We start from the raw sequence: 57,671 nt of genomic DNA, 5'->3' as shown, positions 1-57,671 counted from the left end.
AATAATACAGCTGCAAGAGATGCTATATAGGTAAAATACTTAATCATTGCTCCAATAACTCACGTGACCCCTCAAAAACCATTTTGAATGTAACACGTATAGAGCTCACTATCATCTGCTCCTCATTTTACACATCAAGCTCCAGGAATTGGCTCCGTTACTTCGATTGAAATAGCTTGAGCTAAATCAGTCATAAAAAAGAGACTTATGAATATTCAGATGATGCAAAGTAATTTTTTCATAATATTTTTTAAAGAGTAGCGAGATCAATGAGGAATGTATAGGCTGCTAATAGTATCAGAGTAGCAAGTACTGTATTTACAATTATACTTTTCGCTTTTTTCGTTCTTTCTTCGTCCCCATTAGAAGTAATATAGTAATATCCAGCAAGTGTCAAGAAAAATATAGCTACTGGAGCTGCAAAGAAGAGAGCAAGATTTGCGAGTGAAGCAAAGAGATTAACTCAGTCTTCTATGACTCAACCAAAAGCAAGTCGTTTCCAAGCCTCTATTATACTGACAAAAATGAGAGCTAAGATAATGTAGAGTATCCTATTCTTTGCTTCGGTAAGTCGCTCTTCCTTTCCTCTGGAAGTCATAAGTTGTATACCTGCAAGGACGATCATAAAGATAGCTCAAAGGAAAATCATAACTTCCAGAAACAATACTATCTGATTATTCAATGTATAACTAAACACAAAGAAATCAAAGAAGAGGTTTCAAGAGCTTTCGCTACTTGCATTCCCAAAAGTATCTGTATTAATACTATCTCCAACAGTAGTTCCATCATCTTTGTAAAACGCTTCATAAATAGTTCCTGGAATATTTATGAATACTAATGCTACGAGCATATACCATATTTGTCTTTTAGCTGCTGAAAGTCTTTCTTCGTCTGTACCAAGTGATATCATCATCATTATCCCAATATAGACAGAAAATATAACAAGTAATCACATTATAAATCTTTTGATAATTGTGAGGATTCGAAATCCAATCTCTCAAATATCTCGTACTATATTTCCACTTGAACCTACATTTAAAGAGACATCTTGTATTTTTGATGTTCCAGGAATTTCAACAGCTTGTGCGAAATTGAGGTCAAATCAAAAGATAAGGAGTGCAAAGATTCAAATGAGTATAAATATTTTTTTATTCATAATTTTTTACTATTAAATAGTTCCTTGTGGGACAAGAAAGAAAGTAAGAACTAGGTAATTTACAATCAATATGGCAATCCCGATAGCGATATAGATGATGGATTGTTTTCATTTTTTTATTTTTTCTTCATCTCAACCAGAGAGCATAATCTGTAATCCTGCATATATAATCATAATGAGTACAACGATTGCAACAAAACCGTTGAGCCAATTGAGTATATTTGTGATTATGTAAATTCACTCAGATATATCACTTCTGTTTATACAATTATTTGCTTGTGTATTTATGAATCAACCAGATGTATTGTTGCAGTCAATTCTCCCATAAAACGCTTGAACAATCTCATCTGCTAGTTTCACGATAATGAATCAAAATATAGCATATACTATAGTCATTTTTCCGGATTTTATAGCTTCTTCATTTCCATTGGCTGTGACGAGTCTAAAAAAAGCAAAGATTGCCATCGCTATAAAAAATACAGAAGCAAGTGTTTTGATGAGATTAATTAATGGATAGGCTATGTTTTGTATAATACTTACTCAGAGACTTGCAGATACTCATTGATCAAAGGTTACGATTGCAAATGAGTAGGCTATTTGCATAACGATGAGTCAAATGGTAATCCAAATAATTCATTTTTTGAAATTTCCTATTTCCTCTTCTGTATTACTGGAAAAAATAAGCCTCAGACTTATAATAAGAAAAAGCACCGTAGCAATTGCATAAAATAAATTTTTGATATCTCTTGCGATTCGAATCATAGTATTATAAATCCCACTTTCTCCTCAACTTGATACTCATATGAACTGACCAGAATCACCGAATTCTTCAAGAGGATCATTTTGTCATAGATTAGAAGATTCACTTCCTATACTTCCTCAAATATTTACGTTATTTGAACGTATTGTATTATCTACAGCTCACGCCATAAAGATATTTCCAAATAGAAATATCAATGATAATATGAGAAGTGATAGAATGTAATTTATATTTTTCATGTACATAATTATACTGTATAGGTATATAATATCAGTTAATCCTTTTTGAGGCAACTATTAGCTATCATTCATAATTCAGAGTCTTGCTTCGATTTCTATATCAACATATTTTTTCTTTCGTCAATATTTTTTTCGTGAGTATTCTTTAAGAATTGCAGCTGCTTTTTTGTTTTGATATCCATTATCCCATATAGTTTTCATATCGAAAGGTCGGGTCGTAGAATTGTCTATATTGAGTTTAATATAAGCTGTATAGTTGGCTATCCCAATAATATCTTGTTGAGAGAGGAGAGGAGCATATTCTTTTTCCATATATTCAGCATCATCTGCACCAACTTTAAATGACTGAATAGTTCCAGCATTCCCAAATACTGCATCTTTAATAGATGGTTTATCTCATTTTTTAGCACCAGATCCTCAAATTTGAGCAATAAATTGGTGAGCCATAATGAGCGCAAGTCGATATTTTCTGGCTTCTGAAAGTATTTCTCCAAATGTTTCTGTGGCAAAGTTCTGGAACTCATCTACGTACATATAGAAGTCTTTACGCTCTGCTTCTGGAATATCAGCACGACTCATCGCAGCCATATTAATTTTAGATACAAATATGAGACCAAGTAGCTGAGCATTGAGTGCCCCAATTTTACCTTTAGAGAGATTAACGAGAAGAATTTTTTTATTATCCATAACTTCTCTGAGATTAAACGCTGATTTTGGTTGTCCTATAATATTACGAATCGTAGAGTTTGTAATAAACGGACCAAATTTTGCAGAAAAATACGGAATCATTTCTTGTTTTTCTCTATCCCCAGTATTTGCATATTCATGCTCCCAAAATGATTTCACGACTGGATTTTTAAGGTTTCTTGTTTTGTATTTCATAAATGCTTCATCTACAAAAAGTCTTGGTACATCTATGAGAGTTCCTCCATCCTCTTCATCCTCCATAAGTGTCAAACATCCATTTCTAAAATAATGTTGGATCCTTGGACCAAATATTTCATCACCAAATATTTTGATAAATATTTCAGTTGCGTCCATTGCAGCTCTATCCATTTCTCGCTTTCTAATGTCCGGGTCAGTGGCAATAATGTCTAACATATTGAGACCCATAGGTCGGTCAGTATCTGACGGGTCAAATACAACGACATCTTTTGCTCGCTCTTTTGGAATAAATTCAAGTACGTCCTCAACCAAATCTCCATGTGGGTCTATGACACAGACTCCATCCCCATTCCAGACATCTTGACGAGCCATATATCCAATAAATACAGACTTACCTCACCCAGATTTTCAAATGATATAGTGGTGTCTTCCTCGATCCTTTCTGTTAAAATAAATAGGTGTTTTTTTATTTCTATATTCATTCCATCAAAGTAATACACCATCTTTATAGACAGGAAATCCTCAAAGGTGTCTATGTACAAGTTTTGTTTCTCCAGTTACTGGATCTTTTTCCTCAAGCATCGTTGGGTCCATCGGAGATTTAATATTGTGAGGAAGAGGGAGTTTCTTATATTCAAGCCAATTTATAATCGGTGATTTGTTATAATTTATATCTGGCATATGAAACAAAGTTGAGGCTTCATCAGCTGAAAAAACAGATATATTTTGAAAAAATCCTACGAGTTTATGTCTAAATGCAAAATACCGACATGGAGTAAATATCCATGGGAGTGAGTCTTCATAGAGTTGAGGGTTATCCAGTGCGTTATTATATTCATCAGTAAATATAGAAGCTGCTGCTACAATAGCGTGCACCCCATTTTCTGCTGATCGTTTATTTGGAGAGGCAACAATAATACGTATCGATGTTTCAAAAGATGGCTGAGCTGCAGCTTCCCCCATTATTTTTTGAGCCTCCGTTTCAGCTTGATTGAATATTTTATACGCATCTCACTCACTTGCTCCGGGAGCATTATTGCTTCCTACCATATCTTCTGGTCATTCTACTAATGCCATAAGTGGATTCCAAAGCCATGTAAATGGTCTAAAAATAATTGACAACAATGTAAAGTTTCTTCATTTTTTATATTTTCCTTTTGCAACCAGTCCCGCTGCTTTTAGTGCCTTTTTATTCCATTTAGAACTGATTGGTTTTATAACTACTTGGTAGACAGCTTTGTCTTCTCTTGCGAGACCTCAAAATACATTGGTGAAGTTATTTATAGGATCATCCTCTAAATATTTAAATGTCTTTATAGGATAGACATCATCATGCTCTTTTCCGAGAGACGCTACTCTCATAGAATAACCCTTTGTTTTAAGAGTTATGTAATCCTCTTTTGGTACAAGTTGTATTTCAGCATCATTATATATAGATGTAATATGTTGTGATATAAGATTGACGTAGTTTTCATAGGTTACGATATAAAAACTTACTTCCCCATGTTCATACACTAGTTCGAGGGCTATTTTACTATGTCCGAATAAAAAGTTAAGAAGAGTATCTCGAAGTCCAGCTTCAGAAAGTTTATGAATGGCTTTATAAAACATAGACATCATTCCTATTTTTTCCTTGAAGTCTTTTTTTGTTTCCCGTTCCTTGTCGAGTTTAGAATCAGCTTTTGGAAGTGTTATTTTAAGGTATCTGAGATTTTTAGAATAAAAAAGCTCAAAAGCGAGGCGTATAGATTTGTAAACTATAAAAGTACAGGTCAAAATTATAAAAGCCCAGATAGCAATCGAAAGAGCATGTAAGAAGAAAAAACTAAAAAACGAAGCTATATTTCCAAAGAATCATTCAGATCAAGCATCAGAAGCACTGACAGCAGTTCATGAACTTCCTCCTCAAGCTTGCTGCTGTAAGCCACGACCCAATGCTGCAGAAACTTGGTTTTGCATTACAAAGAAGAGAGCTAAAATGGAAATGAGATATCGCATACACTTGGCTATAAATATATATTTGTTCAACAATAGCATAGATTAGTCATTTAAGCGAAGAACCAAGCTTGACGAAACACTGTAGATTATTATGATTGAGTTCTATATTATAATGTTTTAAAATGAAAAATTTAACTTCAGGAGGTTCTTTGAGAACGTGCTGAATACCGAGAGTACGAAATCCTGATGAATCTGATATGGAAACATATAAAATTCTAAGTCACTCATGAAATATTATGAATATTTTAGATACTGTAGAATTACAAGAAATTTTAGACACAGTAGCTTCAAATTATTGAATTGAAAGTACGGAATGTTCTATGCAAACTGATGTTTCTTTAAATGCTATTCTGTCTACTCTCCATCATTCTTTTCAAATAGAAGATGAGTCATCAGTTGAACATTTTAATAGGAAATTTAATAAAAAAATTCCAGCACAAACAAAATTGGTTACCGACCAATATGACATCCAAAAAATGAAAGATTTATGAGTTATAACATGAGAGGGATTCTAAAGAAGCAATTGACAATGTTATAGGATACATATAATACTTATAATACATTTTTACTTTTAAATATTTAAATATGAGTGAAAGATATGAAATTGAGAGAAAAATAGTAATAGTAAATGAACCTGGTATTTTTGCTGCAGCTGTTTCTTGATTTATGGATGGTGTAAAAGATAGTCTCGTTACTATTTTTGGTGGGGATGAAGTTATACGAGATATTAACTATAAAGATAAAATTGAACAAAAGAGTTAATAATAGAGAATTGTGATTATAAAAAATTGCAAAATACTACACTCTCTTTATAATTCAGCCGTTACTCAAACTACTATATATATGAAAATTCTCAAACAAAAGAAACCTAGAAAGTCATAAATCGAAAATGGCTCTCCTTTTGGATGAGAAAAACTGTTTTTTGAAAAGAAAACAGTTTTTTTATAACTCAAACTTGCAACAAATGGACTACTCAAAAGAATCACAAGACCGAATGAAAAAAATCCAGGCACTGAAAGATGCTGGAGTTATCGTGTACGCGAATAACCTAAAGTGAAAAATAGATATAGCAGAAATTAGAAAGAGAAGTGAAGATGACACGAAAGGAGGATATATTAGAGATATAGAAAATCTCATGGTTTGAGGAAGTATAGCTGAGTTTAAAACTGCTGGAAGAATAATGGCTACAAAATCTCATGGAAAACTTACCTTTGCAAAACTTAGAGACCACAGCTGAGATATTCAGGTATTTTTTATGCGTGACCTTGTAAAACTAAATACAGGAACTGAAATAGTTGAGAGTATAGAAATAGACGGAGAAGAAAAATCAGCCTATAAAATAGCAGAAAAATTTTGTCAGGTGGGTGATTATATTGCAGTTCAATGAGATTTATTTGAAACCAAGCATGGTGAACTCACTATTTTTGTATCGGAATTTCAAATCATGTCAAAAGCTGTGAGACCACTTCCAGAAAAATGGCATTGAGTTCAGGATATAGAAACAATCTATAGACAGAGATATCTTGATATGATTATGAATACTGAGAGTTTTGAGAGATTTAAGCTCAGAAGTACCTTTGTAAAGACTCTCAGAGATTTTTATGAATCTCAAGCATTTATAGAAATAGAGACACCAGTTTTATGAAACTCTGCTTCCTGAGCTGCAGCCGCTCCATTTACTACGCATCACAATGATTTTAATGAAGAGTTTTTCCTACGAATTTCTCCAGAAACAGCACTGAAAAAAGCGACTGTTTGAAGATTTGAAAGAGTCGTAGAATTCACAAGAAATTTTAGAAATGAGTGATCAGATCCAAGTCATATACAAGAGTTTTCAGCAATTGAACATTACGCAGCATGGTGGAACTATGAGGATAATATGAAGTTTACGGAAGATATGTTTGATTTTGTATTTCAAAATATTCCTGAACTGAAAAAAGAAGTCCTTGTAAAAGATAAATCTTGAGCAGAAAAACAAGTTAATTTTGCGACTCCGTGGCCAAGAATCGATTATATAGCGTGAGTATTAGACAAATCTGGAATTGATGTATCTCAGTATTGACCAGAAGATGAGGATAGACTCAGAACTGAAATAAAAAAGTCAGGATATAGTTGGGAGTGAATAGATAAACAAGTGACGGCTACAATGATAGACTACCTGTATAAAAAAGTACTTCGTCCAGGTATTACGGGACCAGCATTTGTGTATAACTATCCTAAGACTATGCAACCTCTTGCGAGAGGAAATGACACGAACCCAGATATAGTTGAACAATGGCAACTCGTTATCAATGGCTGGGAAGTTATTAAAGCATATAGTGAGCTGGTTGATCCTAAAATTCAAATTGCTAATTTTGAAGCACAGGGAGATGCTCTTGCAAAATGAGATCTGGAGGCAACCTCGAGTGATGATGACTTTGTTCTTGCTATGGAATACGGCATGCCACCACAATCTGGTTGGTGAATGGGGGTAGAGAGAATACTGGCTCTCTTAACAGGCCAAGATAATCTTAGAGATATGGTTCTCTTTCCACTTATGAAAACCAATACAAACGAAGAAAAACCTAGTAAGAAAACACAGCTTGCGGTAGCGCTGTTAAACAAAGAATCAAAACTTCAAAATTGGCAAGAGCTTAACACTATTGCTCATTTATCTGCTTCGTTTTCAGCAAGAGTCTGAAAAAGCCTTTTTGAAAAAGAGTCAGCAATAACTTCAGATGGACAAAGTATTCCAATGAATATTCAACATGCAATTATTATCAAGCAGGCTGAAAATAATCAAAAAATTCAAGAGTTATATAAGATTGCTAAAAATGGTTGATTAGAGGTCGTTCCATTTACTCGAGAAATGCTTGAAACGAGTGATGATAGTATCGTACAAAAAAATACTGAAATAAAAAAAATGTCAGAAGTTGAATACCTTGGAATACTTATTTTTGGAGATAAAAAACATGTAGAGAAGTTGACGAAAGAGTATCCATTATATAGTTAATTCCCCATGTTTAACTTCGATATTTTCCTTGCTTGTATTGGTATTTTCTTTTGAGAATTATATGGTAACTTTGTAGGAGGAGGGAGTTTAGTAACTCAAATCTTTCTACAAAATATAATATGATTTCCTATAAAAAATGCTATTGCTTTGGATAATGCAGCAGTCCTTTGAAGTGAATTAGGATTGCTATTTATGCTGCTTAAAAAAGAAAAAATTGAGAAATGGATGTGGGCTCTGGTTCTCGTAGCTCTATTTTGAGCATTACTTTGAGCAAATTTACTAAATATTATACCAAGTGAATATGTGAAAATATTTTTCACTCTTGCGATTGGATGATTGGTTATTAAAAATCTATTTTTTTGAAATTGAAAAAAATCGGAATTGTGATTTGTCGCAAGTCAGAAAAATATAATATTATTATGTGTTGCGTGATTTTTTATTGCAACATATAATGCTTTCCTCTCTATTTGAGATTTTATTGTATGACTTTTAGTACTTACTACTATATTTCATTTTACCTATCATAGAGCTCTATTTGTACTGAGTTTTGCATTTGTATTTGCAAGAGCTGTTGGGACAATAGAGTATTTTAGACTTTGACTCATAAATGTAGATTTTTATATTCCTATGTTTTTTACAGCTTTGTGTTCTGGACTTATTGCCTGATACTTTGTTCATAAAATTCATAGTGAAGTTTTAGAAAAATTTTTAAAATATTTAAGTGTGTTATTAGCATTGTATTTGATATTTGAACTGTTCTAATGTGCTTGAAATAATTTATAAAATAGATATAGTAAGATTGTACTTACTATATCTTTATAATATATAATATATGTTACAAGATTTTAAAAACTTTTTACTCAAAGGAAATGCTATTGATTTAGCAATAGGTTTTATGTTTGGGGCTGCATTTGCAACGGTGGTTCGTTCTTTTGTAGACAATATTATTATGCCTCCAATTGGACTCATACTTTGAAAAGTAGATTTTTCTAATTTATACATCCCACTTGATGGAAATACTTACGCGTCACTTGCAGCTCTTGAAGAAGCAGGAGCTCCAGCTATTAAGTACGGTCAATTTATTACTGACTCTATAAGTTTTGTAATTCTTGGATTTATTATTTTTATGATGGTGCGTGCTCTTTCAAATATGCAAAAGAAAGAAGAAGCAAAACCAGTTGAAGAAGCTGCAATTCCACAAGAAATTGTACTTTTGACTGAAATTAGAGACTCACTTATGAAGAAATAATTTTTTCATTTTCTTTCAAAAAAACTTCCCAAAATGGGAAGTTTTTTATTTATATTTTGACTTAGATTTTATTAATATTCTAATCATTGTAAGATGTCTTCTATTTCATCTTTGGTTTCTGGTTTAATAAGTGAGTTATTACTATTAAAAGTATTTTTTAGAAAGTTGTCATCAATACTGTCTTGTGGAGTGAGATTTTGATCGAAATCTCATGGAAACAGATCTTTACTCGTACGTGAATCTGGTGATCATTCTAAAATAGGATCAAAATCTCATTCATCTAATTCTAGGCTCCTAGAATTATCTAGCTCTTTGAGGAGCATTTGTCTCCGAGCGATAAATTCTTCTTTTTCACTAGGCGTTAATTTTATTCAGCATTCATCCTTTTCTTCTGGAGTGAGATCATTTGTAAATCAACCATCTTTTGCTTCTTCACAAAAATCTGGTGTATCAAATTGTGCCATATAATTCAATTTTTAAAATATAATATATACATATATTCTCATACTTTTAAGTGTAAATCAAATATTAAAAGTTTTGCATATTTTAGTAAGAAAAATATTACTTGTATGATAGTAATTTTTCAGAGTAGGACTCGAGTTATCGTCAAGCAAAAATAGTTTTAGATGCTAGTATTATATGCTAGAATTTATTATATATTTCACAAGCTGTGAAAATATAGGATTAATAAGAGTTTGTACACATTATTTGTTCACTTTTTTATTGATTTAAGAGCGATAATTGGTACTATGTTAAAAACTCAGTACACTCCCTTTAGTATACAGAAAACTTACCTATTTATGTGGATGCCGGGATTACAAAAAATACTTTCAGGATTACTCATTTTTTTCCTGCTCTTTTCTGTGACCCTTCAAATTCCATTTCAACAATATTTCTCATATAAAGCTTTTGCTGCACAAGATGAATATTATAACCTAGTGTCTATCATAGTAGATGAAGATACCTATAGTGCTGTAAGATCAAAGCTCGTAAGGTATAGTCGTGATATACAATGAGTTTTAGAAAATACAAAAGTTGTAATCCTTCCAACCCCAAGTGACGCGTCGGTACTGGATATAGCTTCACTCAATGAATCACTCTACAACGAATGATACAAATCAGTAAAAGATAACATTAATTTTGAATCACGACTTGTTTGAACTGTTTTAGTCTGAAAAATTCCAGTTCCACTGGTGTTTGATGGGGCGCAATCATGAAAAAGTATTTTACCATATGTCGATTTCACTGAGAAGTCGTACATATTTGATCAGCTAAGTTCTAAGTATCAAAAATCTGATGAAGCGAATACTGAACTAGAACCAGAAATTTGGCATGGGGTTATTTCTCCAAATACGTGAAATGTCTGAGATGATATTGATTCTATAAAAGATTACTTTGATAAAAATCATGATTTCTATATTTGAAAAGGAATATTTAATCAAAATAAAGGAATTATAGATGGTGAGGCTACGGAGGCGAATGATGATTATGAACCGTATGTATTTTACTATGATCAATTTAGAGAAAATAATGCACTTCAATACCAAAAGTATGTCTGATACCAAGCATACCTTCAAAATATTGAAGATATTACCTATAATAGGTACTCTAAAGACTTAGCTTGAAAAGTAAAAGATCAAGTACTATGAGTTCAAAATCTTGAAATAGCAGATCTTCTCAAAAATGTAGATCCAAGTTTTGATATTTCTGGACTCTCAAATGGACCTGATACTACTTGAGCTCCTGATGTTTCCACGAGATATATTACAGATAACGCAACGAAGAAATTTTTAGAAATATTTAATGGTTCTACGCTTTCTGAAATGAGAAAGCATGTATTTAATGCTGGGAGATATAACGAGGGGGGATCAAAAGTGAATGTAGATATGCCTCCGTTTCTTATTTCAGTCATTGATGAAGTGACAGCTGAAGTTATTAAAAATGTCAATACTGGACTTGAAGAAGAAATAACTAATCTTGTTGCATGAGGTTTATCAAGAAATATAGCTATTCCGCTCACTAAGTCTGTAGTCTGAAATTCTTCTACATGAATCTGAGCATCATGTAAACAAGAATATACTTGATATATTGTTGGAACAAAATCTTCAGACATTACAAACGCAGCTCAGTGTAGTGTGTTTAGGTGAAGTACCTTGTCGGGTACTCTTGTTGAAGCAAATAGATGAATTAATATTAATAATGTACAATCTGATACAGCAATGTGTTGATTAGCGATGAAATATGATGAAGCAAGTTGAAAGGTTATATCATGAATGAGTGGTTTCTGGGGGAAAAATACTCCAATAAACCTTGAATGACTTAATAATTGAAATAGTGGTTTAAAGCTATGAGAACATAATCTTAATGGTTGAATTAGACCAGTTTTTGATATATTGGGTTCGAAGGAATCTTCAGATGAATCAAAGATCCCAAGTCCAGTTGATTGTTTCATTAATCCTGTACTTACACAAACCTATAGAGAGGATTATTATTCTTATGAGAGAGGTGGTTCAGACTGAGATACCGTTTATGGTTGTAGAGTGCGTTTTGATCTTCCAGTGAATCCTTGAGATAATGTAAGATATTATACCGATTTTACAAATGGGTCTTCCAGTGTATGAATTGAAAATTCTCCAGCTGGAACAACTTCTCAAAGTAGATTTTGTTCTGCTACAAATATTCAAGATACAAATGTAGAAACTTTCGACTCTATAGTTTCTCAATGATGGACTCAAAGTACAGGGGGGAATTCTGGATGAGGAAGCTGTAAAATTAAAAGTTTAGTATACAATTGAAAAGAAATCCAATCACAATTACAGGCGCAAGTATGTACAAATAGTAGCGAAGATGGAAGAGAATGTAATCCTTGTCCACCAACACAAGTTTATACATACAAAAATATAAGTTCTTATATTTTACATACTTCTCCAACAAATGAAGAATTTGGAAAACAGACGAGTGCTTTATTTACACCATCTCTCCCAATTGATACTGATAGATATATTGATTTTATTTGAGCTAATTGAGGAACTGCACCGAGCTATTGATATAAAAAAATAGACTTTCCACAGTTGTTTCGAGTTGAGCTTGATGCGTGAGAGGATCTTACTTTAGAAAATGTTGAGAAAAAAACAAAAGACTATTTAGATTCAATTTCAGAATCAATAAATACAGTTATTGCAAATTCAAATCCTTGAAATCTTTCTGCGAAAGAAAAAGAAATGTATGAGTATCTCAAAACTTGAGAATATCCAAGAGCTAATGTAAATCTCTATACCTCTCTTAAAAATAAGGAGCTTGAAGTATATACAGCGAATAATCAAAGTAAGTCAATAAGTTATTATGATACTTTAGTTTTTGCTGTGTATTGGAATCAACTCAAAACACCTTCTTCGAAGTATAAGTTTGTTTTTGAGGAATACCTTAGTAGTGAGTTTCAAGACACAGATGGACAGTTTCATCTTCCTAAAGCAAAACCCTCATATGAAACAGCATATCTTGCTGCTCCTTGAGATGCTCAAAATATGTACATAAAACTTGATCCTGAACAAAAATCAGATCATCCATATGCTGGAATAATATCTCAAAATCTTGAACTGGAAACAACACTGTATGGTTCATCTATAACTGTTTCCGATTCGAGCGAAGATACCTTTAAATGTAGCCCTCCTGATTGAGTTCCTATATGGGAATGGATTCCGGCTGTTATTTGCTGGCTCAAAGATATGCTTCCTCCAACCATTGAAATTGGTCAGTGAAGTTGTTGATATGATACACTCTTTCTCAGTGAGGATGAGAGAGCTGAGATATTTGCTTGTGATGGAGATGTTAATAAAAATGGAATTAATGACTGTATAGAGTGAAAACTTCAAGGTGGTTCACTCAAAAATATTACAGATGCCGATAGGTATTATTATGGAAGTTCATGAGTTTATAAAACTCAAATTTTTGACGCTCAAGACGCTCAAGTGACTTTTGACAGTACAAGTACTGTGAAACAAGAACTTGCGAGAGTAGAGGTACCTAATGATCCCAATTCTGCTTTTTCATGAAATAACATAAGAGTTATTTATGATCAGAGTATACCAGAACTTGCAGGAGAAGAAGATTTGCTTGCAGCTCAAGCCTATATTTCATTTACAAATGTATCGCAAAGAGCTTCAAGATGAGAAGTACAATATTACTTCACTACACAAAGCCAAGATGCCAATGTGTATTTCATATCTCGACTTCAATCCGATGACTCTTCAGGAGAGAGAGTAATTAATCTAGTGAGTTCACGAAAAAAAATAGAAATACGAGCTGATCAATTATTTGTAAGAAACTATCTTGTTGAAAATGATGGGACTTACAGTTGAGAAACTGGTATTATTGCCTCAAGTACTCAAAATATCTACCTTTTTGATACTTCCAAACAATCAATTGATGAGAGTATTGCTGCTTCAACAAATCAAAATAAGAGTCAAAAGATGTATTTTTGAATAGAAAACTATTCAAGAGCTTGAAATGTTCTCCCACTGACGTATCCAATTTCCGTGACTTTAAAAAGAAATGACGAAGTTGTTTATGAACAGTCTTGAATCAGTGAAAATAATCTTAGCACACCACGTTCCATTTATTGAGCTAAAACAGCGTGAGTATATGAGATAGAAGTGAGAGATGGAACGTGATTTGTGAGTGTTAGAAATTTTGAAGTTCTTCCGAAGGCTGCATCTGTTTTAGATGTAAATATTTCTACCACTCTTATTGAAACTGATGGAAATATATCTACTCATTTAGTGAGTGCGCTTGACTCTCTGTGAAATCTTGCTTCAGGTGAGCTCTATGAAGTGAATATGGAAATTCAATGAGGATGATTGGTATTTGAGGATAATTGAACTGACAAAATTACTTCTCAAATTATAGAGTGATATAAGCCATTTAGACTTCGTTCAACTAATAGAGCATCTAACAATACTCTGTCTGTTGAGCTTCGAAATGCACAATGAAAAGTTATTCAAACAAAAAAATATCAAATACAAACTATTTCTGATATTAGACTCCAACTTGATAGACTCAACGGTGTTCCAAAAGTTTGAGGAAATCAATATAAATTTAGAGCAACATTCACAGATAAATCGGGGAATACACTTAGCAATCTCAATTCTCGAGTATATCTCTCTATTCCAAAACTTTACTGACAAAGTGATGATATTTATACTGAGGTGAAAAACTGAGTTGGAGTTGTATCTATGACAACCTCTACTCTTGCTTGAAAGCAAATACTCTTTGAACTTCAAGTGGAAGGATGAAATAACATCTATAAGAAAAGAAGTAACATCAATCCAGACAAAGCTATTCAAGTTGATCTAGCACTGAGTGAAACTAAGATTGAAGCTTCTCCAGACGCTAAAACTATAGTAGACGTAAGCCTCAAAGATAGATATGGAAATACGGTATTTAATAACAACGTCACAGAAATACAAGCTGAAATATTTGAGGGAAGCACTGCTATTGCAACTCTTTGAAGTAAAAGAAAAACAGTGGTAGATGGTAAAACTCAATTTCAAATTTCTTGAACAGATGTTCCAGGGACTGCGTATTTCAAAGTTCAATCCATACCAGATTTATCTGCAAATTCATTTAAGTTAGAGGGGCAGGCTCCATTTAATAGAGAACGACTTACTATAAACTGATTTACAACAAGTACTTGAGAACTTACAAGCCTTTGAAAAAGATTTTTTAAGGATTTTGTAGATGGTGAAACATTTATTTCTCTTTTTGCTCAAAAAAAATCACTAGAAGCAAGTGAAGCATATGCATCTCTTTCCCAAGCTCGGAAACAACAAATATCTCAATTTTGGGACGAAACAAATTTCTTGAGAGTCAGCGGTGTATGATCCAATGCTGGAAGTATAGAAACATTTTACTTTTGGGATAAGGATTCTATTGATTGAAATGCTTTTAACTGATTATATTCTGTTCTTTTAGGTGCTCCATACGGTGACTTCACTCAAAAAAATTATCTTGCAGGGGCACTGCTTTTTGACAGAAATAATAGTTCACTTGCCGTGAGTTCTTTACTCAATTCTCCGTATAAATATAACGATATTTTTTCTCTAGAGAAAAATGGTTTTATTTGAAAACTCGAACAATGAAGTTTAACCCAAGATTTAGAATACGGGGTGAATCTAGATGCAAATGGGAGACTTACCCTTGATATATATAATGCTGCACTGAGTGATTATGTTGCTAAAGTATACTACAACATATCTAATACAAGTACTATTGATTTGGAAATAAATGAAGATGCTGCTTATAGTTATAAAACTCAAAATGGGAACGTATCACTCAGAGATCCATCTGGAAAAACTATTTTTGAAGCAAGCAAATCTGGTAGATTTGTGAGAAAATCATGAGTGACTCTTATGCTTGATACAACGCATCAATGACCATGAATCTCACTTCAAATTATGCACGGAGAGACACTTGCATGAAATATGAAAATATCATGAAAATTTTGACTGAATATAACTCGTGATGAGCTTCTTCTGCAAAATAAACTTCAAACATTAGATGATACACTTATTGTTCATCTTATTTCAAATTCATACTCATCACGAAAAATATTAGACGAAAATAATAGAGCGCAATGGAATTTTTATTATAATGATCCTTTTGGAGATAATAAAGCTCTCAATGAATTTCATAAATGAGATATTTTATGATGAGAGCAAGCTTCAGAAGAGGCTTGAATAGGGTGGCAAGACACTAATACTATGTTGTTACAGTTTTCTGCAGGAGAAAGTGTGTGAGACGCAACAGAAAATTTTCAAAGTTTTTCACTTATTAATCTCTGAGATCCAGTCTTGTCCCTCAAAGCTCTTAAAAATAGCTTCCCAAATAATCCAAATCAGATTAAGTCATTTGATTCTACTCTATGAGAAATTATAGATGACAGTGATTGATTGGTTGGCTATCAAACATTTGATTATAATAAAGATAAGAGACTTGATATATTAACTATAAAAAATGACTGATATATGCAGTTATTTGAAAATAATGATACTCAAGGCAGATTTATCGCGCATGAAAATCTCGTGTATTCGGCAGATGGCTGATCAGCTAGAATGGTCCAAACCTGAGATTTTACAGGAGATGGATATGATGATATATTTTTTGTAAATAATAGTTGAAAACCTGCTCTGTATAATAATAGAATTAAAGATTTTGAAAGATATGATATTTCAGATAGCTTTATTTTGGATGGAAGTATCATACAAGCCAAGAGTTTTGATATGGACGCTGATGGCAAGGATGACATCGTTACACTCGATGATGCGTGACTTGTTCATATTTTTTATGGATGAGGAACATCACGAGCTCCTGTATTTACGAAAAAATTCGTTTGAGACGGTCAAGCTATCCGTATATCAAATCAAATTCTAGAATATGGAGGAGCTGTATATTTTGATGGTTTGACTCAAATAGATGAGCAAAAAGCTGCTGCAATATTACAAGACTCGTCAGAGTATCTAGAACAACTTAAAAATAATCCAGAAAATCCAGGATCTCCAGAATTTATAAACGAAGCTATGGTAGAAAGCTTTCTCTATACTTCACTTCCTTATGTGCCAACGAATTTCAAAGCGTGAAACTCGCAAACTAACCTTGTAAATACATTTGGCGAGAGTGTTGCAAATGTGTGAGGTTCATCAGAGTCAGAATCAATGGCTGGTCAGGCAGATGAACTGGGAGAGTTTTTGGATTGATATCAAAGTTACGTTTCATACTCTGGTTTTGAGAATGGTTTCAATCAAGATAAATATTTTCTAAGAGGTCAATATGCGAGTACTCAATGACTTCAAATAACTAAAACTTATAGAGATGTAAATGGTGAATATCTTCAAAATTGAGACAGGGTATTTTATGATATTACTATAAAAAATACGAGTAATACCCGAAAAAATAACATTGCATTTGTGGATGATCTTCCAGATTATTTTAAATTTAGAGATGATAACTTTACCGTAATTTCTCAAGATAATTTAGAAGTGGTTCGAAAATCAGGAATTGGTGAATATGAAATACTTATAGATTGATTTACTTTGGCTCCAGGTGAAGAAGCAGTTATACGGTTTGAGCTAGAGACATTGCCAATTGAGTACTGATACATGCAAGTGTGACTCTATGAAAAATGAGAATTATGAGATGATATTTACGGAGATATTATTTTAAAAAAAGATGAAAAAAACTGTGGGAAGACAGCAGATATATTTAGATCTACAGCAGTTCGATCATATCAGGCATGAACTGTTGAACCAACTTGTGATGAAGATGCACTTGATGTGTGAAATAATTTCCCTGAGCTTGAAGATGCAGATCAAGATGGTATTCCTGACTATATGCAGACAATTTTAGAAAGTACTAAAACTCTTTCATCTAATCCAGATAATGAAGCTGCAAATGAAGAATTAGTAAAATACGCAAATCAAGCTCTTGCAAATCTTACGAAAGATAGTGATAACGATGGGATATCTGATCGTGACGATAATATGGATTCTAGCGATTCTCAAAGCGATTTTATGGATCAACTTGACGCTATAAATCAGTCAATTGACGAAATATCTGATGAAGTTGATACGCTTATTGACGGACTGAGTTGTGGTTTTGGAGGTTGAAGTTGTATAGCAACTCCTCTCAACTGGGCTCCTTTGGCACCATGAAATGATCCAACGCTCTTTGGTATGCCTATTGGAGATGGTCTAAGAGTTTGAGAATGAATCCCTATATTTTCAGCACTCACTGGTATGAATGTACCACTTTGATTTGGTGGATGTATGCAAATACCTTCGTTTTGGCCAGTTTCAAAAAATTCTTATAAATGATTTTGTAATGGGACTCCTTGAGCTGGAGGATCACTATGAGTAACATCTCCAAGCAACTTTGTGAGACTTTTTGCTACGCCAACACTCACTGGTTGATTTTGAATCGCAGCATGTTTTGGTTGACCCGCTATTGCAGCATGAAACGCAAATCCTATGTGAGTTCATCCTATTGTTCCTGGATGAAACTGTATAGTTGCTGCGATGCCATTGTTTAATTGTGAATGAGGTGAATGAGATCCTACTTCACTTTGATATCCAATTGGATGAGGAGATTTTGATATAATTGCTTGAAATTGTGAATGAGCTATTACTCAAGTATCTACACCTCAAAAACTTGAAGATTCTTTTGTTCGAGACTACTTAGAATATTTAAGAACCGGGAGAGCTCCAAGCTGATTGTATGGAAAATATGAACAAGCTATGACAGATCTTTGAAAAAATGGATGAGGAAACTATTATCTTCCAAGCCAACCTTTTATAAATATTGGAAACTCAAATTCAACAGCTCTCATGTCAACATCAGTTGATATTGATACTTCTGCATTAGCTGCTTGAAATCTTGGTGATGTAGTACAAATAAACAACAAAAGAGTATGAGCATTTCCTAATTTCCTTATGGATTGGGTGGAGAGACAACTAGATGAAGTTACTTCAAAACTTACAAATCTTCCGAAAGTATTTGTCGTACTCCCCGAAATGTCAGGTCTTATTAATTTGAGTTGGAATAATTTTGCTAAGACAAGTAGTGATTTTAATCAAGAAAAAACAGAAGACAATACTCAAGAGAGACTTGAATATACTCAAAATATAGATGGATTACGTGCTCAAAAAACAACCCTTGATTGTAGTTGAAGAGATGCTGTGCGATGTCGAGCTATTGATTTACAAATCATATCGGCGCAATGAAAATCAACTATTGGAAACACGAATCAAACGCTTTCTGGAATTCAAGAAGTGTATGAATTCTTATGAAATATTCCTCTGCTTGATATCGAAACAGAGACAGTAGATGTGAGTATTCCATGGATCGATCAAACAGAAATAAATAAATCACTGGTTGATTGGAAACTTGCTGCAGAACAATGGCAAAGAGAAATAGAAAAGGCAGAGCAACGATGGTCACTATGAGCTGCTTGTAACTGAGCAACGACTGCTGAACAAGAAAGATGCCAACAAGAAAATAGTATAAAAAATAAAGCAAGTGTAGACGCAAAGGCTCTCCTCTATACCCTCCAAACAAATATTCAGATTCTAGAAGAGTACAAAGAGCTTCCAGAAAGACTCTCTAAACTAATTCAGGTAAAAGAACACTGGCTTGAACAAATACTCTGTAATGTTGAGATAATTGCTACTCTCATGTGAGAATGGATTAGTACCAATGGTGAGAGATTCAAAGCGTGGGTAGAGCTCTATGTACTTATAAAAGCGATTTTAAAATCATGGCAATTGCTTATTGATGTCTTTATTTGATATGAAGAAGAATGTCACGAATGTAAGAATGAACGACAGGATCTGCAGTCATTTATTTTTAGACTGGTTTCAGCAATTATTCCAAGTCCTCCTATAATAGAGTTTCCAAAATGGCCGGATATTATTTTAGACCTGTCTAATATTAGAGCAGGACTGACTGTATATCTTCCAGATTTCAATATATCTCCTCGTCCAATAGTATTACCACTTGCACCAAGACTTGTTCTGCCAGATACTCCATCAGCGTCTCTCACACTTCCAGAGCTTCCACTGCTTCCTAGATATACTCTTCCAGAATTACCCGATCTCCCAACACTTCCAAGTGTAGAATTACCAGATCTTCCACCACCACCAAAAATACCAAAACTTTTTGGGGCTGTTGAAGGAGTTTTAAATATAATGAAACTCGTTACAAAAGTGATGTGTATTTTGAAAACATCTCCGTTTGTTCCTGAATGGAGAGCTGGTGATCAAATTGCATTTCTTACTGAAAGAAATGGATACCTCCCAACAGATTTTATTGATATCCAACCACCTGCTTTTTCATACTCGGCAATTTCAGCTATCAAGGTTTCTACCTATGTAAATTTTGAATTTGAATCTGAGTTTATTATAGAAGCTGTAAGTAATATTATGGAACCACTTGATTCCAAGACTAGTAATATTGCAAATATGTTTGATCTAAAGATTTCTAATCTAGATTTTTCTGATGCTTGAATTGAAGACGTAAATATACAAATAGAAAATGACTGAAGTATTTCATCAGATGATGTATCATTTGCTCCACTGAATGAAAATCCAAATGGGATCTATGTAGTTGCTGCTTTACTTGCAAAGAAATGACAAGATATGATTTCATTTATGCAAGAAAATGCTGATGAAACTTTAGACAATACTGAGTTTACAAAATATGTGGGAACTCAGCTAGCATCTGTGGATGTTACTCAGGATCAATCAACACAAGAGCTGAGAAATTTATGGGATGAAGTAAGAAATTTGCAGTACAGTAAAGAAGATGCATTTATTGCATGATTACAAGATAACTCTTCCGAAAAATTTAAAGCACTTATTGATATACTTTCTACTGAAATACAATACTCACAAGACCAAATTAAAAAAGTAGAGATTCTTTCTGCTCCAAGTTTTATAAAAGAAGTTGAGAGTGATTTTGATAATAGTTCACGATTTGAAATGTATACTTCTTCTCTTGAAGAGTACAATCTCAATACACTTGACGCAGCTATAACTCTTGCCTCATGAGAAAGTGAAGCGACAAAGAAACAACGACTTGAAATTGAAGCGCAAGCCGAAAATATTCAAAAAAGAGTTTCGGGATGACTCAATTCTTATAAGGAAGGGTCTGAATTAGCTGCCGTTTCTCCAACTTGAAATACATCGACTTCTTCTTCAGGATGAACATGTAATCCAAGTGGAACCTATCAATATACCTATGATGGTATCTATGTTCTTGAATATGGAAAAAACTATAAATTGTTTGATTATACAGATATCTTAAAGGGTGACGAAGAACCAAGTATAGTTGATATTGATGGAGATAGAGATGAAGATGTTCTCTATCTAGCAGATGGAAAACTCTACTTCAAAGAAAATAGAAAAAATACTCCAACTGTAAACTTTGTTTCTGGTCCACCACTTATTTTAGCTGCATCTGACAATGATTTCTTCTCATGAGAATACATCGAATCAATCAACTATTTTGAAGAAGCTCAAGTGAGTGACGAAGCGATAAATATCTCATTTCAAAAACCAACTAATCCTTTAATCTCTCAGTTTAGACTGACGTATAACACACTTGTTGATAGGTATATGGATGAGAGTGACACCTACGTATCTTCAAATCTAGAAACACATATTGTAGATGCCTACGATTCTTGAAACAAAATTTTACAATCATCTGCAGGTTCAAATTATAAAATTCAAAAAAATAGATCATATCTCAAATACACTTGAAATATGTCTGGACTAAAACTTACAACTCAGAAACTTCAAAATATATGAGAAGTGCTGGAAGGTGGGTGACAAGTTATTATGACATCAAAAACTCCATTATATTCTGCGAATGATTCTTTTAGAATTCGTTATACATTCAGTGATGGAGAAGAGTGATCAACTCGAGTTGATGCACACAGTTCTATAGTATTTGATAGAAGTGCTACTATTACTTGAATAAATGGGAATGCGTATATAGACTCTTGAATACAGGAGGATATATTTGGGACAAATATTACAAGTTACATTGGAAAACCTCTCTTTAATGATTCTCATATAGTATTTGAATGAAATACTTCGACACTTTCAGCATCTTCTCATGTAGATGTAGGATATCACGATGGATCAGTAGTCCAGCTTGATATGAGAGAAGTCGAGTCTTATACAGTCTATGATCTTGGTAATAATAATTCTGATAATTATAATATTCGACTCTCTGTTCCAAACGATTTCTATTATGCTCGTATTCAAGCATTTAATGAAGATTTAATCTGAACACAGTCAAATCAAATACTTCTCTCACCTCAAACATTTAGTGATACACTTCCTCCTCAAATTTGACTCAATCAAAAGATTCGTATTCCAGTGTATCAAACTCAAACTGTTGATTTAACTCCATATATTTATGAGGATGGGGGACTCTCTGGTATTTCATCAGTTCGATTAGATATGGATTTAGAAGTAGACTCTGATAATGATGGAAACTCAGAAAATGATAGAAATACTCAAAATATTCAAATAACTCGAAACGCTTCTCGTATTGCCATTACTTTTGGTCCCTATGATGTGCTTGTAAATAAAAATATTAGAATATCTATTACGGATGATAATGGAAATACCTGAACTAAAGTTGTTCCTTTTGAGGTCTATGCTCCAGTTCCAGAGATAAATGATGTTGTTGATAATACTATCGTTGGTCAAATAGATGAGACTCTCAGTGACGAGCCAATACGATTATATAGATATAGAGGAGGGACGATTGAAAAACTTCAAGAAGCCACTCAATGAGACCTTGTTCCAACTAATATAGATTGATGATATGATTTTGAATCACTTCAGACGTCATCTTGAGTTGTTATGTATTACAATGATAGTCCATTGGCTGAGATTAATGAATACACTGGTAAGATTGATTTAAAAAGCGCTCTTGCAAGTATCCAAATACTTCCGTCAAATGATAGTAAAAATACTTCTGTGTATCCAGAGATTGTTATATACTATGCAAATACTCCAGTGTATCGACAGTTTATGAAGATTCCGGCAGAGGAAATTAATATAGTTTCAAAATTGAGTCAAGCTAGTACATGAGGGAGTTATCTTCACATTTTAAATCAAACTGATTATTCTAGTTTTAGAGTCCCACTCTGAGTTCCATATAATCCATGAAGTATATCTATATATCGAACATGAGACACTACAAGGACTCCTATAATGACAGTCTTCCAAGATGGAAGAATCACCCTTGCCTCTGAGTTTAGACTTGGATACAAATCTAACTGAGATAATGTATCATATGTACTAATTCAAAAACAAGGGAATCAAGAAGTTGCCGAACTCTTATATGACATACAATCGAGTTATATAGTAAGATAATACACCACAAAAAAAAGAGACCAATAATTTGGTCTCTTTTTTTAGTAAGAAGCTTATACTTCATTGAGTTTATAAATGATAACTTTTTGATTCTTGGCATTGCTAAATTCGCGAAATTTTGTAAATCAATTTGGAGTATTCTCTAAATATTTTGCAAGAGCTGGTCTATAGGTCTCAAAGTCCATAGAATCGACTATGAGATAGTCTATTTTATTATAAAGTCAGTATTCATAAATATCTGAAATATCATCTGTATAAGGAGTAATGTATCGTATTTTACTTCCAGAGTAATACGTTACGATAGGAAATCGTTCCATTATTTTTATATTTTCTGTATCAGTAATTTGTCATTGCAGCCAGACTCAAGCTTCTTGTTTTAAAGTGTAGTAATCATCTTTGTCTTTTTCTCAATTATAGTACACCATTGTAGAGAGTAGGAGAACTGAAACTATATTTCAAATTAGAAAGAGAGAAAGTATTTTTGAATAGTCATATATTTTAGCGAGACCAATTCAATATATGAGAAAGAAAAGGGGAAGAAAAATAAGAAAATATCTATTGAGTGTAAAAAATAGTGTAAAAAATATAAGTGCTGGTGTGAAAAATGCAAGTGATGTTAAAATCAAAACTCTCTCTCTTTTGACAGATTCATATATTCAATACAGCAATACTAGGAAAGGAAAGAGACACCATAGTAGAAATAATATATTTCCTCAAAAACGTGAATTATCAGAGAGATATAAACTTGGACTCTTTCAAAGAAATATTTCTGGAATATTTTGTGTAAAAAGTTTTATTTGATTTCTAAAAACTCGAGCAATAAATCAAGCCGGATCACGCGCTACAAAATCTCATAGACTCCCTTCTATACTTGGAGTATCGTATGGCATTCCTCCAGCGAAGCCAGCAATGAGATGATGTTTATCGGCAGTGAGTTCTGCAACGGCTTGTTCAAATCAAGCATCATCCATTTGGGTTTGTCCTCTGAGTTCAGCCTGTCTGAGGTTACTGGCTCATTTGTTAGTGAGTCCCCACTCTCATGTTAAATCATGTAAGAAATAAAGATAAGGAGAAATAATAATGATAAAACTCACAAAAAACAGTATTCATAAACTAAAAAAGTTTTTCCATTTCAGTTTTTTTAAGAGTGCGAGTCATAGAGCAAGTATTCCAATAGATCATATGTAAATAAATGCTTCTGCTCTGGTAAGATAGAGAAGAGCTAAAAGTACTCCTATAATAATAACTTGTTTTTTTTGTCTGAGTAAATGCTGTGAGGGGCTTTTAAAAATATAGCATTCTTCTACAAAATTAAGTGTTACAGTAAGAAGTCATAAAAATAAAGGGATGTAAATATTTTCAGACAAGACATGTATACTGAAATGAAGATACACCGGAGATAATAAAAATAATCCAACTACCAGCAGTGAGAAATAACTAGAAAGATATTTTTTAGATATATTAAACAACAGTATCGCGCTCACGTTGAGAAGTATGAGATTTACTATTTGAGCTGCCAAAAAATCATTTATTATAAAAAGATTCATTAATGCAATTGGAATAGAGTATACAAATCAAAACCAACCATTTCAAAACGAAGCAATACTGAAATCCTTCATAAAGTAACTCATTTGTAGATATGCAAAACTATCGGCTACTTTAAGAACTTCGTTTAGTTGCAAAAAATATGCATGATACAGCGTTCAAACAATACACAGAATCACGAAGAGAATGGTTGAAAGTTTCATATTTATTTTTTACTATGTCGTTCCATCATCATACCCTCATGCAGGAGAATACCAATAAAGAAAAATAACATATAACTACTCGCTGCTTCTTCAAATGCGTGAGTAAAGAGAGCCATAAAACAGAGTGAAAAATAGGCCGTAGCGACTCAGACACTTACAAAATCTCTATGTTGTTTAATTCGAGATACAAGTCTATATCCTATAAAAATTATAAGCGATACAAATATAGAGAGTCCAATAATTCATTGTTCTAAGAGGATTTGAACATACCAGTTTTCTGGAAGGAATCTATGAATTGTTAAAACATTAGAAGTTGCTATAAATGTTCCTCAAGCTGATTCGATTGAGTTTCCAATTTGACTTGCAGGTCCTGCAATCCCTAAACCATATCACATAGGATTATAAAAAAACATTTCAGCTGATCTCCCTAAGTTCTCTAATCGATTAAGAACGGATCAGAGATGTAAAAACATATCCCATTTTAGTATTATAACTAAAATTATAGGAAGAGAGAGTGCTATACCTGCTTGAATATACATCTTACGAGTTATGACTCTTCTGTAAATATATCTAAATGTTAAGAAGCTAAAGAGTGCGATGGCAAATATAGCTCATAAAATAGAAGTTTTAGAATAAGAGAAAAATATAGATGTGAGAATAAGAGTTCAAAATATTGCTATGAACGTATACTTTTGAGTTCGAGTGAATCTTGTTGCAGAGAGTATATATCCCATAAAAAGTGAACCTACAAGTGTGAGGTATACAGACATACGAATTGGTCCTCCAAAGGTTGCTTGAAACCTTGCATATCATCCTTCAACATTTTGAGCAAAGCTGAGACACGCGTTTGCAGTATACGTAGATGCTTCATTTGAATATCCAAAAAGTCATACAGTACTTTTGATATCTCAAAATAAATACCAAGGAAGAAAAACTATAAGTATTCAGAAAGTAGAGAGAAATACCATTTTCATATAAAACCGTATGTCCTCTTCTCAAGCAGGAAGGTAGAGACCAATAAGAAGTGCAAATAGAAAAAATACATCATATCGAAATCAAAGAACTGATGCAGCCTTTAGCTCAAAAAATGGAAAATATAAATACAGAGCACTACACACAATAAATGCTGTTGTAAGTCCGAGTAATGTGTTTTTATGATAGAGCTTTTTAAGTGACCAATCGTATTTTTTGTATTGAGTAAAAAATGTCATAAGAAGCAGAATGAGAATAATTCACTCTTTCCAAAATCTGAGTATATCAGTGTCTATTGCAAATTTGCATTTTAGAACCGTAACTATAAAAGCATGAAGTGGAAGCAAGAATAAAAGTATTCAAAGGACTATTTTACGAATCATAATATGAGGAAAGAAAAATATTTAGAAAATTATAAAAACACTTTTCATAATGTAAAGAAAAAGAGAATTTTATGAGTGATGTTGGATGTACTATTTTAATTGTATCGGTGTACAATTTGAGTAATCCTGTCTTCAAATAGTTTTTTATCGAAAATCTTAGCCTGCTGTTTACATAGTGTTGAACTATACTTTCAGGCCATATTATTAGTGTGGAACATTTGAAATTTCTCTATGAAATCACTTCAATCTGATTTTAGAAAAAAATCTCATGTTTCTCAAGCTATGACGCTTTCTGTAAGTCATCATTTTTTCAAAGCAAAAATAGGTTTTCAAGCAGCCATTACTTCTATAGGTACAATTCAAAAGTCCTCTTCTCAAGGAAAGATGAGTCCATCAGATTTTTGTACGAGAGAGACGAGATCATCTCAATATTGAGCTCACGCAAATGAGATATTAGATACTCAGTCACTTAATTCTTTAAGCTTTTTTCTATACTCTCCGTCTCAAATTATTATTAGATTTACGCTAGGTATTGATTTAAACGCAGTTACTGCTATATCTATTTTTTTAAACTCCGTGAGAGTAGAGAGGATAATATAGTAGTGAGTGTATTTCGGACTCATTTTTGATATTACATTTTTATCAAATCTTTCTGTTTCAATTGGTGGGTATAGAATTTCACTTTTTAACCTGAGATATTTGAGTACTCTTTTTTGAGTGGTTTTACTATTGCTGAGAGTTATATCATGACGTTTACTTGCTATGAAATCCCATTGTCTCAGTTTTAAAAATAATGAGTTTAACACATATCCTTTCAAACCACTTTGCGCATTTATACCTCGTTTGAACTCGTTCGTCCAATCCCATATATATCGTGCAGGGGCATGATAATAGACAATTGTTTTTGTTTCAGGTTTCGTAATAACTCAATGAGCAAATCCTGAACTGCTTACTAAAACTACGTCGTAGCTAGATAAATCCAGAGCTTCTGTACTTCAAGCCATAAATGGAAGGCAGAGTCTTTGTTTATGTGTTAACGTGTAGATTCGTTGAGTTTGGAGTTTAAAAACTTGAGGATGTATTTTGTTTTTAGGGAAAACTTTTCAAACTTTTTTTTCATCATATATGAGAGTGAAGACATCGGCTTGTGGATACATTTTTACCCAATTTTCTACTACTTTTTCTGCTCCTCACAATTTAACGAGCATTTCATGTACTATTGCTATTTTCATAGTGTACTATTCTATCGTGTATAAATATATAACTCAAGGATACAATAATTTTGTCTTTTATGAAATAATTGTTATTATTTTGGAAATTTATACTCCTCTCTTACACTCAATGAAAAAGTTGCTCCTATGACTTGTATTTCTTTTTATACTTATCTTTTTTGATTCAGCTTTTGCAATTGATGATATTACAAGTAGTAATTTTACGATCGATGTAGGGACCATTACCCCTACTCCTACGAGTCTTATTTCTGATGAAGCAGGATGAACAGTGACTAATTTTCTTGCTTCTATTCTCAATAAGCTCATACTTGTTTTTTGAGTATTTTCAGCATTTATAATGACAATTGGTGCATGATATATGATAATTTACCATGGTCAGGATGAATTCCTCTCAAAATGAAAATCTATATTTATGGCTGGTCTTATCTCACTTGCTATTGCACTCTCTGCTGGTATTATAGTGAGACTCTTCGCCTATTTGCTCTATTCTTAAAAAAACTATGACTACAAAAATTTTAAAACTATTTTTCTTTTGTTACTCTCTATTATGAGTAAGTCTGAGTTTTGCTGCAGTACCAGATATTGATTGTGGAGCACTTCCTTGATGTGGTGAAAGTAATATTGAGAGTTGAGATGCTATTTATGGAGTACTTTGAAATATTGTAGCCCTCCTTATTCAATATGTAGCTGTAATAGCAGTCCTTGCAGTTATGGTTGGTTGAATTATGTATCTCATTTCAAGTGGAGATGAAGAAAGAATTAAAAAAGCAAAAAATGTAATTATTTGGGCTTTGGTTTGAGTATTTATATCAGTCGCAGCATTTTGAATTATAAATATAATTAATAATTTTAGAGTTTAATGAAATATTTATACAGTATGATCGCATTTTTTGCATACCAACTCATGAATCCAAGTGTATTTGCTCTAAGTGAAAGTGAGCTAAAAGAAGGGATAATTCCTATAAGTTCAAATGCAGCACTTTCATCTACGCAGTCAGGTTTGAGTCTTATTGATTATCTTCTATGATTTGCGAGAGATTCTATATTTGCAGTGATGGCTCTTTTAGCAATTGGGATGTTTCTTTTCATCGGTGGGCGACTTGTGGTAGCTAGATGAAATCCAGAAGAATTTAAAAAAGCACTCCAAAGCTTTATATATGCAGCTGTATGAATATTTCTCGTAGCTTTTGCTTATGCTATTGTTCGACTTGTAGCTGGTCTTGATATCTAATAAAATAAATTATGAAATTACTGCTCAATATCTGTATTACTTTCTGTACTGTATTTATAATGGGACTGCTTCCAGTCGCAGCGGTAGAATGTGGATATAACTGAAATATTGCAAGTTCACTCGACGGATGTCTGAGTGATAGTAATCTCGTGAATGCAAGTGGTGATACACTCATAGAGTGAAATGTTAAAAATAAAATAGTAGATTGGACGGCTGCAATTGCCTGACTTCTCTGACTTATAGCAGTTGGTGCTATTGTATATGGTGCATTTCTTATGACTCTTTCACTCTGAGACGATGAGAGGATTAAAAAATGAAAAGATATTGTGAAGTGGTCTATTCTTTGATTTTTGTGAGTTGTCGTTGCTGGAGCATTGGTGAGAATCGTTGTCGAACTTGTATTTTCTCTCACGGCTTAATGTAATATGTCACTCAGGTACAATCTCAAACTCGGATGTGGTTTAACATTTTTTTTTACAGTATTTATTTACGCAGTATCTGTACTTTTATTTGATGATACACTTTTTGATTCGCACATATCAGAAAACGAGTTTTCATTTACTCAAAATGCATGAGATACTAAAATGTACGCAAGTTTTAGTGGTGTAACACAAGCAGATATTTCTCAAATCACTAATAAAATTATATTTGAATGATATAAAAAAAACTTTTTTGACTCTCAAAAGTCGAAAATAGCTGTATGATATATTCCTGGCAGTTTAAAACAAAAAATAGAAAATACACTCACTCCAATTTTAGAGAGTTTTTTAAAACAAGATTTTATAAAAACCTCAGTGTCAGAACTCTCAGTTCTCTTATATGAGCAAGAAAGTGATACGAGATGACGTATGAGAAATCGTAATATCCATCTATTTTGAGTTCAAAAATATTGAGAAGAAGAACTTATGAGTGTTTTTATTCATGAGTTTTGACACTATTATGATATCTATTCGAATAGAGATGTAGATAAAAGTCTGAGTTCTAAATTCTATAGTATTTCTTGGGAAGACATAAGTATTATTACTTGAGGTCAAAATACCTGAGATTTTGTTTCGGGCTATGCTATGACGAACCAGTTTGAAGATTACGCAGAATCTTATATGTATTATACTCTGCATAATTCTGATTTTTATGAGAAGTCACGCAATACAGTAAGTCTTGCAAGGAAATATAATTTTTTTAAAGATGAAGTTTTCCCAAATTGAGAATATATAAATACTAATTTTTCTTGAGATCAGCCTATTTTGAGCTATTATTGGGACATTACAAAGTTGGAGGTTGATATAAAAAAGTTTTTGCAATATACTCAAAATAACTTATAATCTTCTCATAATACAATCATATTTCTGTATATAACACTATGACTGTACTACTTTTTCAATACAACCCGTTATTTCTAGAGTTCATTAAGTTATTCCAAAGCTAGGCATTTACTTGCTTACTCCATTTCTCTTTTTGAGAAATGAATGACTTCTAAACTTTATAAAATGACGAAGCGTACATAATTTATATTATTATATAAACATGTACTCATGCGCTCATATAAGTTTTCAATACTTTATTTATTACATTATATTAGAATGAAAGACTTTCTAGACGAACTTGATCTTGAGGTTCAGTGAATTGTTCCTGATACTGCTTCAGTTTCATGACCAACAGGTTCTACACAATTGGAACAACAGAATAATTCACAACACAGCAATAATAAACCTCATACTATTGCTCCAAAAAAACCAGTACACAACCATAATAAACCAGCACCAAATGATAATCCATTGGTAAATAACAACTCTGGACACACTCAAAACCAGAATACGAAGAATAATACAGGTGCTAAAAAACCAGTTCATAATCATGCAGCTCAGGCTAAAAATAATAATGGACAAGCTCAAAATAAAAGACCAAATAATCATCGAAACAAACATCAAAACCAACATGGTTGAGATACAACAGGGCTTCCACAAAGTAATAAGTATGGAAGAAAAATAATTCAGTTTCCTGAAACAAAATTTTTCCTTCCAACTCTCAGAGAATGATATACTCGATATATTCCTATTGGGGGAAATAACGAAATAGGTGCAAAAAATATGAGCATGGTTCAATTTGGTGATGATATCATCCTTATTGATTGTGGAGTTCAATTTGCTGAACCAGATATGCTTGGAGCAGATTATTCTATTCCAGATGTTTCATTTTTAACAAAATACACAAAAAATATAAAAGGTTTCCTCATTACTCATGCTCATTTAGATCATATTGGAGCGCTTAAAAATGTGCTTCCAGTTCTCGATATGCCAACATTGTATGGGACGAAACTTACGCTTGGGCTCATTAAAAAATCTCTTGAAGAAGCAGGCCTTATGCCCTATGCTACTTTTGTAGAGATAGATGCTTCTGTTGCAAACACTACGAAGATAGGACAGTTTTCAGTTGAGTTTTTCTCTGTAAACCATTCAATTCCTGACTGTGCTGGTTTATATATAGAAACTCCAGGATGAGCAAAAATGGTTCATACTGGTGATTTCAAGATTGATCACACACCAAGACTTGATAAACCAGCTGATTTCGAGAGATATGAAGAAATTGGAAAAAGAGGGATAACTCTCTATCTTTGAGATTCTACAGGTTCAGTGACGAAAGGATTTTCTATGAGTGAAAAAGAGGTGTGAGATACACTTGAAAAAATCGTATCTGAAACTACCAATGGGAGATTACTTATTGCTGCCTTCTCATCTTGGATTTCTCGAGTACAACAACTTATTGATATTGCTCAAAAATATGACAAATATATATTTCTCTCTGGGAGAAGTATGGTTGAAAATATTGCTATTGCTCAAAAACTTTGATATCTTTCAATGAAGCCAGGGACTATTAAAAAACTGACAGTGAAAAATACTCAGTCAGTTCCTGCAAACAAACAAATTATTATTACAACCTGAAGTCAGGGAGAAGAATACTCTGCACTGAGTCGTATGGCTGAATGAAAGCATAATGCTATCACTATTCAATCAGGTGATACTGTAATATTTTCTTCTTCAGTTGTACCAGGGAACGAAAGATCAGTTGGAGGACTTATTAATAGACTTATTAAGTATGGTGTAAAAATCATTACGAAGTCTGACCTTCCTGTTCATACTTCAGGTCATGCGTATCAAGAGGAACAAAAGATATTCTTGAAGCTGTTTGCTCCTAAATATTTTATGCCTATCTATGGTGATTTATACTTTAGAACTCGACATGCTGAGACTGCAATGTCAGTGGGGGTGAAAGAAAGTAATATTCTTCTCCTTGATAACTGAAATATAGTGGATTTTGCTCCAAATGGTTCAGTATTTCGCTCAAAAATCAAGGTACCAATTATGGAATATGTTATTGATGGGTATGGAATGGGACTTACAACAAGTCATGTTATTAAAGCTCGAGAACAGATGATGAATGCTGGAGTACTTGTGCTTCAGTATACTGTTGATAAAAAATCAAAGGCAATTATAGGTCACATTAAACTTGAAACACGAGGATTGGTGTACGTCGATGAAGTGAGATATATTCATAGAATTATCATCAAAAAAGCTCGTGAAGTATTTGAAAATACGCTCAAAGATATTCCAGATATTGAAGAGAAAGATTTACTTAAAATACTCAGAACTGATTTGGAAACTTTTATTCTTAAAAAAGTTGATAGAGAACCTATGATTATTCCAATAATTACAGAAGTGTAAAAATAATGTAAGAAGCAAAAAACTCGTTTTTTGCTTTTTTTTTACGTAAGCTTATAATACAGGTCATAATTTTATTAAAAAATACTTATGAAATATATTCTATCATTATTCACGCTTATTATTGTATTGGCTTCTTGTGGGCAAAATCAAGATAAGGTTGATCAAGCAAAACAAGAATTACTCCAACAATGACAAGCGGATCAAACGCAACAAACCGTTGAAAACACGAGTTGAGAGTCAGACATTTCAGAACAATGAGATAATACAAATCAAAATGATTCGTATGTGGAAGTTCGAGATGTATCAGATATTCAATATATTTCTGTAAATACTATTAATTCTCAAGAAAGTATAGATGGAGAGCTTCAAATTACTTGAAAAACTTTAGATGATGTTACTACTATTAGTGTGAGGTTTTCAAATGAAGAATCTGATTATCCTGTAGATAATTATACTCTTCAGACTTTTAAGTCAGGTGATTCTACGTTTTTATACAATGCAAGCTCTAAATCCAAAGTTTTAGACTATGGTGAAAATGTATACCTCATTACTGCCACAAGTAGTACCTGAGAAAAATCTCAAACAGAAGTTACAATTAATATCCCAAAAACACTCACTGAAAATATTAAACAATCTGAGAGTCAATTAGCTGGGAGTTCTCAAGAATTAGTAGTATGAGATCTGCCAACGTCATCTCGATACTGAGAACCTATCAAGGTTTGAGAATCAAGCTTTACATATTCACAGATTAAAAGTCTTGAAGTGAAAAAAGAAGTGCTTCCAACAGTAAGTTGTGAAACACTTGGTGATTTTTTAAAAGAAAAAATGAATACATGGTATTACTGGAACACGTGTAGAGATATAGTAGAAGATGAATGAATTAGATTTAATCTCATAAGACTTGATGGTGATGCTTATATATATGAAAGGACGTATATTGATTTTAAAAATGGATATTATGGAACATATGAATTAGAGACAGGAGAATGAGTCAGTACTGAAACTATTCAAGAAAAAAATAAGGAACTTTGAGAAAAAGAATTTCCAAATACTCAAATAGTGGATACTCTCATGCGAGATATTTTACAATCTTAATATTTTTTCGTGTCACATTATAAAAGAATTTTACTTAAGATTTCATGAGAAGCGTTCTGTGAGCCAGGAGTTTGAGGACTTGAATCCAAGCATATAGAAAATGTTGCTCAAATAATTAAAGAGGTGGTCTCACAATGACTTGAGCTCGTAATAGTAGTGGGTGGCTGAAATATTTATAGAGGTTCAGACCTCATAAAAGCCTGAATGAAGTCATCAGATTCTCATAATATGAGTATGCTTTCAACAGTTTTTAACGGATTAAGTCTTAAAAATTTTCTTGAAAAGCAGTGAATTGAAGCAATAGTATTAGATGCTCTGGGTGTAGAATTCTTAGTGAGATATACTTCACTACAAGCAAGTGAATACTTAAAATCTTGAAAAATCGTAATTTGTACATCTGGTACATGAAGTCCATATGTTTCAACAGATACTGCTTGAGTAGTTCGTTCTATTGAACTTGAGTGTGATATTATGATTAAGGCTACGAAAGTAGATGGAGTATATGAGAGCGACCCTATAAAAAATTCTGATGCAAAAAAAATAGAGTCTATAAGTTATGATGAGTTTATATGAAAAAATCTACAAGTATTTGATCAAACCTGAATAATTCTTGCTCGAGATAATAAGCTTGAAATTGTAGTTACTAAATTTGATAAATTGAGTATTTTAGAAATTCTCAATTGAGATAAAACGGGGACGTCTATTTGTAGTTCTGAAAATTAGTCAACCCTAAAATCTTTGAAAGAAACTTCTTAATCCTTATAACTAGAGTCATACTTTATTTATAAGGATTTTATAATGCCTAGATTTTCATTGAGAGCATTTACACTTGTTGAACTCATAGTAGTGATAACTATTATATGAATACTTTCTACAATATGATTTGTATCCTATTCAAATTATCTCAAGTGAGCACAAGATTCCAATAGATTTTCTCAACTCTAACCAAGTATCATTAACTGGAACGGGATCTCAATTACAATCATTATCACTTATAGCAGAAAGTTGATGGAAGAAATATTCAAGTTGTCTTAGAATTTTAGAAGATAATCCAAAACTCAAAAACAAAAATTGAGAGTATGTTATAAAAACAAAGTCTGATGATATATTAAAAGTATATTGTGATATGACCACTGATAATTGAGGATACACTATGTATCCTATAGTAAATTGAATTAGGTCGTTTAGATCAACAGATAATAATAGTTGTAAGGAAGTATGAATGGATATGTTGGTTCCAAGAACAAAAGATTTATTTGCATATGTAATTCAAAGATATTGAAGTAGTTACTTTAGAGTAATGCCATGAATTTTTAAACCAACTAATGGCTGAAATTATACTTCAGTTGCTATGAACTCTGAAACAGCACCAGATTGGAAAGCTGTAGATGGTTGAAAATGGTGGCTTAGAGATACTCCATATACTGAACCAAGCTGAGATTATACTGCAAATTGTTGGTTGCAAGTAAGAAGTGTTTCAGACATAAATAATATTACTATTAATGATGCGTGAGTATGAAGCTGTAACTCATTATATTTTACTGAGAGCTATATTTGTTCGACGAATGATAAATAGAAGAATTATAAAATATTTTTTGACAAGACATCATTTTACAATAAGATATCGCAGCTTATAAAAATTATCTCACACATCAATACCGATTATGTTAGGAAAACTTAAAAAAAGAAAAAGACTGAGAGTACACGGGTTTCTAAAACGAAGCTCTACTGATTCTGGACGAAACGTGCTTAAAAACCGAAGAAGAAAAGGAAGACACCAACTTACAGTAAGTTACCCAAAAAGATTCCAAGAAATTAACGGTAAATCTAAAATGCATATAATTGCTGGTGGAACTGCAAAAAAATCTCCTTTCGATGGAAAAGGTAATTATGTAAAAAGAAAATAATAATTCACATTTTTTTTAGTGATTTCAAAAATATATAGACTGAAAGAACGTGAGGTAAAAAAGGTTTTGAAAATATGAAAACCTTTTTTTTCTTATACACTTGTTTTTAATGTTCTCCCAAATACACTATCACATGGGAGATTTGCTATTATAATATCTGGAAAGTCTGTCAAAAATGCTGTAGTGAGAAATAAATATAGAAGGCTCTATTATGAAACATGTAGACCATATATAGATACAATCCCTAAAGATATAAGTTGCGTTGTAAAAACCAAGACTCAACTTGAAAATAATGATACTGCTTTAAAAAACTTTAAAAAAGAACTGATCTATCTCTTTGATAAAAAACTATGAAAAAATACTTAGATATACTTTTATTCACGCTTTTATTCTTCTTTATATTCTCATATTTTACTTGAGATAAACAAGAAAACCAGCTTACGTGAGTTCAATTTGTAGCTACTGACACAAGCCTCAAGGTTCCAGCTTGAATAAGCCTCAAACTTCAAAATTACACTTCTGAGGTCTTTTCTTATAATACGTGTGATAACCTTACTACTCGACTTAATGGAGAGCTCATAGTCTATCCTGAGAGCTTTTGTGAGGATAAAAATATTGCTGCAGGTGAAACAGATATTATAAATCTAGCGACACATTATGATTTGTTCGAAACACCTTGAAACTATATTTTTGAACTCACTCAGTGAGAAAAGAAGTATCTTTCCACAGTTGATATAGAATACAGAGGCACACTTTGAAAAGTATTTATCGGATTGTTTTATGCTCCAATATACAATTTGATGGCTTATTTGATTCATCTCTTTGGGAACTCTCTGTGATTTGCCATAATTTCAATTACCATAATCATAAGAATATTACTCTTATTTCCTCAACATAAAATGCTCGTATCTCAAAGAAAGATGCAAGCGATTCAGCCTAAAATTAAAAAACTTCAAGAAAAACATAAGTGAAACCAACAACAAATAGGGGTTGAACTGATGAAGCTGTATAAAGATGAATGAGTAAATCCAATGGGTTCATGTGGATTTCTAATTATACAGATGCCTATATTGCTTGTAATATACAGAATCATTATAGATATAATGTCTCTTAAAAATGAGTTTTATCTCTACGATTTTCTCCCTGCATTTAGTATTTCACAAATTGATCCCATATTTTTCGGTATGAATCTCCTTGCTTCATGAGGAGTAGTAGGTTTTTTCCTTGCCTTGACTGTGGCTGCGATACAGTTTGTGCAAGTTAAACTTTCTATAATGCATAGAACCAAGGCAGACACAGAAAGTTGAGTAGTATTAGAAAAAAAGAAAGATGCAAATAGTTACTCAAGTATGATGCCAGATCCAGAACTCCTCAATAAGTTTATGCTCTATGGTATGCCAGTAATGGTCGGCATATTTACCTATACTCTTATAGCTTGAGTTGGTTTATATTGGGGGATATCTACTTTGTTCGCAATAATGCAACAATTATTTGTAAATAAAATTATAAAAAAGTAAATATTTATTCTTGCCCCTTTCTTACCTTTTTGTTTGACACAAAGTACACAATCTCTTAGTATAGAGCGGTAATTCTACTATTAATAAATAATGTATTTATGAACACTCTCGCAAAGATCCTTGCTCCAGTTTTAGTACTGGTCTATACTGTTACTAGTTCTTATGCTGCTTATGAAGTGGCAAGTTGTGATTCAAACCCTGACTTTACAGCTAATAGTTGTAATGAATGTTTCATTTGAGGAACAGTGACTCAATGAGATAATAAGGGACTGCTTACTGATGTTTGGAAGAACACAAGTGATGCTTCACAAGTTCTTTTTAAAGAAGAACAAGAACTTCCTCAAATTATTTGACTCAACGGTGCTACTTGGACGGAAGTTAAGGCAAGTGAAAGTGTAGATTTTTGGCAGTATACTGTTGATCTTGATGCTCTATACGACGAAGAACAACTTGGATATGCTCTTACTGCAGGATCAGAAGTAACATGGATAGAATCAACTCTTGGAAGCGCTTACCAACTATCTTCTAACCCAGCTGCTGCCGGAGAAAACGTAGGTATTATTGCATATGATATTGCTACTCACCAAGTTCAAGAAGGTGGTGAACTTACTGTAGATGCTGATATTACTCGAGAATGTGTACTCTTTACTTCAGCTGAAGGAGAAACTCCAGTTACTCCAACTCCACCTACAACTCCAACTCCACCAACTGAGTTACCTAAAACAGGTCCTGAGCATGTTCTTCTTGCTCTTGCTGCTCTATTACTAGGATTTGGATTCCTTAAATTCAGAAGAAAAGCATAATAATTTTTCTTATATAAAATCTCTCAATTATTGAGAGATTTTTTTGTATTTGAAATATTAACCTAAGAATTAATTATCGTCAAGCTCATTTTTTTGTCATAAGAAATATAAGTATGGTACTATTAATATGTTTATTTGATTCCACAGAAATACAAATACATATTATTTTATAACATATTTACTTATGTTTACACTTATACAAAACTATAGAACACTCTTTATGATGTGTATAAATGCTTCTTTAGAAATGTGAAACTTACGAGCTGCCGACACAAATGAAGATGGTATGCTTACTTGAGATGAGTTTAATAAATTGACTGATGCTCAAAAACTAAGAGTTCAAAATGATTTAGGTGAAGAAAACCTTAAGAGATTTAGCGAAGCAGGTAGAATAATCTTTGAACAAAAAGAAAAAGCACAAGCTATTGTAACTCAATCTGCTAGTACTGCACATAACGAGAATAGTAGAAATATTGAGCAATCAACAGGAGCTCTTTCTCCAAATAAAGTTCCAAGTGCTGTAAATTACTATTCTTCTGGGAGATGTTCACAAGAAAATGTAAACAACTTGGTTCAAGTTATGAAAAATAAAGGACTTAATTATGATGGTTCTTGGGAAAGTTTTGCTCAAAATATTGCGAGCTTACAAATGAGTTTAGGTTTTACTTGAAACGACGTTGATGGGAAAGCAGGTCCTGGAACTATTACTGCTCTTAATGCTCAATCTACTGCTCAAAAAGAAGAAGCAACTCAAGTTCAAGCTAATGATAACCTTCCACTTGATGCTACAAACTTACGAGGTCAAGAAGCTTCAAGTGAAGCTGTTAATGTTCAATTCGGTAGAACTCTGAAAAGAGGAATGAGTGGTGATGATGTAGTAGTACTGCAAAATCTGCTTACGAATATGGGATATGATACGAATGGTATTGATGGTTCATTTGGTCCAGGTACTGAATGAGCGCTCAAAAAATACCAACAAGAAAAACTTGGTCAATCAGGTGATGGAAGAATGGATATGAATGGTGCAACCATGAAATCATTTATGACTACTAAATCTTCTGTTTCAAATACCAACGAAACTCAATCACAATCAAGAAATGTATTTCAAAAACTTGGTGATTTTTTCAAAAGAGGTGGTGAAGTACCAACAAATCTATCAGGTATTGATAAATTTATCGATGCAAGAAATACTGAACTAAATGCAATTTGAGAACAAATCACGAATGCAAAACAAAGTAGAAATCCTCAAGCCATAGCTCAAGCTCATACTGCTATTCTTGTAGCGCTTAGAAACAAAGTTCCAGTGGAATTGTACAATACTATTGCTCAGGCAAGATCTCCTATTGAACAAACTCGAGTACTTGATTTTATTTCAAATGCACTAATGGGATGAAGAAATACAGTTGAAATCGCTCAAGGCCGAGAATCAGCGAGAAAATATTCAGAAGAATTAAATAGACTTCAAACGAGAACGGGTGATGTTCTGAGAAATGAATGACTTTCATCTTCTTTTATTCAACAATCACTGGCAACTATTGATGCAGTTGAACAAAGAATCAAAGCCGGAACTCAATTTTCTGCAGGTTACAAATCTTTTGATTCAGCATTCTCAGTAAGAACGAAAGGAAATAATAATCAACTTGAAGGATTCAGTAAAGGTTCAATTGAAGCACTGACTATAGATTGAGTAAATGCTTGGGATATTCAAGAAACTATGTCAGATAAACTGAAATTTATTGATAATATGAATCTTGCTCAAATAAAAGATATAGATAATCAACTTCGATACATTAACTGATTAACAGTGGAATCTCTTAAAGAATTAGTGCAGAAATGACAAGTTGAGATGAATGTGATAATGTTTATCGCTCATAATTGTGGGAACGTATCTTTTGCTACAGTAATAAAAGACAATACTCCTGCTCCACAAAGACCAAAAGACAATGATGGTTGAACACCAAATAAACCAAACAAACCAGATAAACCAACTACAGAACCAACCACAGATCCTGCTCCTACTCCAAATAAACCAAATAAACCAGGGAAACCGGAAAAACCAAACAGACCAAACAAACCAGATAAACCAACTACAGAACCAACTACAGATCCTGTTGATGGAAAATGAGACACAAGTACTACTCCTACTACCGATTCTGCAGGATGAAGTAATTCTTGAAATGGAGCTCCTGAAACTGCAGGCGATAGAGGTGTTGACCAAGAATCTGAAACGAGTACTGGCGATAGAGGAATTCCAGGTTAAAAGAATCAAACATTTTTAGGTATTCTGTAAAAAGAATACCTAAATTATTATTTTATATTTGACAAAAATGAAAAAAACATTATTAATAGGATTACTATTATTTATTTCTTCTTGTTCTAGTTCTACTGAAAAAGAGGATATGAATAATACGAACCAAGGTGATGCAAATACTACAAGTGAATATGGTGAAGTTTCTGAAATTCCAGAAATAGTAGAGCCAAATGAACAAGAAGTATCTGAATCGTATATTGAAGGACTCGATAGAGGAGCTCCAAATTTATTTGAATAAATATATTCCTATGAAAGGTTTTTATAAAATCTTAAGAATATTGATCATAGCATTTCTTTTAATAGGAAGTGTAAACTATGTTTCAGCTGCTTCTTATGATCAAACATTTCCATCTATTAAATTACGGTATGGAAAAGCTTATTATTTTGGTGACATTTATCATAATAATTCTACAAATGAATATTATTTAAGAGAAACGAAAGCAAAAATAATAGAACCAGGAGATTACAATAAATGAGCTAATCCTTGATTTCAATCAACTGCAGCTATTGATGCAATGAAGGGATATGTCCCTGCTAAAACGTCTGTAAAGATTCTTCAATCTAATCCGGACTTCTATTATGTGCAAGCAGTTCCTGTTCAAAGAAAAAAAGATAATTTATCAGTTATCTATAATGTTTGGCAGTATGAAAAAGTATGAAGTAATTGGATAGATAGAGGTTGGCATAGTGAATATCAACCATACGAAATTACTTGGTGTGGTGATGGTGTAAGAGATAATTATATGGATGATATACACGGAGAAAAAGTGTATGAAACGTGTGATCCTAACGATGTAAACAAAGTTGGATTTGGATCAGGTGGGTGTAGTAATACATGTCAACCAATTACAAAACCGACACCGTCTACCTGTAATAATATTACGGTAAAACCAAATACTGGATATGCTCCTCTAAACACGAACATAAATTGTAGTGGTACGAATGCAAGTAACTATACAATTAAAGTAACACAAAATGGGAATACAGTTAAAACTTTTAACTCTCAGTCAGCTTCTTATAGTTTTGGAAATAGTGGAAACTACCAAGTACAATGTTTTGTAAATAATACAATCACTTCTAATGCATGTAAAGAGGATGTAGTGGTAAAACCTACTCCTCCAGCTCCGTCGTGTGATAGTCTTTCAGTATCTCCAAACTCTGGAACTCCTGGTGTAACAACTTCGTTTAATTGTTCTGGTACATCAGCCAGTACATACAAAGTTGTACTTAAAAAAGATGGAAATACGGTGAATACTTTTAATTCTAAATCTTGAAGTAGTCAACTTACTAGCGAGTGAAACTATGAATTTCAATGTTTTGTAAATAATAAACTTACTTCACAAAGTTGTAAACAAAGTGTAGTAGTTAAAAAACCACCTGTTGATAAAAAGTATGACCTTGCTCTCAGAAAAACTATAGTGAATCCAAAAGCTAAATATAATATAGGTGACGAGATTACATTTAAAATCACAGTATTTAATCAAGGGGAAATCAGAGCTAACAATATTCAAGTTACTGATTATATCCCTACTTGATTCAATCTCAAGGGAACAGTTTGGACTAAAAGTGGTAGCAAAGCTATACTTGATTATGGAAATATAGCTGTTTGAACAAATAGATCTGAGACTATATCATTTATTATCAATTCAAGTGCTCCTGCTACAATCAAAAATTTTGCAGAAATATCTTATGATGATGGAAATGACTGTGATAGTACTCCAGATAGTATAAATGGAAATCAAACTGGTGAAAAAGAAAATGATGGGCTTATTGATGATGACATTTGAAATGGATGTAATGCTGGTGGTGATGAAGATGACCACGATATAGCGGTTATTAAAATTAATCAAGATAAACCTAATGTATATCTTGTTAAATCACTTAAAGCAAGTCAGTCAGCTGACGTGAAAGTTTGAGAGAGAGTAAACTATGTCATTAAAATATTTAATGATAGCTCTGTTGAAGCTAAAAATTATAAAGTAGAAGACCATTTTACTATAGCTTCTAATTGAGCTCTAGCTATTGTTCCATCAAGTGATTGGATAGTGACTAATGGTATCGCAGAATACAAGAATCTTATAAATATACCTGCAAAAGGTAGTGTTTCACTAAATATTTCATTTACTATTACAGATAAAGCTAATGGTAAAGTACGAAACCTCGCAGTAGTATGTGAAGGAACAAATACAGATTGTAACCCAACTCCTCCACCAGTATGTGATGATGATAAAGAAGTTGGAACACCTGAATGATGTGTGGAAGTTGAAGTTCAACCTGATGTATACCTTATTAAGTCACTCAAGGCAGGTCAATCTGCTGATGTGAAAGTCTGAGATAGAGTAAACTATGTTATAAAAGTTTTCAATACAAGTAATGTTGTTGCAAAGAACTTTAAAGTAGAGGATCAATTCTTTGATGCTTCAAATGGAGGATTAAAACTGGTACCTTCAACAGATTGGATTCTTTCAAGTGATGGAAAAATCGCAGAATACAAGAGTCTTATAAATATACCTGCAAAAGGTAGTGTTTCATTAAATATTTCATTTACTATTACAGATAAAGCGAATGGCAAAGTACGAAATCTCGCAGTAGTATGTGAAGGAACAAATATAGATTGTAACCCAACTCCTCCACCAGTATGTGATGATGACAAAGAAGTCGGAACACCTGAATGATGTGTGGAAGTTGAAGTTAATTTGAGTTGTGATACATTTACAGCTACTCCAAATAGTGGAAGAAACTCTCTTACTACTACACTTAATTGTAGTGGGACAAATGTTTCAACCTATAAAATAGTTGTAAAAGATAGAAACTGAAGTGTTGTTAATACTATTAATAATGCTTCTGGAAATGTTACACTCAATACCGTTTGAAATTATACAGCAAGTTGTCTCATTAATGGGCAAACTACTACAGTTCCAAAATGTGAACAATCTCTTTCTGTGACAAACGGTTGAGGTGGTGGATGACAAAATCCAAGTTGTAATCAAATTACAAAAAGTGGAAATGAAGTGACATGTTTCTGAAATTATTCTACAGAAAAGTTTGTACTTCAATGTGGTACCAATGAAGATGGAAGTTTAAAATACCTCGCTGCTAAAACAGCTATAGCAACTTGAGAATCAAGTGGAAGAACGAAAGCTACATTTACTTGTGCTGATGACGCTACACCAGTATGTTATGGTGGAAGATCAAGATCAAGTAGTACTAGTACATCTATTTCTTCTGACTTTGTAACTACAAATCAATGTACTATTCAAGAAAATCCTATTTGTGGAGACGGAGTAGTACAAGTTGATAGAGGAGAACAATGTGACTATGGTCGAAGTGGAACAGTCGGAGACCCTTACGGAAACTGGGGAAGTTGTAGAAAACCAGGAACAGCGAATCAATGTACCATTCCAGGAGGTGGAGGTGGTGGTGGTTCAAACGGTGGAGGAACTACTACTCCAACTTGAGATCCTGTATGTGGAAATCCTAACGGTTGTGTTATGACAACTCCAAATGGAGGAGAACTTATATTTGGTCCAAAATGAGATATCATAGTTGGGCATACTCAAAATCCAATGTTTTCTAAATGAGAAATACCATACCTCAAGAATAATTCAGATTATGATTTATCATTTGATCAACTTTGTTCAAAAAAACTAAGTGGTACTTCTCTTACTGATGGAGAGTTCTGTGCTTCACTTGAAAATAAAATCATTTATGCATATGAAACTATTTATCTAGTTAAAAAAGGAAATGGTTACGTAGTACAAGGTAGATACCCAAACCCTCCTTCAAGTGAAAATGCTGCACTCTACCCAGTATTTACAGCTAATAAAGCTGGAATACCTGCAGGAAGCAGTTATGGAGCAAACGTTATTTCAACTACAGTCAAAAAAGGACCTATCGATTACTACAGTGCTTACTTCGCAGGGAAGTTAAATGTTCGAGTTGCTAAACCAGCAGTCACTACGATTGGATGAGGAACTTCTTATGTAAAAGATACTACGACAGCTGATATTAAAAAAGTAACAGAATGAGTTTCTGGATATGATGATAATAAAAACTTCGTTGGGACTTCAGTGAGTGATTCTTGAATCTCAAGTTATGCAGATGATGTTACCAATGTTGGAGCTGTTTGAAATTCAAAAGATGATAATAAAAATGTTACGACAACAAAAGATACTATCAAAACTACTACGACTAATACGACCTTTAAAACTTACAATGGTTTAGAAAATGTATATATTGTAAAAGCAAATGGTAATTATACTCTTTCGAGTCAAGATTATTCTAAAATAGCAGGGCTCACTGAAGCTACTACGTATATTGTAGAAGGTGGAAATCTTACTATTAATAAAGACATCAAAGATGTCAATGAAAATATAGCATTTGTTGTAAAAGGATGAAATATTATTATTAATGCTGATGTAAACCATATAGATGGTACATATATTGCAATTCCAGTTAATGGGAAAGGATGAAATATTATTTCTTCTAAAGATACAAATAAACAGCTAGTTGTAAACGGATCTCTTTACGGAGATATTAGTCAACTCGTTGAAAGTAGATACTATGTTTCTAGTAAAGATAGTAAATTACTATCAGTTGGTACTATCGTTAGTTTTGGTTCTAGAATATTTCATAAACCAGCTCCTCTTGTGAGTCAGTTTATCTGAGAATATCTTAATACGACAAAAGTAGCGAAATAGTTATTTTTGAAATAAAAACAACACTCATTTATGAGTGTTGTTTTTTTGCTTTTGACTCTGGGCTTGAAAAACAAGGACTTTCAGTATAATACGCTTAATACATACTATAAATTAGAAACTATGAGAGTACTGACATGAGTAAAACCAACTGGAGATGGGATGCATCTTTGAAATTATCTTGGTATGTTTCGACCATTTATGAATCAAGCGAGATGACATGAGGCATTTTTATTTTTACCAGATTTTCATTCTCTTACGTCAGTTCATGATGCAAAGAAGCTCAGTGCTAACAAAAAGAGACTTGCCTGTGAGCTCTTTGCTCTCATGCCAGATGATGCTCCATTTACAGTATTTGAGCAGTCTGAGATGCAATACATAAACGATATTTCATGGATTATATCAAGTGTTACTCCATATAGTTTAATGCTTCGAGCTCATAGTTTCAAAGATAGCCAAACGAAAAATTCAGATATCAATATGGCAGTGTTTAACTATCCTATTTTAATGGCAGCAGATATAATTGGTTATGATGTTGATCTTGTTCCAGTTGGACGTGATCAGCAACAACATCTTGAATTTACGAGAGATATCGCTTGAAATTTCAATAGAACCTATGATACAGAGTTTTTTAAACTTCCTGATGCATATATACAAGATGATGTTGCACTTATTCCTGGATTAGATGGCCGAAAAATGAGTAAAAGTTATGACAACTTCATAGGTGTATTTGACGACGAGAAAACTCTCAAAAAAAGAGTAATGTCAATCGTCACAGATGATAAATGACTTGATGACATCAAGGATCCAGATACTTGTAACGTATTTGCCTTAATACAGTTTTTTGCTAATAGTCAGAGAGTAGAAACTATTCGCCAAAAATACCTTGCAGGTTGATATGGATATGGACACGCTAAGCTGGAACTCTTGGAAATACTATGAGAGTATTTTCATGATGCGAGACTTAAATATACACAATATATGGATAACTTTGCACTCGTTCAAGCGAAACTTGATATTGGAAATAAGCGAGCAAACCAGCTACACTGAGATAAATATCATGAATTGAAAAAAATTGTCTGACTGAGTTAAAAAAATAAGCCATTCAGGCTTATTTTTTAGTATCACATTTCATAATCAAATCTGCCTATCTCATCATTATATTTATAGATGATTCCATAATCAGCATCACTATATTGCTGATAATCAGTTGGTATGAATTGTATGTATTTTTCATCGAATAATTTTTGAGTTCTTTGTGCTGATTCTTCCTCTGGATTATCTTTTACATATTGTGCGTCGGCTTGTTCTATATAGAGGAGGTTTATTTCTCGAATTGCTTTTACAAGGTAGTTCGTACATTGAGTATCGTCAAGAATATCATTTTCATTTTCTTCTGTAAGTACTGGCAGAACTAACTTACTATCAGCTTCTATTGCTGCTACCATTTCTGCACTTATTGGAAGATTTTCTTGAGTGATATAATTATAGGCATCATTTATTTTCTGCGTCATAAATGTACAGGAATCTTCACTGCTTCATAAACTTTTAGCAAGTGAAAGAAACATAAAAATAGATTTTTCTCGTTCTCATCCCTTTCATTGCATAATAGCTGCGAGAACCTTTGCTCACGATGGAGCATCTTCTTGTGCTGCTACGACTTTATAATATTGGGAAGAGGTTGTACCATCTTGCATATAAAAATAATATATATAGGCAAGGTAGTAGGGTATTTTATAACTTTTACAAGGATTTTTAAATTGAGGATCGTTTTGTATTTTTTCTAGGTCATTTTCCTTAAAAATGAGATCTATTTTATCAGAATCACAAAAATTTTTAACCCCTTTGAGTCCAAGAGCTTCTCACTGCAATATATTGTCTTGATTTTTTGATTCTGAAAATTTTCATCCAACTCCATCGTTAGATGGAAGCAGGAGTTCACCTATCACATATGGGCTTTCAAAATATGGATTGAGATCTGTAATAATTTGCATCATGGCTCATAGATATTTTTTGTATTCACCATCAATAGCATTTGAGCCTATATATTGAATAGCTTGCAACCAATATAAATCAGCAATAACATTTCTAAATCCAAAACTCGAAGCTTCTGCTGCTTCTGAGGTTGGAAGCATTTCCGGGTGATTGACGTACAATGACTGAATTTGTTTTTCCTTCATATAATTCAAAGTATTAACGTAATGAAATCAGTATCCAATTACCATAATTCATAGAACAATGACCCATGTTTTCATAGATTTAAGCATATTTTTTTATTTTTTTTATATATCGTCACCGTCAATATCTATGGTGAGTTTGATATCTTGTTTGGTTAGGTGCATTCTTCTGTTCTCTCATTCTCACTCACTATGACTTGCTATAGCTGCAGCGTTTTCATGTATATAAGTATGAATTTTTTTTCTCTCATATGATGAAAGATACGGAAGAATCACTTCATTTCAAGTATTAAGAACTATATCTATTTTTGATTGGATAAAATCAAGGAGTTTTTGTTCTTTTTTTTGTATGTAGTCATTCACTTCTAAGTGTAATGTTATATATCATGTACACCTCTTGGCGATTATGAGTCTGAGAATATGTGTAAGTGTCTCAAGGTTTTTTCAGTGTGGTCAAATTACTAGATGAGAATCATCAGTTTCAAGTCTGATATTGTAAATATTTTCAGTTTCTAGGTCAACAGACACTGATATAATTGCAATTCACAATTTTTCAAAAAATGTCAGAACAATATTCTCAATATCTGTATCTCACATGATTTTTTACACATTAAAGAGTAAATTGTATAAAAGCCTACTAAAAATCAGTCTTTTTACAAGTTTTAATATTTATTTTGACAATACATTAAAAAGGCTTAATATTCGCTCTATCAATTTATTACTTCCGATTCATACATTCAAATACCTATGGCTCAAAATATAGACGACTATTATTCGAGTATTTCTTCTGACCCACAATCATGAAATTGAAATTCTGCTTCAAATAAACCAATCATTAAAAAGAAAATTAAAGTTAAGGCTAAGAAAGCAGTTCAAGTTGAAGAGGTCAAAGAAACTACTCCAGTAAATCCCCCGAAAGAAGAAATCAAGAAAGTGATGCCTCCTCAAACACAAGAGACTCGAAAAGAGGCTCCTATTAAGAGCGAGCAAAAACCTAAGGTGTCACAATGACCACAAACTCTTAATGATGCACTTGATTCAAATAAAAAATCAAGACTTACTATAGTTTCTCGATGAAGTGAGGAAAAACCAAAAACTCAAACACGAGGATCATCTTGAAATTCTTGAAATAGAACTCAGAATAACCCACATCAAAATAGTGCTCAACAAAATAACGCATCATCTAGTAGGACTGATTCATCGTGAGATACTAACTCTTCTGGAACAAAATTTAAACCTGGTTTTTCTAATGCGAATGCGAAACCTGGATTTAAATCTCAATCAAATCAAGAAGATACTAGAGGATGAAAAAAATCAAAATTCTATGGAAATAACAAATGAGGAAGATACAGGAATAAAATAGATGTTGATGATTCACAATTTACACGTTCAAATAAGCTCAAAACAAAGAAAAAAGAACAAAAAAATATAGAAGATATTTCTCAAACACTTACAGCAAGAACTGGTGAAACAGTAATTCTTCCAGAGTTTTTATCACTCAAAGAGTTTTCAGAAAAAATTGGAGTTCCACTTTCAGGGCTTATTGCTGAGTTTATGAAAAATGGTATGATGATGACAATTAATTCTCAAATAGATTTTGATACTGCGACACTTATTTCAGAATCATTTGATGTGAAGCTTGAAAAAGAAGCGTCAAGTTGAGTTGCAATTGATGAACTTGCAAGTTGAAATATTAAAGATTTTCTTGCAGAAGACGACGCTTCTAAACTTATAGAAAGAGCTCCAGTTGTTTCCATAATGGGGCATGTCGATCACGGGAAGACGTCACTTCTTGATTATATTCGAAATGCAAAAGTAGCTTCAGGTGAAGCTGGTGGTATTACTCAAAGTATTGGAGCATATCAAGCTGAATATAATGATAGAAAAATTACATTCCTCGATACTCCAGGTCATGAAGCGTTTACTATAATGCGTTCAAGATGAGCGAAATCTACGGATATTGCAATTCTCGTAGTCGCTGCAGATGAGTGAGTAAAACCTCAGACAATCGAATCAATCTCTCACGCGAAAGAAGCTGGAATACCAGTAATCGTCGCTATTAATAAAATGGATAAAGAGGGGGCAAATCCTGACTTTGTAAAAGGACAGCTCGCAGAAAGAGGTTTGACTCCAGAAGATTGGGGTGGAGACACTCCTATGGTTCCTGTTTCAGCTCAAACAGGGTTTGGTATTGATGATTTGCTTGAAATTATTCTCTTGTCAGCTGACATCTTAGAACTTAAGGCAAATCCAGATAGAAATGGTATAGCTACGATTATAGAATCATATCTTGATATGCAATTAGGACCAGTTGCTACAGTACTTGTAAATACGGGAACTATAGAAAAATGAAGTGCAATTGTATGTTGAGCTTCATATGGGAAAGTAAAAGTTCTAAAAGATTATACAGGAAAATGAGTAAAACTCGCAACTCCAGGTATGCCAGTTCTTGTAGTCGGACTTGATAAGGTAGCAAATGGGTGAGATATTCTTCAAGTAGTTTCTGGAATCGATGTTGCAAGACAAAAGTCTGTGGAATACCAAGAATTCTTATCAAACAAAAAGATGCTGAAAACATCGCAACTTGATATTCTTATGACAAGAATCAAGGCTGGGAATCTCAAGCATTTGAAAATTGTTCTCAAATCTGACACTAATTGAAGTTTAGAGGCAATAAGAAATGCTCTTGAAAAACTCTCTACTCCAGAAACAAGTGTGTCAATTATTCACTCATGAGTAGGGAATATTACTGAAGGAGATGTACTTATGTGTGGTTGAAGTTCAGCTATCCTTATTTGATTTGGAGTTGCAGTTTGAGTAAATGCTCGCTCTACTTTAGAAAAATCAGGTGTTGAATATATAAATAGTAAAATTATATACCATATCACAGACAGAATAGAGAAAATTGTAAGTGGTATGTTAGATCCTAAAGAGGTTGAAGTAACTCTATGTATGGCAAAAGTTTGAGCTATATTCTACACTTCTAAAAAATTCATCATTGTCGGAGCTATTCTCACAGAAGAATGAAGCTCTATACAGAACAAAGCACAGGTAAGAGTCATTCGATGAGATAAAGTAGTTTGAAAATGAACTATTGATTCTCTTAAAGCTTGAGTTGAGGAGGTTCATAAACTTGAAGGGCCAACTGAATGTGGGCTCAAAATCAAAGGAACTATTAACGTAGAAGAAAAGGATGTCTTAGAAGTTTATAAAATAGTAATAGAAAAATAATATGAATCTGTTTCAAAATATAGACCTTTTTTCAAGTCTTCCACAAATAGAACAGGATAACTTGTCAGACTTCTGTCAATTACAATCTATTTCTAAGGGAGATGTACTTTTTCAAGAGTGAGAAGAACCACAGGCTTTGTACATTATTGTTTCTGGTGGAGTTGGGATTTATAAAAAAAATGATGAATGAGTCTTGAGGCAAATTGCATATTCTCAAAAATGAGACCTTGTTGGAGAGATGGCATTCTTTGGAAAACCACCGAATCGTAATGCAAGTGTTATTGCCCTTGAGAATACTGACTTAATTGTTATGTTACACTTCTCTATGCAAGAACTCTTGCGGAAATACCCTAGTATTCACGAAGAAGTTAAACAAATTATAGAGAGTAGAATAGAAGAGAACAAGAATGAGTGAAAAAACTAAAAAAAACATTTGCTAAATATTAAATTTTATATAGAATCCACGAGCTTTTAATCTAAAGTGAGATAACTAAATATATGTCAAAAGAAGATAAAATAGAGGTAGAAGGTACAATAATCCAATCTCTACCCGGCCTGGTTTTTGAAGTTCAATTACCAGAGGATTTATGATGAGGGATTGTGCGTTGACATCTCAGCGGAAATATGCGAAAGAATTTTATTAAGCTTATCGAATGAGATAAGGTTACTATAGAGCTCAGTCCATACGACCCATGAAAATGAAGAATCACGTATCGAAAATAAACCAAAATAATTATTATTTATTATAAATTGTATGAAAGTAAGACCATCTGCGAAAAAAATCTGTCAAAACTGTAAAATCGTACTTCGAAGATTTCAATGAAGAAAGTGTGTACGAGTTATATGTTCAACTGACCCAAAACATAAACAAAGACAAGGTTAATATTTTATTTATATATCTATTAAAGAACTATGGCTGCTAGAATTGCCGGTGTTATACTCCCAAGTGGAAAACATGCAGAAATTGCCCTTACCTATATATACGGTATTGGAAGAACAAAAGCTCAAACTATACTTGATCAAGTAAAAATCGAAAGAACTCGAAAAATCGACGATCTTTCTGAAGCTGAACTCGATCTTGTTCGTGACGCTATTAAAGAACACATTGTAGAATGAGATCTGAGAAGACTTATTTCTTGAAATATTAAGAGACTTCAGGAAATTAGATCTTACAGAGGAGTTCGACATCAAAAGAGACTTCCAGTACGAGGTCAAAATACGAAAACAAATGCGCGAACGAGAAAAGGAAAATCAGTTGCAATCGCTGGTAAGAAGAAATAGTTTTTATTTATATACAATCATAGATCTATGGCTACTGCTACTAAAAAATCTAAAAAAACAAAAAAAATTGTTCAAGTTGGGCAAGCTCATATCATGGCTTCGTTTAACAATACTATCGTTAGTATAACTGATGAACAAGGAAATGTACTTTCTTGGGCAACTGGTGGATCTGTTTGATTCAGAGGGGCAAGAGAGTCTACTCCATATGCTGCTCAAATGACTTCAGAACAAGCAGTTCAAAAAGCAAAACAACTTCATGGTTTAGAGACAGTTGATGTTTTTATAAAATGAATTGGTGTCGGTCGAGAACAAGCTATTAGAGGTCTTATCTCAGGATGAGTAGATTTGAGAGCAATCTTTGATGTTACTCCAGTTCCTCATAATGGATGCAGAAAAAAGAAAGTTCGAAGAATGTAATTTCAAGTTTCATTGATATACAAAACAAAATTTTATTAGTATTTTAAAATAAGTAAAAATGCGCTATACAGGACCTAAGAAAAAACTATGTAGAAGAGAAGGGGTAAACCTTTTTGGAACAGAGAAATACGATTTAGATAAAGGGAAAAGAAGTGTACTTCGATCTCGAAAAACTTCTGAATTTGGAACTCAACTTCGAAAAAAACAACTTGCTAAAAGAATGTTTGGACTTTCTGAGAAACAATTTTTCTCATATTTTACAAAAGCTCAAAAATCTCATTCAGTTGGTACAACTTGAGAAAAAATGCTACGATTATTAGAGTTAAGACTCGATAACGTTGTATACCGATCAGGTTTTGCTCGAACAAGAATGCAATCTCGACAATTTGTAGGTCACGCTCATTTTACTCTTAACGGAGTAAAGGTTTCAATTCCTTCAATTTCTTTAAAGGTTGGTGATGTTATTGAATTAAGAGCTAAATTAAAAGAATCTCCACTTTATAAATCTCTTCTTGAAGAATTAGAAGAATTTGCAAAAGAAGGAAAAGGAAAAATCTCAAGTGCTAAATGGATTGATGTTGATGTAAAAAACTTAAAAATTACTGTTACAGCTCTTCCTGAAAAAGAAGATTTTGACCAAGTTATTGATATCCAAAAGATTGTTGAATTTTATTCAAAATAATAGCTTCCTTGTCACATTTCATCATATCTTATTTTTCAAATATAAAAATATATGCATATTCTTCATAATACGATCGGAGTTCCAAAAATCACTCAAAATAATGCGCAGGAAAATCAAGCAATATTTACAATGAGTCCTCTTCCACGAGGGTATGGAATTACACTTGCAAATTCTCTTCGAAGAGTTGCACTTTCATCAATTCCAGGAACAAAGGTTACAGGTATAAAGGTTAAATGAGTGAGTCATGAGTATTCAACACTTCCAGGGATTAGAGATAGTGTCTTAGACATAATGTTAAATCTTAAAGGTTTAGTGGTTGATAAAAAAGAAAACGGTATAGAGTGGCTTACTATTTCTAAAAAGAAAGCTGGTAAGGTTACTGCTGCTGATATAGCTCTTCCATCAGGAATAAAAATTCTTAATAGTGACATGTATATCACTGAGATTGATCAAGATAAACTAGAATTAGAAATCGAAATCAGAATCGAAAAAAATGTTGGTTATATGAGCGTTGAGGATTTAAAAGAAAGAGAAGAGGATGTAAACGTTCTTCTTATAGATGCAAATTTCTCTCCAGTTCTCAATGTGAAGTATGATGTTACGACTACTAGAGTTGCTGATCTTACAAATCTTGATGCTATGGAGATGACTATTAGTACAAATGGTGTACTGAGTCCAGGAGATGTATTCAAATTTTCATGAGATATGCTTGCTTCATACTTTGGTTTACTCAACGAAGATGCTCTGCAAATCGAAGGACAATTTATAGGAAATGTAAAAGATCTTCTTACTCGAGAAAAAGAGGAAGTAAAAGAAGAATTAGAAAAAGAAAGTTATACTCCAATAGAAATTATGGGGCTCTCTCCAAGAACGTTAAATGCTCTTATAAATGGAAATATTCTTTCTATTGAACAATTAACGAAATGTACTGAGACAAAACTTTCTTCTATTAAAGGATTTGGGAAAAAAGCTATGACAGAAATCAGAAGTTCTCTCAATGACAGAGGTTTAAAGCTTCTGTGAGACGATTAAACAAAATTTAAAAAAAAAATTATTTACTATTTATTACGAGTTATGAGACATAAAGTTAGAAAACATCTCAAGTTTAACAGAAAAGATTTTCAACACAGAAGATCTATGCAAAGAAATCTAGTTACTTCTTTCTTTCTTCATAAAGGTATTACTACTACTGAAAAGAAAGCAAAATCAATCGTACCTATGATTGATAAACTTATCAATGCAGTTAATACGAAGGACGAAATGAATGCTATTAGATATGTAATGGAATATCTATTTACGGAAGATGCTTCGAAAGAATTATTTACTCAAGTAGCTCCAAAATACAAAAATCAAAGAACTTCTGGTTTCACTAGAATCACTCCTATTAAACTACGAGATGGTGATAATGCTAAACTTGTTGCTCTAGAACTCGTATAATACTATTTTAAATTTTGTTACTCTTAAGAGAAATCATGAAAACTATAACTCCAAAACAAATCCCTGCTTCAGATAGAAAATGGTTTATTATTGATGCAGAAGGTCAAACACTTGGAAGACTTTCTACAACTATTGCTACTGTTCTACGAGGTAAAAATAAAGTTGATTTTGCAACACATATGGACAACGGTGATTACGTTATTGTAATCAACTGTGATAAATTTGTTGTAACTTGAAATAAACTTAAAGATAAGATGTATCACAGACATACAGGTTATCTTGGAGGACTTATTTCAACTCCACTTAATAAACTATTAGTGAAGAAGCCAACTCGTCCTCTTGAAGCTGCAATAAGTGGTATGCTTCCAAAAAATAAACTGAGAAGTACTATGTCTGCAAGACTTAAACTCTTTACAGGAAGTGAGCATACATACAATGCTCAACAACCAGAAACACTATCATTATAATTTTACCCTAAGCTATGACTCAAACGTATACTTATTCAGTCGGAAAGAAAAAAACGGCTTCTGCTCAAGTGAGACTCTTTGAAGGAAAAGGAGAAAATATGATCAACGATAGAAAACTTAGTGAATATATCACAAGAACTGATCTATTTGAGACGGTATTTTCACCTTTAAAACTTTGCAAAGTTGATGGATCTACATACTTCACTGTTGAAGTTGAAGGTTCTTGAGAAGGTTCTCAAGCAGCTGCAATTGCTCACGGTCTTGCAAAAGCTCTTGCTGAAAAAGATGCTGGAAATAGAAAAGTTTTAAAAGCAGCTGGTCTCCTTACTCGTGACGCGAGAAAAGTTGAACGTAAAAAACCAGGTCTGAAAAAAGCGAGAAAATCTCCATCATGGTCAAAACGTTAAAATTATTTATTTCAAAATTTACTATACAAATGCCTACTATTAGCCAACTTGTAAAACATCCTAGAAAAGATAAAGTAAAAAAATCTAAATCTCCTGCTCTGCAAGTGATAAAGAACTCTATCAAAAAAGGTAAAATGACAGAACTTCCGAAAGGATGTCCTATGAAAAGAGGAGTATGTACAAAAGTTACTACTATGACTCCTAAAAAACCTAACTCTGCCCTCAGAAAGGTAGCGAAAGTGAGACTTACAAACGGATATGAAGTGAATGCTTATATCGGTGGTGAGGGTCATAATCTTCAAGAGCATTCTGTAGTTGCAATTCGAGGTGGTCGAGTAAAAGATTTACCGGGGGTTAAGTATCATATCGTGAGAGGTGTACTTGATTCTGAAGGTGTTAAAAACAGAAAACAAGGTCGAAGTCTCTACGGAGCAAAAAAACCAAAAAGTTAAGCTTAAAACTTGAAATATGGATGAAGAAAATTTTTTCTTCGTTCTCAATTTCAAGCTTTGTGTTTGAAAAGGTTGAACAATGGAGTAAGTTTGCAATAACTGAAAAATTCCATTTTCCTCCACTTATATTTGATTATTGCACATACATATGGCACTTCCAGAAAAAAATAATCAAGACATGATTAACAAGTTTACAAACTATGTCATGCTTGATGGTAAAAAGTCTCTTGCTCGACAAATAATGCAAGAAACATTTGCTGAAATAGAATCTAAAGGACAAAAAAATCCTCAAGGAATATTTTTCAAAGCACTTGAAAATATTATGCCTCGAATCGAAGTACGACCAAAAAGAGTTGGTGGTTCAATCTTCCAAGTTCCTTCAGAAGTGAAACCTAAAAGACAACTTTTCCTTGCTGCTAAGTGGATTATAGCATCTGCTCGAAGTAAAAAAGGAGCTGCATTTTCAAGATTTCTTGCTTCAGAACTCATTGAAGCTGCCAATGAATCAGGTGCTGCATTCAAGAAAAAACAAGATGTTTATAAAATGGCTGAAGCTAACAAAGCTTTCGCTCGATTTGCTAATAGATAGTCTCCCATCATTCACTTTGATGAATGATATTGCATAAAAAATATTAATTTATAAAAAAGAATTATGGCTCACAAGAAAGCTCAATGATCAACGAGTAATGGTCGAGATAGTAATGCTCAACGATTAGGTGTTAAAGTATATGGTGCTCAACCAGTTAAGGCTGGAGGTATTATTATACGTCAAAAAGGAAACAAGTATTGGCCAGCTGAATGAGTTGCTCAAGGAAAAGATTTTACGCTCTTTGCTCTCGCTGCAGGAATGGTTAAATTCACTGAGAAAAAAAGAACTCGATTCGATGGGAGAGTATACAAAGATGTATACGTTTCTGTAGTATAAATTATCCAACACATCAATTAAAATCCTTATCTTATTGATAAGGATTTTATTTTTTAGTAAATATAAAAAGAATATAACATATAGTTATATTCTTTTTATATTGAGAATATTATTCTCAACCAGTTGTATCTGGAAGTTCTACATTGATAGAGTTTCCTGTATCAGCAGTTCAACCTCCATTACCTGATAAGAAAAAGAAAGCTCAACCTACTACAAGAATCACAAGAATAAGAATTATCATAAGTTCTCCTCCGTTACTTTTTCATTCTGCCATAATCGAATAATTATCAAATTAATATATTTACACCTGTCTATACTAATCCTCAATTGTAAATAATACGTAAGAATCTACTTATTAAGCTCTTTTCTTGTTTAAATAGATTATTTGAGCACTTTCTTTATTTTTTCATTTATGTTTTTTTATTTTCTTGAGAATATTATCTATTCTATCTCAAATTCATTGCGTAGCTAATTTCATCTGTTCCTCATATCCTGCTCTCCATATTTTTTCATCTTCAAGAGAAATAATTCAATCAGGAAAATATCATCTAAAAAGTTCTTTTTTAAATCATGACTGCGATCTTTGCTCTCAGGTAAATTTTAAAATTTCTCACATAGTTTCAGTATAGTTTTAAAGTGAGAGAATTATATAAAGTTGTATTATATGAGTCAATAAAAAAAGTTAGCCTTGGCTAACTTTTATTTTTTTCAAGGAATTTTCATAGTTTTCTTGCTATATGAGGAGAGATCAGATGCTCTATTTTACAAGCGTTTACAACTGATTCTTCTGTTTTAGCTCACAATACTTCTGAAAAGAATTGTATAAAAAGTTCTCGGTTTGTTTTAATTTTTTCCACAGCATGTTTTCAGTCTTCAGATAAGAGTAGAAATTTATTTTTATCTTCTTCTATAAGTCATTTGCGTAGGAGTGACTTGATACCATTAGAACAACTCGCAGCTGATATCTCAAGCTCTTTAGATATATCTACAGCTCTCGCATATCCTACATCCTCATGTAGCTCATCTATTGCCATAAGATAATGGGCAACAGAGTGGGTGATTTCATTTTCTTCAAATTCTTTCCAGACTTGATTTGATTCGTGGGACATAGTATTTTTATTATTTGATTATTTCTCAAGGGAGTGTTCCTGTTCATGTTTCTAAAACTCTTCAGGGATATACCATAGTATTAATTCCTGTTTTTACATTATCTCAGATAATACATCCTAGTTTTCTTTTCCCCGTATCTACCAATTTTCATTTTATTAAGACTCTCAGGTTCTTTCCATCATGTCTAAGGTTTGCTACCTTGAAACCACAGCCTATATTAATATTATTTCAAAAAATACTATCTCACACAT

Annotated in this window: 52 protein-coding genes (2 of these 52 cut by a window edge); 38 read left to right on the top strand and 14 right to left on the bottom strand. The window is 32.9% G+C overall.

What is annotated here, in order from left to right; genetic code table 25:
- The 4 genes from GW846_04610 to GW846_04595 form a co-directional block, all read right to left on the bottom strand.
- On the bottom strand, positions 1-242 hold the 5' portion of the coding sequence (locus GW846_04610; protein ID NDK10038.1) for a hypothetical protein. 157 nt of this gene lie to the left of the window's left edge; only the first 242 of its 399 coding nucleotides appear in the window; it begins with the start codon at positions 240-242; the stop codon falls past the left edge of the window.
- A gap of 8 nt (positions 243-250) precedes the next feature.
- Entirely contained in the window at positions 251-1,156 is a 906-nt protein-coding gene (locus GW846_04605) for a hypothetical protein (GenBank protein ID NDK10037.1), read from the bottom strand.
- A 12-nt stretch (positions 1,157-1,168) separates the two neighbouring features.
- Positions 1,169-2,086 (bottom strand): hypothetical protein, encoded by a 918-nt coding sequence (locus GW846_04600; protein ID NDK10036.1) that lies wholly within the window; start codon positions 2,084-2,086, stop codon positions 1,169-1,171.
- Positions 2,087-2,212: 126 nt separating this feature from the next.
- Positions 2,213-5,038 (bottom strand): type IV secretory system conjugative DNA transfer family protein, encoded by a 2,826-nt coding sequence (locus GW846_04595; protein ID NDK10035.1) that lies wholly within the window; start codon positions 5,036-5,038, stop codon positions 2,213-2,215.
- A 122-nt stretch (positions 5,039-5,160) separates the two neighbouring features.
- On the opposite strand from GW846_04595, the gene GW846_04590 reads away from it, so the two are divergent.
- From GW846_04590 to mscL, 5 genes are all read left to right on the top strand, one after another.
- On the top strand, positions 5,161-5,553 hold the full coding sequence (locus GW846_04590; protein ID NDK10034.1) for a hypothetical protein: 393 nt from the start codon (positions 5,161-5,163) through the stop codon (positions 5,551-5,553).
- 70 nt (positions 5,554-5,623) lie between these two features.
- Positions 5,624-5,800 (top strand): hypothetical protein, encoded by a 177-nt coding sequence (locus GW846_04585; GenBank protein ID NDK10033.1) that lies wholly within the window; start codon positions 5,624-5,626, stop codon positions 5,798-5,800.
- Between the two features lie 202 nt (positions 5,801-6,002).
- Positions 6,003-8,030 carry a lysine--tRNA ligase gene (gene lysS, locus GW846_04580; GenBank protein ID NDK10032.1) on the top strand — a complete coding sequence of 676 codons (2,028 nt, stop codon included), beginning with the start codon at positions 6,003-6,005 and terminating at the stop codon, positions 8,028-8,030.
- 6 nt (positions 8,031-8,036) lie between these two features.
- A complete protein-coding gene (locus tag GW846_04575) occupies positions 8,037-8,792 on the top strand; it encodes a sulfite exporter TauE/SafE family protein (GenBank protein NDK10031.1) in 756 nt (251 codons plus the stop codon).
- A gap of 70 nt (positions 8,793-8,862) precedes the next feature.
- Positions 8,863-9,279, top strand: coding sequence for a large conductance mechanosensitive channel protein MscL (gene mscL / locus GW846_04570; protein ID NDK10030.1), 417 nt, complete (start codon positions 8,863-8,865; stop codon positions 9,277-9,279).
- Between the two features lie 71 nt (positions 9,280-9,350).
- On the opposite strand, the gene GW846_04565 is transcribed toward mscL, so the two are convergent.
- The gene (locus GW846_04565; GenBank protein ID NDK10029.1) at positions 9,351-9,743 is read right to left on the bottom strand and encodes a hypothetical protein; all 393 of its coding nucleotides are present in this window, start codon (positions 9,741-9,743) and stop codon (positions 9,351-9,353) included.
- 342 nt (positions 9,744-10,085) lie between these two features.
- Between GW846_04565 and GW846_04560 the strand changes: the two genes are divergently transcribed.
- Positions 10,086-23,219: a VCBS repeat-containing protein gene (locus tag GW846_04560; GenBank protein ID NDK10028.1), complete on the top strand. Its 13,134-nt coding sequence runs from the start codon at positions 10,086-10,088 to the stop codon at positions 23,217-23,219.
- A 53-nt stretch (positions 23,220-23,272) separates the two neighbouring features.
- On the opposite strand, the gene GW846_04555 is transcribed toward GW846_04560, so the two are convergent.
- The 3 genes from GW846_04555 to GW846_04545 all read right to left on the bottom strand — a co-directional run bounded on the left by GW846_04555 (position 23,273) and on the right by GW846_04545 (position 27,554).
- A complete protein-coding gene (locus tag GW846_04555; GenBank protein NDK10027.1) occupies positions 23,273-24,967 on the bottom strand; it encodes a hypothetical protein in 1,695 nt (564 codons plus the stop codon).
- A gap of 2 nt (positions 24,968-24,969) precedes the next feature.
- On the bottom strand, positions 24,970-26,322 hold the full coding sequence (locus tag GW846_04550) for an O-antigen ligase family protein (GenBank protein ID NDK10026.1): 1,353 nt from the start codon (positions 26,320-26,322) through the stop codon (positions 24,970-24,972).
- A 95-nt stretch (positions 26,323-26,417) separates the two neighbouring features.
- Complete coding sequence (locus tag GW846_04545) at positions 26,418-27,554, bottom strand: glycosyltransferase family 4 protein (protein ID NDK10025.1); 1,137 nt, start codon at positions 27,552-27,554, stop codon at positions 26,418-26,420.
- 109 nt (positions 27,555-27,663) lie between these two features.
- Here GW846_04545 and GW846_04540 point away from each other — a divergent pair, with 109 nt between their 5' ends.
- From GW846_04540 to trpS, 18 genes are all read left to right on the top strand, one after another.
- Positions 27,664-28,047, top strand: coding sequence for a hypothetical protein (locus GW846_04540; protein ID NDK10024.1), 384 nt, complete (start codon positions 27,664-27,666; stop codon positions 28,045-28,047).
- Positions 28,048-28,054: 7 nt separating this feature from the next.
- The gene (locus tag GW846_04535; GenBank protein NDK10023.1) at positions 28,055-28,414 is read left to right on the top strand and encodes a hypothetical protein; all 360 of its coding nucleotides are present in this window, start codon (positions 28,055-28,057) and stop codon (positions 28,412-28,414) included.
- Positions 28,415-28,431: 17 nt separating this feature from the next.
- Entirely contained in the window at positions 28,432-28,785 is a 354-nt protein-coding gene (locus tag GW846_04530) for a hypothetical protein (GenBank protein NDK10022.1), read from the top strand.
- A gap of 11 nt (positions 28,786-28,796) precedes the next feature.
- Positions 28,797-29,204: a hypothetical protein gene (locus GW846_04525; protein NDK10021.1), complete on the top strand. Its 408-nt coding sequence runs from the start codon at positions 28,797-28,799 to the stop codon at positions 29,202-29,204.
- 6 nt (positions 29,205-29,210) lie between these two features.
- Positions 29,211-30,107 carry a hypothetical protein gene (locus tag GW846_04520; GenBank protein NDK10020.1) on the top strand — a complete coding sequence of 299 codons (897 nt, stop codon included), beginning with the start codon at positions 29,211-29,213 and terminating at the stop codon, positions 30,105-30,107.
- A gap of 258 nt (positions 30,108-30,365) precedes the next feature.
- Positions 30,366-32,504, top strand: coding sequence for an RNase J family beta-CASP ribonuclease (locus GW846_04515; protein NDK10019.1), 2,139 nt, complete (start codon positions 30,366-30,368; stop codon positions 32,502-32,504).
- Between the two features lie 87 nt (positions 32,505-32,591).
- Positions 32,592-33,599, top strand: a complete 1,008-nt coding sequence (locus GW846_04510; protein ID NDK10018.1) for a hypothetical protein — start codon at positions 32,592-32,594, stop codon at positions 33,597-33,599.
- Positions 33,600-33,608: 9 nt separating this feature from the next.
- Positions 33,609-34,322, top strand: a complete 714-nt coding sequence (locus GW846_04505) for a uridine monophosphate kinase (protein NDK10017.1) — start codon at positions 33,609-33,611, stop codon at positions 34,320-34,322.
- 75 nt (positions 34,323-34,397) lie between these two features.
- Positions 34,398-34,544, top strand: a complete 147-nt coding sequence (locus GW846_04500) for a prepilin-type N-terminal cleavage/methylation domain-containing protein (GenBank protein ID NDK10016.1) — start codon at positions 34,398-34,400, stop codon at positions 34,542-34,544.
- Complete coding sequence (locus GW846_04495) at positions 34,483-35,175, top strand: hypothetical protein (protein NDK10015.1); 693 nt, start codon at positions 34,483-34,485, stop codon at positions 35,173-35,175. Before GW846_04500 ends, GW846_04495 begins: the two co-directional genes overlap by 62 nt.
- A gap of 88 nt (positions 35,176-35,263) precedes the next feature.
- Positions 35,264-35,506, top strand: coding sequence for a 50S ribosomal protein L34 (rpmH, locus tag GW846_04490; GenBank protein ID NDK10014.1), 243 nt, complete (start codon positions 35,264-35,266; stop codon positions 35,504-35,506).
- Between the two features lie 66 nt (positions 35,507-35,572).
- Positions 35,573-35,872, top strand: a complete 300-nt coding sequence (locus tag GW846_04485; GenBank protein NDK10013.1) for a ribonuclease P protein component — start codon at positions 35,573-35,575, stop codon at positions 35,870-35,872.
- A complete protein-coding gene (locus GW846_04480) occupies positions 35,857-37,023 on the top strand; it encodes a YidC/Oxa1 family membrane protein insertase (protein ID NDK10012.1) in 1,167 nt (388 codons plus the stop codon). Before GW846_04485 ends, GW846_04480 begins: the two co-directional genes overlap by 16 nt.
- A 98-nt stretch (positions 37,024-37,121) precedes the next feature.
- Positions 37,122-37,826, top strand: a complete 705-nt coding sequence (locus tag GW846_04475; protein NDK10011.1) for an LPXTG cell wall anchor domain-containing protein — start codon at positions 37,122-37,124, stop codon at positions 37,824-37,826.
- 184 nt (positions 37,827-38,010) lie between these two features.
- Positions 38,011-40,086 carry a hypothetical protein gene (locus GW846_04470; protein ID NDK10010.1) on the top strand — a complete coding sequence of 692 codons (2,076 nt, stop codon included), beginning with the start codon at positions 38,011-38,013 and terminating at the stop codon, positions 40,084-40,086.
- A gap of 67 nt (positions 40,087-40,153) precedes the next feature.
- On the top strand, positions 40,154-40,375 hold the full coding sequence (locus GW846_04465) for a hypothetical protein (GenBank protein NDK10009.1): 222 nt from the start codon (positions 40,154-40,156) through the stop codon (positions 40,373-40,375).
- Complete coding sequence (locus GW846_04460) at positions 40,368-44,837, top strand: DUF11 domain-containing protein (protein NDK10008.1); 4,470 nt, start codon at positions 40,368-40,370, stop codon at positions 44,835-44,837. Before GW846_04465 ends, GW846_04460 begins: the two co-directional genes overlap by 8 nt.
- 120 nt (positions 44,838-44,957) lie before the next feature.
- Positions 44,958-45,926, top strand: coding sequence for a tryptophan--tRNA ligase (gene trpS, locus GW846_04455; protein ID NDK10007.1), 969 nt, complete (start codon positions 44,958-44,960; stop codon positions 45,924-45,926).
- Positions 45,927-45,952: 26 nt separating this feature from the next.
- On the opposite strand, the gene GW846_04450 is transcribed toward trpS, so the two are convergent.
- Positions 45,953-47,101, bottom strand: a complete 1,149-nt coding sequence (locus tag GW846_04450; GenBank protein NDK10006.1) for a hypothetical protein — start codon at positions 47,099-47,101, stop codon at positions 45,953-45,955.
- A 15-nt stretch (positions 47,102-47,116) separates the two neighbouring features.
- Positions 47,117-47,608: a hypothetical protein gene (locus tag GW846_04445; GenBank protein ID NDK10005.1), complete on the bottom strand. Its 492-nt coding sequence runs from the start codon at positions 47,606-47,608 to the stop codon at positions 47,117-47,119.
- Positions 47,609-47,758: 150 nt separating this feature from the next.
- On the opposite strand from GW846_04445, the gene infB reads away from it, so the two are divergent.
- From infB to rpmA, 14 genes are all read left to right on the top strand, one after another.
- Positions 47,759-50,242, top strand: a complete 2,484-nt coding sequence (gene infB, locus GW846_04440; GenBank protein NDK10004.1) for a translation initiation factor IF-2 — start codon at positions 47,759-47,761, stop codon at positions 50,240-50,242.
- A 1-nt stretch (position 50,243) separates the two neighbouring features.
- A complete protein-coding gene (locus GW846_04435; GenBank protein ID NDK10003.1) occupies positions 50,244-50,666 on the top strand; it encodes a cyclic nucleotide-binding domain-containing protein in 423 nt (140 codons plus the stop codon).
- Positions 50,667-50,740: 74 nt separating this feature from the next.
- Positions 50,741-50,965, top strand: coding sequence for a translation initiation factor IF-1 (gene infA / locus GW846_04430; GenBank protein NDK10002.1), 225 nt, complete (start codon positions 50,741-50,743; stop codon positions 50,963-50,965).
- Between the two features lie 31 nt (positions 50,966-50,996).
- A complete protein-coding gene (gene rpmJ / locus GW846_04425) occupies positions 50,997-51,125 on the top strand; it encodes a 50S ribosomal protein L36 (GenBank protein NDK10001.1) in 129 nt (42 codons plus the stop codon).
- A 29-nt stretch (positions 51,126-51,154) separates the two neighbouring features.
- Positions 51,155-51,523 carry a 30S ribosomal protein S13 gene (rpsM, locus tag GW846_04420; protein ID NDK10000.1) on the top strand — a complete coding sequence of 123 codons (369 nt, stop codon included), beginning with the start codon at positions 51,155-51,157 and terminating at the stop codon, positions 51,521-51,523.
- Between the two features lie 27 nt (positions 51,524-51,550).
- Entirely contained in the window at positions 51,551-51,940 is a 390-nt protein-coding gene (gene rpsK, locus GW846_04415; GenBank protein ID NDK09999.1) for a 30S ribosomal protein S11, read from the top strand.
- Positions 51,941-51,998: 58 nt separating this feature from the next.
- Positions 51,999-52,622: a 30S ribosomal protein S4 gene (rpsD, locus tag GW846_04410; GenBank protein ID NDK09998.1), complete on the top strand. Its 624-nt coding sequence runs from the start codon at positions 51,999-52,001 to the stop codon at positions 52,620-52,622.
- 51 nt (positions 52,623-52,673) lie between these two features.
- The gene (locus GW846_04405) at positions 52,674-53,654 is read left to right on the top strand and encodes a DNA-directed RNA polymerase subunit alpha (GenBank protein NDK09997.1); all 981 of its coding nucleotides are present in this window, start codon (positions 52,674-52,676) and stop codon (positions 53,652-53,654) included.
- A 42-nt stretch (positions 53,655-53,696) separates the two neighbouring features.
- Positions 53,697-54,059: a 50S ribosomal protein L17 gene (gene rplQ / locus GW846_04400; GenBank protein NDK09996.1), complete on the top strand. Its 363-nt coding sequence runs from the start codon at positions 53,697-53,699 to the stop codon at positions 54,057-54,059.
- Between the two features lie 35 nt (positions 54,060-54,094).
- The gene (gene rplM / locus GW846_04395) at positions 54,095-54,526 is read left to right on the top strand and encodes a 50S ribosomal protein L13 (protein ID NDK09995.1); all 432 of its coding nucleotides are present in this window, start codon (positions 54,095-54,097) and stop codon (positions 54,524-54,526) included.
- A gap of 14 nt (positions 54,527-54,540) precedes the next feature.
- Positions 54,541-54,933 (top strand): 30S ribosomal protein S9, encoded by a 393-nt coding sequence (gene rpsI / locus GW846_04390; protein NDK09994.1) that lies wholly within the window; start codon positions 54,541-54,543, stop codon positions 54,931-54,933.
- A gap of 29 nt (positions 54,934-54,962) precedes the next feature.
- On the top strand, positions 54,963-55,385 hold the full coding sequence (gene rpsL / locus GW846_04385) for a 30S ribosomal protein S12 (protein NDK09993.1): 423 nt from the start codon (positions 54,963-54,965) through the stop codon (positions 55,383-55,385).
- Between the two features lie 148 nt (positions 55,386-55,533).
- Positions 55,534-55,974 (top strand): 30S ribosomal protein S7, encoded by a 441-nt coding sequence (gene rpsG, locus GW846_04380; GenBank protein NDK09992.1) that lies wholly within the window; start codon positions 55,534-55,536, stop codon positions 55,972-55,974.
- A gap of 63 nt (positions 55,975-56,037) precedes the next feature.
- A complete protein-coding gene (rpmA, locus tag GW846_04375; protein ID NDK09991.1) occupies positions 56,038-56,310 on the top strand; it encodes a 50S ribosomal protein L27 in 273 nt (90 codons plus the stop codon).
- Between the two features lie 109 nt (positions 56,311-56,419).
- Here rpmA and GW846_04370 read toward each other — a convergent pair whose 3' ends face one another.
- The 4 genes from GW846_04370 to GW846_04355 form a co-directional block, all read right to left on the bottom strand.
- Positions 56,420-56,584 carry a hypothetical protein gene (locus GW846_04370; protein ID NDK09990.1) on the bottom strand — a complete coding sequence of 55 codons (165 nt, stop codon included), beginning with the start codon at positions 56,582-56,584 and terminating at the stop codon, positions 56,420-56,422.
- An 81-nt stretch (positions 56,585-56,665) separates the two neighbouring features.
- On the bottom strand, positions 56,666-56,926 hold the full coding sequence (locus GW846_04365; GenBank protein NDK09989.1) for a hypothetical protein: 261 nt from the start codon (positions 56,924-56,926) through the stop codon (positions 56,666-56,668).
- A 76-nt stretch (positions 56,927-57,002) separates the two neighbouring features.
- Positions 57,003-57,419: a metal-dependent transcriptional regulator gene (locus tag GW846_04360; protein NDK09988.1), complete on the bottom strand. Its 417-nt coding sequence runs from the start codon at positions 57,417-57,419 to the stop codon at positions 57,003-57,005.
- A gap of 10 nt (positions 57,420-57,429) precedes the next feature.
- Positions 57,430-57,671: the end of an NTP transferase domain-containing protein gene (locus GW846_04355; protein ID NDK09987.1), read on the bottom strand. It continues 943 nt past the right edge of the window; 242 of the gene's 1,185 nt are visible here — the last part of the coding sequence; the start codon falls outside the window, past its right edge; its stop codon occupies positions 57,430-57,432.

The sequence above is a fragment of the Candidatus Gracilibacteria bacterium genome (assembly GCA_010119145.1).
Lineage (GTDB): Bacteria > Patescibacteriota > Gracilibacteria > BD1-5 > UBA6164 > JAACSU01.
Note: the sequence above shows the minus strand (reverse complement) of the source record. Positions and strands in the feature narration are given on the sequence as shown.